The sequence below is a fragment of the Streptococcus sp. 79 genome (assembly GCF_013277425.1).
Lineage (GTDB): Bacteria > Bacillota > Bacilli > Lactobacillales > Streptococcaceae > Streptococcus > Streptococcus pseudopneumoniae.
The window spans coordinates 1-48,877 of record NZ_VMMW01000064.1 but is presented as its reverse complement, the minus strand read 5'-3'; the positions used below and the strand labels follow the sequence as shown (position 1 = coordinate 48,877).

Annotated in this window: 55 protein-coding genes and 3 pseudogenes; 46 read left to right on the top strand and 12 right to left on the bottom strand. The window is 39.0% G+C overall.

What is annotated here, in order from left to right; translation table 11 throughout:
- The coding region (locus HT729_RS09135; RefSeq protein ID WP_172931929.1) for a transposase at nt 1-198 on the top strand (198 nt) is incomplete at its 5' end.
- Nucleotides 199-212: 14 nt separating this feature from the next.
- On the opposite strand, the pseudogene HT729_RS09130 reads toward HT729_RS09135, so the two are convergent.
- The 3 genes and pseudogenes from HT729_RS09130 to HT729_RS09120 all read right to left on the bottom strand — a co-directional run.
- Nucleotides 213-404, bottom strand: a pseudogene (locus tag HT729_RS09130) (DUF1697 domain-containing protein); the annotation flags it as partial.
- Nucleotides 405-457: 53 nt separating this feature from the next.
- Nucleotides 458-1,630, bottom strand: a complete 1,173-nt coding sequence (locus HT729_RS09125; protein ID WP_172926359.1) for an NAD(P)/FAD-dependent oxidoreductase — start codon at nt 1,628-1,630, stop codon at nt 458-460.
- Nucleotides 1,631-1,688: 58 nt separating this feature from the next.
- Nucleotides 1,689-2,534, bottom strand: coding sequence for a DegV family protein (locus HT729_RS09120; protein ID WP_138702066.1), 846 nt, complete (start codon nt 2,532-2,534; stop codon nt 1,689-1,691).
- Between the two features lie 124 nt (nt 2,535-2,658).
- Here HT729_RS09120 and HT729_RS09115 point away from each other — a divergent pair, with 124 nt between their 5' ends.
- From HT729_RS09115 to HT729_RS08990, 26 genes and pseudogenes are all read left to right on the top strand, one after another.
- Nucleotides 2,659-3,216: a TetR/AcrR family transcriptional regulator gene (locus tag HT729_RS09115; protein WP_000004147.1), complete on the top strand. Its 558-nt coding sequence runs from the start codon at nt 2,659-2,661 to the stop codon at nt 3,214-3,216.
- A gap of 18 nt (nt 3,217-3,234) precedes the next feature.
- Nucleotides 3,235-3,702, top strand: a complete 468-nt coding sequence (locus HT729_RS09110) for a cytidine/deoxycytidylate deaminase family protein (RefSeq protein ID WP_000136976.1) — start codon at nt 3,235-3,237, stop codon at nt 3,700-3,702.
- 88 nt (nt 3,703-3,790) lie between these two features.
- Nucleotides 3,791-4,420 carry a uracil phosphoribosyltransferase gene (upp, locus tag HT729_RS09105; protein ID WP_000515974.1) on the top strand — a complete coding sequence of 210 codons (630 nt, stop codon included), beginning with the start codon at nt 3,791-3,793 and terminating at the stop codon, nt 4,418-4,420.
- 173 nt (nt 4,421-4,593) lie between these two features.
- Complete coding sequence (gene clpP / locus HT729_RS09100; protein WP_050242379.1) at nt 4,594-5,184, top strand: ATP-dependent Clp protease proteolytic subunit ClpP; 591 nt, start codon at nt 4,594-4,596, stop codon at nt 5,182-5,184.
- A 78-nt stretch (nt 5,185-5,262) separates the two neighbouring features.
- Nucleotides 5,263-5,511, top strand: coding sequence for a YlbG family protein (locus HT729_RS09095; protein WP_000462126.1), 249 nt, complete (start codon nt 5,263-5,265; stop codon nt 5,509-5,511).
- 102 nt (nt 5,512-5,613) lie between these two features.
- Nucleotides 5,614-6,774, top strand: a complete 1,161-nt coding sequence (locus HT729_RS09090) for an ABC transporter substrate-binding protein (RefSeq protein ID WP_000726145.1) — start codon at nt 5,614-5,616, stop codon at nt 6,772-6,774.
- 116 nt (nt 6,775-6,890) lie between these two features.
- Nucleotides 6,891-7,760 (top strand): branched-chain amino acid ABC transporter permease, encoded by an 870-nt coding sequence (locus HT729_RS09085; RefSeq protein WP_000941427.1) that lies wholly within the window; start codon nt 6,891-6,893, stop codon nt 7,758-7,760.
- A 3-nt stretch (nt 7,761-7,763) separates the two neighbouring features.
- Nucleotides 7,764-8,714 carry a branched-chain amino acid ABC transporter permease gene (locus HT729_RS09080; protein ID WP_166730742.1) on the top strand — a complete coding sequence of 317 codons (951 nt, stop codon included), beginning with the start codon at nt 7,764-7,766 and terminating at the stop codon, nt 8,712-8,714.
- Between the two features lie 5 nt (nt 8,715-8,719).
- Nucleotides 8,720-9,484, top strand: a complete 765-nt coding sequence (locus HT729_RS09075; protein ID WP_001185997.1) for an ABC transporter ATP-binding protein — start codon at nt 8,720-8,722, stop codon at nt 9,482-9,484.
- Nucleotides 9,484-10,194 (top strand): ABC transporter ATP-binding protein, encoded by a 711-nt coding sequence (locus HT729_RS09070; RefSeq protein WP_000062200.1) that lies wholly within the window; start codon nt 9,484-9,486, stop codon nt 10,192-10,194. The genes HT729_RS09075 and HT729_RS09070 overlap by 1 nt, the downstream gene beginning before the upstream one ends.
- Before the next feature lie 303 nt (nt 10,195-10,497).
- A complete protein-coding gene (locus tag HT729_RS09065; RefSeq protein ID WP_000268665.1) occupies nt 10,498-11,154 on the top strand; it encodes a CBS domain-containing protein in 657 nt (218 codons plus the stop codon).
- A 107-nt stretch (nt 11,155-11,261) separates the two neighbouring features.
- A protein-coding gene (gene prfB, locus HT729_RS09060) for a peptide chain release factor 2 (protein ID WP_101502795.1) occupies nt 11,262-12,357 on the top strand; the annotation gives its coding sequence in 2 pieces (ribosomal slippage) (nt 11,262-11,333 and nt 11,335-12,357; 1,095 coding nt in all).
- A gap of 17 nt (nt 12,358-12,374) precedes the next feature.
- The gene (gene ftsE / locus HT729_RS09055) at nt 12,375-13,067 is read left to right on the top strand and encodes a cell division ATP-binding protein FtsE (RefSeq protein ID WP_000022265.1); all 693 of its coding nucleotides are present in this window, start codon (nt 12,375-12,377) and stop codon (nt 13,065-13,067) included.
- A complete protein-coding gene (ftsX, locus tag HT729_RS09050; RefSeq protein WP_172931928.1) occupies nt 13,060-13,986 on the top strand; it encodes a permease-like cell division protein FtsX in 927 nt (308 codons plus the stop codon). The genes ftsE and ftsX overlap by 8 nt, the downstream gene beginning before the upstream one ends.
- A 419-nt stretch (nt 13,987-14,405) precedes the next feature.
- On the top strand, nt 14,406-16,586 hold the full coding sequence (locus HT729_RS09045) for a PTS transporter subunit IIBC (protein ID WP_172931927.1): 2,181 nt from the start codon (nt 14,406-14,408) through the stop codon (nt 16,584-16,586).
- A 51-nt stretch (nt 16,587-16,637) separates the two neighbouring features.
- The gene (locus HT729_RS09040) at nt 16,638-17,453 is read left to right on the top strand and encodes an endonuclease/exonuclease/phosphatase family protein (RefSeq protein WP_172926361.1); all 816 of its coding nucleotides are present in this window, start codon (nt 16,638-16,640) and stop codon (nt 17,451-17,453) included.
- 139 nt (nt 17,454-17,592) lie between these two features.
- Nucleotides 17,593-18,936, top strand: a complete 1,344-nt coding sequence (locus tag HT729_RS09035; RefSeq protein ID WP_101781291.1) for a DEAD/DEAH box helicase — start codon at nt 17,593-17,595, stop codon at nt 18,934-18,936.
- Nucleotides 18,937-19,176: 240 nt separating this feature from the next.
- Entirely contained in the window at nt 19,177-20,367 is a 1,191-nt protein-coding gene (metK, locus tag HT729_RS09030) for a methionine adenosyltransferase (RefSeq protein WP_172926362.1), read from the top strand.
- 447 nt (nt 20,368-20,814) lie between these two features.
- A complete protein-coding gene (locus tag HT729_RS09025) occupies nt 20,815-21,750 on the top strand; it encodes a dihydroorotate oxidase (protein ID WP_172926363.1) in 936 nt (311 codons plus the stop codon).
- Between the two features lie 33 nt (nt 21,751-21,783).
- Nucleotides 21,784-22,821, top strand: a complete 1,038-nt coding sequence (holA, locus tag HT729_RS09020; protein WP_172931926.1) for a DNA polymerase III subunit delta — start codon at nt 21,784-21,786, stop codon at nt 22,819-22,821.
- A 22-nt stretch (nt 22,822-22,843) separates the two neighbouring features.
- On the top strand, nt 22,844-23,182 hold the full coding sequence (locus HT729_RS12145) for a hypothetical protein (protein ID WP_240164435.1): 339 nt from the start codon (nt 22,844-22,846) through the stop codon (nt 23,180-23,182).
- 103 nt (nt 23,183-23,285) lie between these two features.
- Complete coding sequence (sodA, locus tag HT729_RS09010) at nt 23,286-23,891, top strand: superoxide dismutase SodA (RefSeq protein WP_164226921.1); 606 nt, start codon at nt 23,286-23,288, stop codon at nt 23,889-23,891.
- A 156-nt stretch (nt 23,892-24,047) separates the two neighbouring features.
- Entirely contained in the window at nt 24,048-24,578 is a 531-nt protein-coding gene (locus HT729_RS09005; RefSeq protein WP_001224342.1) for a YutD family protein, read from the top strand.
- 20 nt (nt 24,579-24,598) lie between these two features.
- Nucleotides 24,599-25,664 (top strand): annotated as a pseudogene (gene rlmN / locus HT729_RS09000) (23S rRNA (adenine(2503)-C(2))-methyltransferase RlmN).
- Nucleotides 25,664-26,146, top strand: coding sequence for a VanZ family protein (locus HT729_RS08995; RefSeq protein WP_000976727.1), 483 nt, complete (start codon nt 25,664-25,666; stop codon nt 26,144-26,146). Before rlmN ends, HT729_RS08995 begins: the two are co-directional and overlap by 1 nt.
- A gap of 1 nt (nt 26,147) precedes the next feature.
- Entirely contained in the window at nt 26,148-27,689 is a 1,542-nt protein-coding gene (locus tag HT729_RS08990) for an ABC-F family ATP-binding cassette domain-containing protein (protein ID WP_023935815.1), read from the top strand.
- Between the two features lie 55 nt (nt 27,690-27,744).
- Here the strand turns inward: HT729_RS08990 and HT729_RS08985 are convergent, their stop codons facing one another.
- The 5 genes from HT729_RS08985 to HT729_RS12140 form a co-directional block, all read right to left on the bottom strand.
- The gene (locus tag HT729_RS08985; protein ID WP_138703664.1) at nt 27,745-28,548 is read right to left on the bottom strand and encodes a peptidylprolyl isomerase; all 804 of its coding nucleotides are present in this window, start codon (nt 28,546-28,548) and stop codon (nt 27,745-27,747) included.
- Nucleotides 28,549-28,640: 92 nt separating this feature from the next.
- Complete coding sequence (locus HT729_RS08980) at nt 28,641-28,865, bottom strand: hypothetical protein (RefSeq protein ID WP_171039165.1); 225 nt, start codon at nt 28,863-28,865, stop codon at nt 28,641-28,643.
- 276 nt (nt 28,866-29,141) lie between these two features.
- The gene (locus HT729_RS08975) at nt 29,142-29,366 is read right to left on the bottom strand and encodes a helix-turn-helix transcriptional regulator (RefSeq protein WP_001041099.1); all 225 of its coding nucleotides are present in this window, start codon (nt 29,364-29,366) and stop codon (nt 29,142-29,144) included.
- Nucleotides 29,367-29,368: 2 nt separating this feature from the next.
- Nucleotides 29,369-29,947, bottom strand: a complete 579-nt coding sequence (locus HT729_RS08970) for a hypothetical protein (protein WP_000749558.1) — start codon at nt 29,945-29,947, stop codon at nt 29,369-29,371.
- Nucleotides 29,948-30,361: 414 nt separating this feature from the next.
- Nucleotides 30,362-30,535, bottom strand: a complete 174-nt coding sequence (locus HT729_RS12140; RefSeq protein ID WP_078374329.1) for a FanG protein — start codon at nt 30,533-30,535, stop codon at nt 30,362-30,364.
- Between the two features lie 28 nt (nt 30,536-30,563).
- Between HT729_RS12140 and HT729_RS08965 the strand changes: the two genes are divergently transcribed.
- The 4 genes and pseudogenes from HT729_RS08965 to HT729_RS12135 all read left to right on the top strand — a co-directional run bounded on the left by HT729_RS08965 (nt 30,564) and on the right by HT729_RS12135 (nt 32,664).
- Nucleotides 30,564-31,178: a CadD family cadmium resistance transporter gene (locus HT729_RS08965; protein ID WP_000615748.1), complete on the top strand. Its 615-nt coding sequence runs from the start codon at nt 30,564-30,566 to the stop codon at nt 31,176-31,178.
- Nucleotides 31,179-31,189: 11 nt separating this feature from the next.
- A complete protein-coding gene (cadX, locus tag HT729_RS08960; protein ID WP_000711082.1) occupies nt 31,190-31,528 on the top strand; it encodes a Cd(II)/Zn(II)-sensing metalloregulatory transcriptional regulator CadX in 339 nt (112 codons plus the stop codon).
- A gap of 43 nt (nt 31,529-31,571) precedes the next feature.
- A pseudogene (locus tag HT729_RS08955) lies at nt 31,572-31,979 on the top strand (helix-turn-helix transcriptional regulator); the annotation flags it as partial.
- 466 nt (nt 31,980-32,445) lie between these two features.
- Nucleotides 32,446-32,664, top strand: a complete 219-nt coding sequence (locus HT729_RS12135; RefSeq protein WP_023938302.1) for a hypothetical protein — start codon at nt 32,446-32,448, stop codon at nt 32,662-32,664.
- An 82-nt stretch (nt 32,665-32,746) separates the two neighbouring features.
- Here the strand turns inward: HT729_RS12135 and HT729_RS08945 are convergent, their stop codons facing one another.
- Nucleotides 32,747-32,947, bottom strand: a complete 201-nt coding sequence (locus HT729_RS08945; protein ID WP_001092276.1) for a hypothetical protein — start codon at nt 32,945-32,947, stop codon at nt 32,747-32,749.
- A 177-nt stretch (nt 32,948-33,124) separates the two neighbouring features.
- On the opposite strand from HT729_RS08945, the gene rpsP reads away from it, so the two are divergent.
- From rpsP to HT729_RS08915, 6 genes are all read left to right on the top strand, one after another.
- Nucleotides 33,125-33,397: a 30S ribosomal protein S16 gene (gene rpsP, locus HT729_RS08940; RefSeq protein ID WP_000268760.1), complete on the top strand. Its 273-nt coding sequence runs from the start codon at nt 33,125-33,127 to the stop codon at nt 33,395-33,397.
- 19 nt (nt 33,398-33,416) lie between these two features.
- Nucleotides 33,417-33,656: an RNA-binding protein KphA gene (gene kphA, locus HT729_RS08935; protein ID WP_000379617.1), complete on the top strand. Its 240-nt coding sequence runs from the start codon at nt 33,417-33,419 to the stop codon at nt 33,654-33,656.
- A gap of 448 nt (nt 33,657-34,104) precedes the next feature.
- Nucleotides 34,105-34,893, top strand: coding sequence for an alpha/beta hydrolase (locus HT729_RS08930; RefSeq protein ID WP_172926235.1), 789 nt, complete (start codon nt 34,105-34,107; stop codon nt 34,891-34,893).
- Nucleotides 34,894-34,923: 30 nt separating this feature from the next.
- Entirely contained in the window at nt 34,924-35,442 is a 519-nt protein-coding gene (rimM, locus tag HT729_RS08925; RefSeq protein ID WP_172926234.1) for a ribosome maturation factor RimM, read from the top strand.
- On the top strand, nt 35,432-36,151 hold the full coding sequence (gene trmD, locus HT729_RS08920) for a tRNA (guanosine(37)-N1)-methyltransferase TrmD (RefSeq protein WP_023940500.1): 720 nt from the start codon (nt 35,432-35,434) through the stop codon (nt 36,149-36,151). Before rimM ends, trmD begins: the two co-directional genes overlap by 11 nt.
- An 11-nt stretch (nt 36,152-36,162) precedes the next feature.
- Complete coding sequence (locus HT729_RS08915) at nt 36,163-36,501, top strand: ATP cone domain-containing protein (protein WP_001196049.1); 339 nt, start codon at nt 36,163-36,165, stop codon at nt 36,499-36,501.
- Between the two features lie 30 nt (nt 36,502-36,531).
- On the opposite strand, the gene HT729_RS08910 is transcribed toward HT729_RS08915, so the two are convergent.
- The gene (locus HT729_RS08910) at nt 36,532-36,852 is read right to left on the bottom strand and encodes a hypothetical protein (RefSeq protein ID WP_049513506.1); all 321 of its coding nucleotides are present in this window, start codon (nt 36,850-36,852) and stop codon (nt 36,532-36,534) included.
- 99 nt (nt 36,853-36,951) lie between these two features.
- Between HT729_RS08910 and HT729_RS08905 the strand changes: the two genes are divergently transcribed.
- Nucleotides 36,952-37,167: a YdbC family protein gene (locus tag HT729_RS08905; RefSeq protein ID WP_023940504.1), complete on the top strand. Its 216-nt coding sequence runs from the start codon at nt 36,952-36,954 to the stop codon at nt 37,165-37,167.
- Nucleotides 37,168-37,220: 53 nt separating this feature from the next.
- On the opposite strand, the gene HT729_RS08900 is transcribed toward HT729_RS08905, so the two are convergent.
- Complete coding sequence (locus HT729_RS08900) at nt 37,221-37,757, bottom strand: biotin transporter BioY (RefSeq protein ID WP_023933578.1); 537 nt, start codon at nt 37,755-37,757, stop codon at nt 37,221-37,223.
- A 425-nt stretch (nt 37,758-38,182) separates the two neighbouring features.
- On the opposite strand from HT729_RS08900, the gene HT729_RS08895 reads away from it, so the two are divergent.
- The 4 genes from HT729_RS08895 to HT729_RS08880 all read left to right on the top strand — a co-directional run bounded on the left by HT729_RS08895 (nt 38,183) and on the right by HT729_RS08880 (nt 41,686).
- Complete coding sequence (locus HT729_RS08895; RefSeq protein ID WP_000746103.1) at nt 38,183-38,521, top strand: hypothetical protein; 339 nt, start codon at nt 38,183-38,185, stop codon at nt 38,519-38,521.
- A gap of 65 nt (nt 38,522-38,586) precedes the next feature.
- Nucleotides 38,587-40,569 carry a hypothetical protein gene (locus HT729_RS08890; RefSeq protein WP_023940507.1) on the top strand — a complete coding sequence of 661 codons (1,983 nt, stop codon included), beginning with the start codon at nt 38,587-38,589 and terminating at the stop codon, nt 40,567-40,569.
- Nucleotides 40,566-41,189 carry an ATP-binding cassette domain-containing protein gene (locus tag HT729_RS08885; protein ID WP_172931925.1) on the top strand — a complete coding sequence of 208 codons (624 nt, stop codon included), beginning with the start codon at nt 40,566-40,568 and terminating at the stop codon, nt 41,187-41,189. The genes HT729_RS08890 and HT729_RS08885 overlap by 4 nt, the downstream gene beginning before the upstream one ends.
- A complete protein-coding gene (locus HT729_RS08880) occupies nt 41,186-41,686 on the top strand; it encodes a hypothetical protein (protein WP_000727305.1) in 501 nt (166 codons plus the stop codon). Before HT729_RS08885 ends, HT729_RS08880 begins: the two co-directional genes overlap by 4 nt.
- A 165-nt stretch (nt 41,687-41,851) precedes the next feature.
- On the opposite strand, the gene gor is transcribed toward HT729_RS08880, so the two are convergent.
- Complete coding sequence (gene gor / locus HT729_RS08875) at nt 41,852-43,198, bottom strand: glutathione-disulfide reductase (RefSeq protein ID WP_172931924.1); 1,347 nt, start codon at nt 43,196-43,198, stop codon at nt 41,852-41,854.
- A 287-nt stretch (nt 43,199-43,485) separates the two neighbouring features.
- Here gor and HT729_RS08870 point away from each other — a divergent pair, with 287 nt between their 5' ends.
- From HT729_RS08870 to metG, 4 genes are all read left to right on the top strand, one after another.
- On the top strand, nt 43,486-44,679 hold the full coding sequence (locus HT729_RS08870) for an efflux RND transporter periplasmic adaptor subunit (protein WP_023935835.1): 1,194 nt from the start codon (nt 43,486-43,488) through the stop codon (nt 44,677-44,679).
- Nucleotides 44,663-45,364 carry an ABC transporter ATP-binding protein gene (locus HT729_RS08865; protein WP_172931923.1) on the top strand — a complete coding sequence of 234 codons (702 nt, stop codon included), beginning with the start codon at nt 44,663-44,665 and terminating at the stop codon, nt 45,362-45,364. Before HT729_RS08870 ends, HT729_RS08865 begins: the two co-directional genes overlap by 17 nt.
- Before the next feature lies 1 nt (nt 45,365).
- Nucleotides 45,366-46,625 (top strand): ABC transporter permease, encoded by a 1,260-nt coding sequence (locus tag HT729_RS08860; protein ID WP_001180416.1) that lies wholly within the window; start codon nt 45,366-45,368, stop codon nt 46,623-46,625.
- 123 nt (nt 46,626-46,748) lie between these two features.
- The gene (gene metG / locus HT729_RS08855) at nt 46,749-48,746 is read left to right on the top strand and encodes a methionine--tRNA ligase (protein WP_172931922.1); all 1,998 of its coding nucleotides are present in this window, start codon (nt 46,749-46,751) and stop codon (nt 48,744-48,746) included.
- Nucleotides 48,747-48,877: the final 131 nt, after the last annotated feature.

Here is a 48,877-nt window from a genome sequence, read left to right as displayed (position 1 = left end):
AGCAAACTCAAGCCGCTAACAGCTGAAGAGAAAGCCTATAACCATGCGCTATCTAAGGAGAGAAGCAAGGTTGAGAACATCTTTGCCAAAGTAAAAACGTTTAAAATGTTTTCAACAACCTATCGAAATCATCGTAAACGCTTCGGATTACGAATGAATTTGATTGCTGGTATTATCAATCATGAACTAGGATTCTAGTTTTGCAGGAAGTCTAATAGAGTATGAACTTGTTCTCGTATTTCTTCGAGAGCTAAGTTACTTTCAAGAATAATATTTCCACTTTGAATATAAGTTCGAACTTGTTGAAAACCAGCTTCTGTCAAGATATCTACTAGATAAGACATTTTAGGGATAGCATTTTTTCCATTAGGAGTGACTCCCCTTAGCAAGATAATATGTTCCAAAGTAGTTCCTTTCTTTTTTTTGGGGGGGGATTGTTCCATTTAGTAATGTATATTTAGATTGGGTTTGATCCCGCCACCCAGCCGGTACAGAGGGCAGAAGTGATGTTAAAGCCACCTGTGTGGGCGTTGATATCCATGACTTCGCCTGCAAAGTGGAGGCCAGGAACCAGCTTACTTTCAAGGGTTTTAGGGTTGATTTCCTTGAGACTGACACCACCTTTGGTGACAAAGGACTTGGCAAGAGACATTTTTCCAGTTACAGGAATTTTAAGTCCTTTAATGGACTGGACAAGTTGTTCTCGTTCCTTTTCAGTCAGTTGTTTGACTTTTTCAGGATATCCTTGTACAAAAAATTCGGCCAAGCGTTCTGGTAACAAGGTTTTTAAGGCATTTTTTAGAGCTTTTTCTCGATTTTCTTCTAGGAATTTAGCCAAGTCCTTCTCAGAAAGCTGAGGCAAAACATCCAGTGAGAGAATCTCCCCACCCTTGACAAAGCTAGACATACGTAGGGCAGCAGGGCCTGACAAACCAAAGTGGGTAAAAAGCAAATCGTGAGTGATGACACGCTTGCCATAACTTAGAGTCACATCATCCAGCGAAATCCCCTGCAAGGCCTTATGTGGAAAATCTGTTAATAAAGGACTTTCAGCAGCTTCAAGCTCGGTGATGGTGTGTTTAAAATGGCGAGCAATCTCGTGACCAAAACCAGTCGAACCAGTCGAAGGATAGGATTTTCCACCAGTTGTGACAATGAGTTTCTCACAAGTGAAGACTTGGTTAGCTGACTTCAGGACAAATTGCTCATCTACTTTTTTAACCGAAACAATTTCGGTTTGAGTAGCAACTTGACCACCTAGTTCAGTGATTTTCTTTTCCAAAGCTTCGATAATAGTCCGAGACTTGTCACTAGCTGGAAAGACGCGTCCGTGGTCTTCGACCTTAAGTTTAACACCATTTTCTGTAAAAAAGTTGATGATGTCATGATTATCGAACTGGGAGAAAACACTGTAAAGAAAGCGTCCGTTTCCAGGAATTCCAGCTAGTAGGTCGTCCAAGCTACCATTGTTGGTCACATTGCAACGTCCCCCACCAGTCCCAGCTAACTTTTTTCCAAGTTTCCGATTTTTTTCGATGAGGAGGGTTTTCTGTCCATAAAAGCTACTGGAAATCGTAGCCATCATACCAGCAGGTCCTCCACCGATGACAATAGTATCAAAATGTTTCATAGCTCTATTGTACCACAAAAAAACAAGAGATGATGGTTACCTCTTGTCAAGAATGCAATTAATCAATTTCATAGCCCATCAGCAGACCGCCATCTTCTGCATAGAAACTGCAGAGACCAGATGTTGGGAGAATTTTAATATCCGCCTGTGGGAAGGTTTCACGGATTCGGTCTGAAAGCTGTTGGCAACATTTCTCGTTATTGCGTTGGGCCATAACAATACGGCCACCAGCATATCCTGCTTTCACTAACTCTTCATAGGCTGCTTGAACTGACTTCTTTGCTCCTCTTGCTTTTTGTAGCAATTCGAGGGTTCCAGTTTCACTAGCTTCCCCAACCATACGGATATTTAGAAGGCCAACGACCGTACCGATAAGCTTGCTCAAACGGCCGTTCTTCACCAAGTTATCGACTTTGGCTAGGACAAAGAGCAACTTAGTTTTTTCTTGATAGGCGGTGATAGCTTCAACCACTTCTTCAAAAGATAAGCCCTGGTCAATCAAGTCATTTAATTTTTCTACGAGCAAGTCAACTTCTCCACCAGCAGACAAACTATCAATTACATGAATCTTAGTGTCAGGATGTTCTTCCAGATAAATATTCTTGGCCAGTTGCGCACTATTGTGACTACCAGAAAGAGTACCAGTGATGGTTACTAGGAAAATGTTTTTGGCACCTTCAAATGCTCGCAAATAATCATCTGGGCTTGGACAAGCTGATTTTGAAGCTTCTGCGGTTGCATACATGGTTTTCATCATATGGTCAATATCAAGACTGGCATCATCAACAAAGACCTGATCAGCTACTTGAATGGTTAAGGGGACACTTACAAAGGTTGTGTTAATAGCTGGTGTTGGCAGTTGACGATAATCACAACCAGAGTCAGCAATAATCTTCCAAGTCATAGAAATTCTCCATCTTTGTCAGTTATACATTGACAAAGGTTCTGTCTTTTTTTACAATTATATCATGAAAACCCTTGAAACAAAAGCATCATCCGTCTGTTGTGACAAGTAGAAAGAAAATGTTATGTCTGAACGTAGAATCTCTGAAAAGTCTCTTGAAAATCTCAGAAAATCAAACCAAGAATCCAATTTATTAACCAGAGAAGCCATTGAAACAGCCCTCTTGCAACTCTTGGAAAAAAAGGAACTGACCAAGATTAGTATTTCTGAATTGGTCAAACGTGCAGGTGTTTCGCGTGCGGCCTTTTATCGCAATTATGACTCCAAAGAGGAAATTTTAGAGAGCGTCTTTAAACGAACTGTCCACAATATTATGGAACAGCTGCATCATTACGATTTAAAGACAGACCTTTATTTGGTTTGGGTTCACCTTTTCCGGGAGGCCAGAAAGGAAGTTAGAGTGATTCAATTGGCCTTGGATTACCATCTGGAAAAAATCTTTGTCCAAGCCATGCAGGAATTTCTAGAAAAATACCATGGAAAATCAAAAGGTGTCAGCTCTTATCTTCATTCCTTCTGGAGCTCGGCCATCGTCTCTGTCCTTCTAAAGTGGATCAAGGATGGCATGAAGGTACCTGCTGAAAAGATTGCGGATTTACGGTTACCATTTTTTAAAAAATAGAGAAATAGGAGAAAAGAGATGACTGAAAAAAGACTGGCCTGGGATGAGTATTTTGCAGCCCAAGCCCTACTAATTGCCAATCGTTCCACTTGTAAACGTGCCAAAGTGGGCGCAATTCTGGTAAAGGATAATAAGGTCATTTCCACTGGTTACAATGGTTCGGTGTCAGGGACTGAGCATTGTATTGACCACGAATGTTTGGTCATTGAAGGCCACTGTGTTCGCACCCTTCACGCTGAGGTTAATGCTATTCTCCAAGGTGCAGAACGTGGTGTTCCCAAAGGTTTTACAGCCTATGTGACCCATTTTCCTTGTCTCAACTGTACCAAACAATTGCTGCAGGTCGGTTGCAAGCGCGTGGTTTATATCAACCAGTACCGAATGGACGACTATGCCCAATACCTTTATCAAGAAAAGGGAACAGAATTAACCCATTTACCACTTGAGACAGTACAGACAGCTCTTAAAGAAGCAGATTTAATGTAAAAATTATCAAAAATAAATGGTTTAGAAAGATTTTTAAACCGTTTTTTGGTATAATAAGAAGAATAAATTGAAAGAAGGAATTCCAAAAATGGGAAAAATTGAAGTTATTAATCACCCGCTGATTCAACACAAATTGTCAATCTTGCGTCGTACAGATACTTCTACAAAAGCTTTTCGTGAGCTAGTAGATGAGATTGCAATGTTGATGGGGTATGAAGTACTTCGTGATCTTCCACTAGAAGATGTGGAAATCGAAACACCAATTACAAAAACAGTTCAAAAACAATTGGCAGGTAAGAAATTGGCCATCGTTCCAATCTTACGTGCAGGTATCGGGATGGTCGATGGGCTCTTGAGCTTGGTTCCAGCTGCTAAGGTTGGTCACATCGGTATGTACCGTGATGAAGAAACGCTTCAACCAGTTGAATACTTGGTAAAATTGCCTGAAGATATTGACCAACGTCAAATTTTTGTAGTAGATCCAATGTTGGCAACAGGTGGCTCAGCAATCTTGGCTGTTGACTCGCTTAAAAAACGTGGCGCATCAAATATCAAATTTGTCTGCCTTGTATCAGCACCAGAAGGTGTAAAAGCTCTTCAAGAAGCTCATCCAGATGTAGAAATCTTTACAGCAGCCTTGGATGAACGTTTGAACGAACACGGTTATATCGTTCCAGGTCTTGGAGATGCTGGAGACCGCTTGTTCGGTACAAAATAAAATTAAAAAGAGAATGACTTGGAAAAGAAGTTCCAGTCACGAAAGGAGGTTGAATTTTTGTTTCTGTTCTAATGAAAACAGAGCAAAAATCTGACCTTTTTTGACCAAAATATTATAATAGTCTTATCTTCAGTCATTTGACCAACAAAAATAAAACTCAAAAGGAGAAATAAATGATTCCTGTAGTTATTGAACAAACAAGCCGTGGAGAACGTTCCTACGATATTTACTCACGTCTTTTAAAAGACCGCATCATTATGCTGACAGGTCCAGTTGAAGACAATATGGCTAACTCAGTTATTGCCCAATTGCTTTTCTTGGATGCCCAAGATAGTACAAAAGATATTTACCTTTATGTCAACACACCTGGTGGTTCTGTTTCAGCTGGCTTGGCAATCGTTGATACCATGAACTTTATCAAGGCAGATGTCCAAACCATCGTTATGGGAATGGCTGCATCTATGGGGACGGTCATTGCATCAAGTGGAGCAAAAGGCAAGCGTTTCATGCTTCCAAATGCAGAGTATATGATTCACCAACCAATGGGCGGTACAGGTGGAGGTACTCAACAAACCGATATGGCGATTGCTGCAGAACACTTGCTTAAAACTCGTCATACCTTGGAAAAAATATTGGCTGAAAATTCAGGTCAGTCAATCGAAAAAGTCCATGCAGATGCAGAACGCGATAACTGGATGAGTGCCCAAGAAACACTTGAATATGGCTTTATTGATGAAATCATGGCCAACAATTCATTGAACTAATGTTGATAGAAGGCAAACTCGACTGGGTTTGCTTTTTTTGGTATAATAGGGGGAGATTTCTTAGAAAGAGGATTTATCATGTTTGAAAAAGTCAATCGATCTGGCTTGATTATCTATCTTTACTATAATCGTGATGCCAAAAAACTGCAGGATTATGGAGATATTACCTATCATTCCAAGAAGCATCGTTACTTACAACTCTATGTTCCAACTCAAGAAGTGGAGCAATTGGTCGGGCGCTTGAGCAAGGAAAAGTTTATCAAAAAAGTCAGAGTTTGTCATATCCAAGAGCTGGAAACACCCTTTGTGGGTAACCTTTACCGATAGGAAAACGTTATCAGATAAAAATTTAAAGAAAAGTGTTGACAATTTTCTGATAATTCGATATATTCTTAACAGACTATTTAAGAAATAAGGAGACAAAAAAAGATGAAGAAAAAATTTGCCCTATCGTTTGTGGCGCTTGCAAGTGTAGCACTTCTTGCAGCCTGTGGAGAAGTGAAGTCTGGAGCAGTCAACACTGCTGGTAACTCAGTAGAGGAAAAGACAATTAAAATCGGGTTTAACTTTGAAGAATCAGGTTCTTTAGCTGCATACGGAACAGCTGAACAAAAAGGTGCCCAATTGGCTGTTGATGAAATCAATGCCGCAGGTGGTATCGATGGAAAACAAATCGAAGTAGTCGATAAAGATAATAAGTCTGAAACAGCTGAGGCTGCTTCAGTTACAACTAACCTTGTAACCCAATCTAAAGTATCAGCAGTCGTAGGACCTGCGACATCTGGTGCGACTGCAGCTGCGGTAGCGAACGCTACAAAAGCAGGTGTTCCATTGATCTCACCAAGTGCGACTCAAGATGGATTGACTAAAGGTCAAGATTACCTCTTTATTGGAACTTTCCAAGATAGCTTCCAAGGAAAAATTATCTCAAACTATGTTTCTGAAAAATTAAATGCTAAGAAAGTTGTTCTTTACACTGACAATGCCAGTGACTATGCTAAAGGGATTGCCAAATCTTTCCGCGAGTCATACAAGGGTGAAATCGTTGCAGATGAAACTTTCGTAGCAGGTGACACAGACTTTCAAGCAGCCCTTACAAAAATGAAAGGGAAAGACTTTGATGCTATCGTTGTTCCTGGTTACTATAATGAGGCTGGTAAGATTGTAAACCAAGCGCGTGGTATGGGAATTGACAAACCAATCGTTGGTGGTGATGGATTTAACGGTGAAGAGTTTGTACAACAAGCAACTGCTGAAAAAGCATCAAACATCTACTTTATCTCAGGTTTCTCAACTACTGTAGAAGTTTCAGCTAAAGCCAAAGCCTTCCTTGACGCTTACCGCGCTAAGTACAATGAAGAGCCTTCAACATTTGCAGCCTTGGCTTATGACTCAGTTCACCTTGTAGCAAACGCAGCAAAAGGTGCTAAAAACTCAGGTGAAATCAAGGATAATCTTGCTAAAACAAAAGACTTTGAAGGTGTAACTGGTAAAACAAGCTTCGATGCGGACCACAACACAGTTAAAACTGCTTACATGATGACCATGAACAATGGTAAGGTTGAAGCAGCAGAAGTTGTAAAACCATAATAGAAAAATGTTGAAATAGGGAATGAGCCTTTGACTCACTCCCTGTTTCGATGTTTAAGAACCTATCAAAAAGTGAGGGAAAAACCTCGGAATTATATATAGAAAGAGTGAATCTTATGCTCCAACAACTAGTAAATGGTTTGATTCTAGGTAGTGTTTATGCGCTGTTAGCCCTAGGATATACCATGGTTTACGGAATTATCAAGCTCATCAATTTCGCCCACGGTGATATTTATATGATGGGAGCCTTTATTGGTTATTTCTTGATCAATTCTTTCCAAATGAATTTTTTTGTAGCGCTTATTGTAGCGATGCTAGCGACAGCCATCCTTGGTGTCGTGATTGAGTTCCTTGCTTACCGACCTTTGCGTCACTCTACTCGTATTGCTGTTTTGATTACAGCTATTGGGGTTTCTTTCCTACTGGAGTATGGCATGGTCTATCTGGTTGGTGCCAATACTCGTGCCTTTCCTCAAGCGATTCAAACAGTTCGCTATGATTTGGGACCAGTTAGCCTAACAAATGTGCAGTTAATGATCTTGGCCATTTCCTTGATTTTGATGATTTTGTTACAGGTCATTGTCCAAAAGACTAAGATGGGGAAAGCCATGCGTGCTGTATCTGTAGATAGCGATGCGGCACAATTGATGGGGATCAATGTAAACCGTACGATCAGCTTTACCTTCGCTTTGGGTTCAGCTCTTGCGGGTGCGGCTGGTGTTCTGATTGCCCTCTATTATAACTCTCTTGAGCCTTTGATGGGGGTTACTCCAGGTCTTAAGTCTTTCGTTGCCGCGGTACTTGGTGGTATCGGAATCATTCCTGGTGCGGCTCTTGGTGGCTTTGTGATTGGTCTATTAGAAACTTTTGCGACAGCCTTTGGGATGTCAGACTTCCGTGATGCCATTGTTTATGGAATCTTGTTGTTGATCTTGATTGTCCGCCCAGCTGGTATCCTTGGTAAAAATGTGAAAGAGAAGGTGTAAGCGATGAAGGAAAATTTAAAAGTTAATATTCTATGGTTACTCCTTTTATTAGCTGGCTATGGCTTGATTAGTGTACTGGTTTCAGTCGGAGTACTCAACCTATTCTATGTACAGATTTTACAACAAATCGGAATTAATATTATTCTGGCTGTTGGTCTCAACTTAATCGTTGGTTTTTCAGGACAATTTTCACTTGGGCATGCTGGTTTCATGGCGATTGGTGCCTATGCCGCTGCTATTATTGGTTCTAAATCACCAACCTACGGAGCCTTCTTTGGAGCTATGCTTGTAGGGGCTTTGCTTTCAGGAGCAGTTGCCTTGCTTGTCGGAATTCCAACCTTGCGCTTGAAGGGGGACTATCTTGCAGTAGCGACTCTAGGTGTTTCTGAAATTATCCGTATCTTTATCATCAATGGTGGAAGCCTTACAAATGGTGCAGCAGGTATCTTGGGAATTCCAAACTTTACAACTTGGCAAATGGTTTACTTCTTTGTTGTGATTACAACCATTGCAACCTTGAACTTCTTGCGTAGTCCAATTGGTCGTTCAACCCTCTCTGTTCGTGAGGATGAAATCGCTGCTGAGTCAGTTGGGGTTAATACGACTAAAATTAAAATCATCGCTTTTGTCTTTGGTGCCATTACTGCGAGTATTGCAGGGTCACTTCAGGCAGGATTTATCGGTTCAGTTGTACCGAAAGATTACACTTTCATCAACTCAATCAACGTTTTGATTATTGTTGTCTTTGGTGGACTTGGTTCCATTACAGGTGCCATTGTATCGGCTATTGTTCTGGGAATTTTGAATATGCTTCTCCAAGACGTAGCTAGTGTGCGTATGATTATTTACGCTTTGGCCTTGGTCTTGGTAATGATTTTCAGACCAGGTGGACTCCTTGGAACATGGGAATTGAGCCTATCACGTTTCTTTAAAAAATCTAAGAAGGAGGAATAAAACTAATGGCATTACTTGAAGTAAAACAGTTAACCAAACATTTTGGCGGTCTAACAGCTGTTGGAGATGTGACTCTTGAATTGAACGAAGGGGAACTGGTTGGACTAATCGGTCCAAACGGAGCTGGGAAAACCACTCTTTTCAACCTCTTGACGGGTGTTTATGAACCAAGCGAGGGAACAGTAACCCTAGATGGTCACCTTTTGAATGGAAAGTCACCTTATAAGATTGCTTCTTTGGGACTTGGACGTACATTCCAAAATATCCGTCTCTTTAAAGATTTAACCGTTTTGGACAATGTTTTGATTGCCTTTGGTAACCATCACAAACAACATGTTTTTGCTAGTTTTTTGCGCTTACCAGCTTTTTACAAGAGTGAAAAAGAATTAAAGGCTAAAGCCTTGGAATTGCTGAAAATCTTTGATTTAGATGGTGATGCAGAAACTCTAGCTAAAAATCTTGCCTACGGACAACAACGTCGTTTGGAAATTGTTCGTGCCCTCGCTACGGAACCTAAAATTCTCTTTTTGGATGAACCAGCCGCAGGTATGAACCCGCAGGAAACAGCCGAATTGACTGAGTTAATTCGTCGTATCAAAGATGAATTTAAGATTACAATCATGTTGATTGAACACGATATGAATCTGGTCATGGAAGTAACAGAACGTATCTACGTACTTGAATATGGCCGTTTAATTGCTCAAGGAACTCCAGATGAAATTAAGACCAATAAACGCGTTATCGAAGCTTATCTAGGAGGTGAAGCCTAATGTCTATGTTAAAAGTTGATAATCTTTCTGTGCATTATGGTATGATTCAAGCAGTCCGTGATGTAAGCTTTGAAGTGAATGAAGGAGAAGTTGTTTCCCTTATCGGTGCCAATGGTGCAGGTAAGACAACCATTCTCCGTACCTTGTCTGGTTTGGTTAGACCAAGCTCTGGAAAGATTGAATTTTTAGGTCAAGAAATCCAAAAAATGCCAGCTCAAAAAATCGTAGCAGGTGGGCTTTCACAAGTTCCAGAAGGACGCCACGTCTTTCCTGGCTTGACTGTTATGGAAAATCTAGAAATGGGAGCTTTTTTAAAGAAAAATCGTGAAGAAAATCAAGCTAACTTGAAGAAGGTCTTTTCACGCTTCCCACGTCTTGAAGAACGCAAGAACCAAGATGCAGCCACTCTTTCAGGAGGAGAACAACAAATGCTTGCCATGGGACGCGCTCTTATGTCAACACCAAAACTTCTTCTCTTAGATGAACCCTCAATGGGACTTGCCCCAATCTTTATTCAAGAGATCTTTGATATCATTCAAGATATTCAGAAGCAAGGAACAACCGTCCTCTTGATTGAACAAAATGCTAATAAAGCACTCGCAATCTCTGACCGAGGATATGTATTGGAAACAGGGAAAATCGTTCTATCAGGAACAGGAAAAGAACTCGCTTCATCAGAAGAAGTCAGAAAAGCATATCTAGGTGGCTAAAAAGGTCCGGGGGACCTTTTTAGTCGGTGAATAGAGATTGCGAAGCAATTATCTTATTCAGTGGATTGTTTTAGTCGGCATATTTAGATTGCAAACAAATCTACATCTATATTGAAAGCTTAATTTCTAATAATTGAAAAAATCGAATGAAAGGTATCTTGCTTTCATTCACAGAGCTCGATTTTAGAGCTCTTTTTGCTAGCTTATTCATACTTTTCTGAATTTTGAAAAAGAAATGTAAGCGTTTGATAGATTTACAAAAAGATTGTATAATAGGGATAAGAATAGAAAAGGAGAAGTCTCATGGCAGTTAAAGATTTTATGACCCGCAAGGTAGTTTATATTAGTCCAGATACAACAGTATCTCATGCAGCAGATTTGATGAGAGAGCAAGGGTTGCACCGCTTGCCTGTTATCGAAAATGATCAATTGGTTGGTTTGGTAACTGAGGGAACCATTGCCCAAGCTAGCCCATCAAAAGCAACCAGTCTTTCTATCTATGAGATGAATTATCTTCTAAATAAGACAAAAGTAAAAGATGTCATGATTCGCGATGTTGTCACTGTTTCAGGCTATGCGAGTCTAGAAGATGCAACTTATCTGATGTTGAAAAACAAGATTGGTATTCTTCCTGTAGTAGATAACCATCAAGTCTATGGGGTTATTACGGACCGTGACGTTTTCCAAGCCTTTCTTGAAATTGCTGGTTATGGAGAAGAAGGAATTCGTGTGCGCTTTGTTACAGAAGATGAAGTTGGCGTTCTTGGTAAGATTGTTTCTCTAATCGTTGAAGAAAATTTGAATATCTCCCATACAGTCAATATTCCGCGTAAGGATGGTAAGGTCATTATCGAAGTGCAAATCGATGGATCAATTGATTTACCAGCCTTGAAAGAAAAATTTGAAGCAAATGGTATTCAAGTGGAAGAAATCACTCGCACTTCAGCAAAAGTCTTGTAAGAAGGGAAGCCGAAAGGCTTCTTTTTTCATAAAAAAGGGATTATAGCAAAAGATGGAAAGAAATGATAAAATATGCTATAATGAAATGATGTAAAAAAGGAGTATTTATGGACATTTCAGTAATCCGTCAAAAAATTGACGCAAATCGTGAAAAATTAGCTTCTTTCAGGGGGTCTCTTTGACCTCGAAGGGCTAGAGGAAGAGATTGCCATCTTGGAAAACAAGATGACAGAACCTGATTTTTGGAATGATAATATTGCGGCCCAAAAAACGTCGCAAGAATTAAATGAATTAAAAAACACCTATAACACCTTCCACAAAATGGAAGAGTTGCAGGATGAAGTCGAAATTTTATTGGACTTTTTAGCTGAAGACGAGTCAGTTCAAGAAGAACTGGTAGAGCAGTTAGCCGAACTTGATATGATGATGACCAGCTATGAGATGACTCTACTCTTGTCAGAACCTTATGACCACAACAATGCCATCTTGGAAATCCATCCAGGTTCTGGTGGTACTGAGGCTCAGGACTGGGGTGATATGTTGCTTCGTATGTATACTCGTTATGGTAATGCTAAAGGCTTTAAAGTGGAAGTATTGGATTACCAAGCAGGGGATGAAGCTGGTATCAAGTCAGTAACCTTATCATTTGAAGGGCCTAATGCCTATGGTCTTCTCAAGTCAGAAATGGGGGTACACCGTTTGGTGCGAATTTCACCATTTGACTCTGCCAAACGTCGCCATACATCTTTCACATCCGTAGAAGTGATGCCTGAGTTGGACGATACCATTGAAGTGGAAATCCGGGAAGATGACATCAAGATGGATACCTTCCGTTCAGGTGGTGCCGGTGGACAAAATGTCAATAAGGTTTCAACAGGTGTACGTTTAACCCACATTCCCACTGGAATTGTTGTCCAGTCAACAGTGGATCGGACCCAGTATGGAAATAGAGATCGAGCTATGAAGATGTTGCAGGCTAAGCTCTATCAAATGGAGCAAGAGAAGAAAGCTGCGGAGGTAGATTCCCTCAAGGGTGAGAAAAAAGAAATCACATGGGGAAGCCAAATCCGTTCTTATGTCTTCACGCCTTATACTATGGTAAAAGATCATCGAACTAGCTTTGAAGTTGCTCAGGTAGATAAGGTTATGGACGGAGACCTAGATGGTTTTATCGATGCCTACCTTAAGTGGCGAATCAGCTAAGATAGAAAGGAACTCACATGTCAATCATTGAAATGAGAGATGTCGTCAAAAAATACGACAACGGAACGACTGCCCTACGCGGTGTTTCGGTCAGCGTTCAACCGGGAGAATTTGCTTACATTGTAGGACCTTCAGGAGCAGGGAAGTCAACTTTTATTCGTTCTCTATATCGTGAAGTAAAAATCGATAAAGGAAGCCTATCAGTTGCTGGTTTTAATCTGGTTAAGATTAAAAAGAAAGATGTCCCGCTTCTACGTCGTAGTGTTGGGGTTGTCTTCCAGGATTATAAACTGTTGCCAAAGAAAACGGTTTATGAAAATATTGCTTACGCTATGGAAGTAATCGGGGAAAATCGCCGTAATATCAAAAAACGTGTGATGGAAGTTTTAGACTTGGTTGGCTTGAAGCACAAGGTTCGTTCTTTCCCCAATGAGCTCTCAGGTGGAGAGCAACAGCGGATTGCGATTGCGCGTGCCATTGTAAATAATCCCAAAGTATTGATAGCCGATGAACCAACAGGAAACTTGGATCCTGATAATTCATGGGAAATTATGAATCTCTTGGAACGGATTAACCTACAAGGGACAACTATTTTGATGGCGACTCATAATAGCCAGATTGTAAATACCTTGCGCCACCGTGTCATTGCCATTGAAAATGGCCGTGTCGTTCGTGACGAATCAAAAGGAGAGTATGGATACGATGATTAGTAGATTTTTTCGCCATTTATTTGAAGCCTTAAAAAGTTTGAAACGAAATGGTTGGATGACAGTAGCTGCTGTCAGTTCAGTCATGATTACTTTGACCTTGGTGGCAATATTTGCTTCTGTTATTTTCAATACAGCGAAACTAGCTACAGATATTGAAAATAATGTCCGTGTAGTAGTTTATATCCGAAAGGATGTGGAAGATAACAGTCAGACAATTGAAAAAGAAGGTCAAACTGTTACAAATAATGACTACCACAAGGTATATGATTCTTTGAAGAACATGTCTACTGTTAAGAGTGTTACCTTTTCAAGTAAAGAAGAACAATATGAAAAGTTAACCGAGACAATGGGAGATAACTGGAAAATCTTTGAAGGAGATGCCAATCCTCTCTATGATGCCTATATTGTAGAGGCAAATACTCCAAATGATGTAAAAACTATAGCCGAAGGTGCTAAAAAAATTGAAGGTGTCTCTGAGGTTCAAGATGGCGGTGCCAATACAGAAAGACTCTTCAAGTTAGCCTCATTTATCCGTGTTTGGGGACTAGGGATTGCAGCTTTGTTAATTTTTGTCGCAGTTTTCTTGATTTCAAATACCATTCGTATTACCATTATTTCCCGCAGTCGCGAAATTCAAATCATGCGCTTGGTCGGAGCTAAAAACAGTTATATCCGTGGACCGTTCTTGTTAGAAGGAGCCTTTATCGGTTTATTGGGAGCTATCGCACCATCTGTTTTAGTCTTTATTGTTTATCAAATGGTTTACCAATCTGTCAACAAATCGTTGGTAGGGCAAAATCTATCCATGATTAGTCCAGATTTATTTAGTCCTTTGATGATTGCCCTACTATTTGTGATTGGAATTTTCATTGGTTCACTGGGCTCAGGAATTTCCATGCGCAGATTTTTGAAGATTTAGGTAAAATAATTACTTTTATGAGGAGGTTGTAAAATCTCCTTTTTTGCTACAAAAATTTTAGAAAAGGGACTTCTAATACTCAATGAAAATCAAAGAGCAAACTAGGTAGCTCGCCACAGGATGCTCAAAATACTGTTTTGAGGTTTGTAGATAAGACTGACGAAGTCAGTCACATATATACGGTAAGACGACGCTGACGTGGTTTGAAGAGATTTTCGAAGAGTATAAAGAAGTTCCCCAGAGAAGACTTTTTGATGGCTAATTTGAACTTGAAATTTGGCACTAGAAATTTTTTTGAAAAAAGTGTAATTTTTTTTGTAAAAGCCTTTACAAAAAAAATTAAAGTGGTATAATTAAATCATAAAAGGTGCAAACGTTTTCGTAAAACGTTTGCCTAAATAAAAATAAAGGAGATTTGAATGATGAAAGATACATTCAAAAATGTCTTGTCTTTCGAATTTTGGCAAAAATTCGGTAAGGCTTTGATGGTGGTTATCGCGGTTATGCCGGCTGCTGGTTTGATGATTTCAATCGGTAAGTCTATCGTGATGATTAACCCAACCTTTGCACCACTCGTTATTACTGGTGGTGTACTAGAGCAAATCGGTTGGGGAGTTATCGTTAACCTTCATATCTTGTTCGCCCTCGCTATTGGAGGAAGCTGGGCTAAGGAACGTGCTGGTGGTGCGTTTGCGGCAGGTCTTGCCTTTATCCTAATCAACCGTATCACTGGTACAATCTTTGGCGTATCAGGAGACATGTTGAAGAATCCAGAAGCTATGGTAACAACTCTCTTTGGTGGATCAATCAAAGTTGCTGATTACTTCATTAGTGTAATGGAAGCTCCAGCACTTAACATGGGTGTATTCGTAGGGATTATTTCTGGTTTTATTGGAGCAACTGCTTACAATAAATACTATAACTTCCGTAAGCTTCCTGATGCACTTTCATTCTTTAACGGAAAACGTTTTGTACCATTTGTAGTTATTCTTCGTTCAATAATTGCTGCAATTGTACTTGCTGCTTTCTGGCCACTTGTGCAAACTGGTATCAATAGCTTTGGTATCTGGATTGCCAACTCACAAGAAACTGCTCCAATCCTTGCACCATTCTTGTATGGTACATTGGAACGTTTGCTCTTGCCATTTGGTCTTCACCACATGTTGACTATCCCAATGAACTACACAGCTCTTGGTGGTACTTATGATGTCTTAACTGGTGCAGCTAAAGGTAGTCAAGTATTTGGTCAAGATCCACTTTGGCTTGCATGGGTAACAGACCTTGTAAACCTTAAAGGTACTGATGCTAGTCAATACCAACACTTGTTAGATACAGTACATCCAGCTCGTTTCAAAGTTGGACAAATGATCGGTTCATTCGGTATCTTGATGGGTGTGGTTGTGGCTATCTACCGTAATGATGATGCTGACAAGAAACACAAATACAAAGGTATGATGATTGCGACAGCTCTTGCAACATTCTTGACAGGGGTTACTGAACCAATCGAATACATGTTCATGTTCGTCGCAACACCTATGTATCTTGTTTACTCACTTGTTCAAGGTGCTGCCTTCGCTATGGCTGACGTCGTAAACCTACGTATGCACTCATTCGGTTCAATCGAGTTCTTGACTCGTACACCTATTGCAATCAGTGCTGGTATCGGTATGGATATCATTAACTTCGTTTGGGTAACTGTTCTCTTTGCCGTAATCATGTACTTTATCGCAAACTTCATGATTCAAAAATTCAACTACGCAACTCCAGGGCGTAACGGAAACTACGAAACTGCTGAAGGTTCAGAAGAATCTAGCAGCGAAGTGAAAGTTGCAGCAGGCTCTCAAGCTGTAAACATTATCAACCTTCTTGGTGGACGTGCAAACATCGTTGATGTTGACGCATGTATGACTCGTCTTCGTGTAACTGTTAAAGATGCAGATAAAGTAGGAAATGCAGAGCAATGGAAAGCAGAAGGAGCTATGGGTCTTGTCATGAAAGGACAAGGGGTTCAAGCTATCTACGGTCCAAAAGCTGACGTATTGAAATCTGATATCCAAGATATCCTTGATTCAGGTGAAATCATTCCTGAAACTCTTCCAAGTCAAATGACTGAAGCACAACAAAACACTGTTCACTTCAAAGGTCTTACTGAGGAAGTTTACTCAGTAGCAGACGGTCAAGTTGTTGCTTTGGAACAAGTAAAAGATCCAGTATTTGCTCAAAAAATGATGGGTGATGGATTTGCAGTAGAACCTGCCAATGGAAACATTGTATCTCCAGTTTCAGGTACTGTATCAAGCATCTTCCCAACAAAACATGCTCTTGGTATTGTGACTGAAGCAGGTCTTGAAGTATTGGTTCACATTGGTTTGGACACAGTGAGTCTTGAAGGTAAACCATTTACAGTTCATGTTGCTGAAGGACAAAAAGTTGCAGCAGGAGATCTCCTTGTCACAGCTGACTTGGATGCTATCCGTGCAGCAGGACGTGAAACTTCAACAGTAGTTGTCTTCACAAATGGTGATGCAATTAAATCAGTTAAATTAGAAAAAACAGGTTCTCTTGCAGCTAAAACAGCAGTTGCTAAAGTAGAATTGTAATATATTTGAGGTTGGAAGCTGTATTCCAACCTCTTATTTTGGGAGAAAAGAATGAAATTTTTAACACTCAATACTCACAGTTGGATGGAAAAAGAAGCTGAGGAAAAATTCCAGATTTTGCTTGAGGATATTCTTGAAAAGGACTATGATTTGATTTGTTTCCAAGAAATCAATCAGGAGATCACATCTCCAGAGGTGGAGGTTAATGATCTTTATCAAGCTTTGCCAGCAGCTGAGCCTATTCATCAAGACCACTATGTTAGACTCTTGGTTGAAAAGTTGTCTGAGCAAGGGAAAAATTACTACTGGACTTGGGCTTATAATCATATCGGATATGACCGCTATCATGAAGGTGTAGCTATCTTGTCTAAAACACCTATTGAAGCCAGAGAAATTTTGGTTTCAGATGTGGATGATCCAACAGACTATCATACTCGCCGTGTTGTCGTGGCTGAAACTGTAGTTGATGGTCAGGAGCTTGCAGTTGCAAGTGTCCACCTTTCTTGGTGGGATAAAGGTTTCCAAGAAGAATGGGCACGATTTGAGGCTGTCTTGAAAGAACTGAACAAACCACTTTTGTTAGCTGGAGATTTCAACAATCCAGCAGGTCAGGAAGGCTACCAAGCTATTTTAGCTAGTCCATTAGGCTTACAAGACGCTTTTGAAGTTGCTCAAGAGAAAAGCGGTAGCTATACCGTTCCACCAGAAATTGATGGCTGGAAAGGGAACACTGAACCCCTTCGAATCGACTATGTTTTTACTACCAAAGAGTTAGAGGTGGAAAATTTACATGTCGTATTTGATGGTAACAATAGTCCGCAAGTTAGTGATCACTATGGCTTGAGTGCTATGTTAAACTGGAAATAATGACTGAAAAGAGGTTGGGATTCACAAGTTCCAGCCTTTTTTTTATTAGAGAAGTACTGGAAATAGCCTAAATAAGTGAGATTACTGAAATGGAATAAAATGTGGTATAATTGATAGGATAGATAGAATCGAGGATATTATGTCATTTACGAAATTTCAATTTAAAAACTATATTAGAGAAGCCTTGGAGGAGCTGAAATTTACAACTCCAACAGAGGTGCAAGATAAGTTAATTCCTATTGTTTTGGCAGGTCGTGACCTAGTCGGTGAATCAAAAACAGGTTCAGGTAAGACTCACACTTTCTTGTTACCGATTTTCCAGCAACTAGATGAAGCTAGCGATAGTGTACAAGCAGTCATTACTGCACCGAGTCGTGAGTTGGCTACTCAAATTTACCAAGCAGCCCGTCAGATTGCTGCCCACTCAGAAGTGGAAGTTCGTGTAGTTAATTATGTGGGTGGTACGGATAAGGCTCGCCAGATTGAGAAATTGGCAAGCAACCAGCCTCATATTGTTATTGGAACACCAGGTCGTATTTACGACTTGGTTAAATCTGGTGATCTAGCTATTCACAAGGCTAAGACCTTTGTTGTTGATGAAGCAGACATGACCTTGGATATGGGATTCTTGGAAACTGTTGATAAGATTGCTGGCAGCCTTCCAAAAGACTTGCAATTCATGGTCTTCTCAGCAACTATTCCACAAAAGTTGCAACCATTCTTGAAAAAATACTTGTCAAATCCTGTCATGGAGAAAATCAAGACCAAAACGGTCATTTCTGATACCATTGATAATTGGTTGATTTCTACTAAGGGACGTGACAAGAATGCTCAAATTTATCAATTGACTCAGTTGATGCAGCCTTATTTGGCAATGATTTTTGTCAACACTAAGACACGTGCTGATGAATTACATTCATATCTGACTGCTCAAGGATTGAAGGTAGCGAAGATTCATGGAGATATTGCTCCTCGTGAGCGCAAGCGAATCATGAATCAGGTGAAAAATCTGGATTTTGAGTACATTGTCGCAACAGACTTGGCGGCGCGTGGGATTGACATTGAAGGTGTCAGCCATGTCATCAATGATGCCATTCCGCAAGACTTATCCTTCTTTGTTCACCGTGTTGGTCGTACCGGACGCAATGGCCTACCAGGTACAGCTATTACTCTTTATCAACCAAGCGATGACTCGGATATCCGTGAGTTGGAGAAATTGGGAATTAAATTTACTCCGAAGATGGTAAAAGATGGAGAATTCCAAGATACCTATGACCGTGATCGTCGTGCAAACCGTGAGAAAAAACAAGATAAGCTCGATATCGAAATGATTGGTTTGGTTAAAAAGAAAAAGAAAAAAGTCAAACCAGGTTATAAGAAGAAAATTCAATGGGCGGTTGATGAAAAGCGCCGCAAAACCAAGCGTGCTGAAAATCGCGCTCGCGGTCGTGCAGAGCGTAAAGCTAAACGCCAAACATTTTAATAGAAATTGTTGGAGTACTGAACTCCAACTTTTTGCTTTATGAGAACGAACTATCTAAACCGAAATATCACATTAAAGACTGCAAATTGCGCTAAAAAATGGTATAATGATAAAGTTATATAGTCCCGATAAGATGGTAGGTATTTCTATTTTTTATTGCGAGTCGCAATTCGTAGATGATAGGGATTCCTATCAGTACTTTGTAACTCTATAACACTATTTTTAAGGGGGGACATTTTTATGTCAGAACGTAAATTATTCACGTCTGAGTCTGTATCTGAGGGGCATCCAGATAAGATTGCAGACCAAATTTCAGATGCGATTTTGGATGCTATTTTAGCAGAGGATCCAGAGGCGCACGTTGCTGCTGAGACAGCTGTCTATACTGGTTCCGTCCATGTTTTTGGTGAAATTTCTACAAATGCCTATGTAGATATTAACCGTGTGGTTCGTGATACCATTGCTGAGATTGGCTACACCAATACAGAATATGGTTTTTCTGCTGAGACGGTGGGAGTCCATCCGTCGCTTGTTGAGCAGTCACCAGATATTGCCCAAGGTGTTAACGAAGCCTTGGAGGTTCGTGGGAATGCAGACCAAGATCCGCTTGACTTGATTGGCGCTGGAGACCAAGGGCTTATGTTTGGATTTGCAGTGGATGAAACAGAAGAGCTCATGCCATTGCCAATTTCACTCAGTCACAAACTGGTTCGTCGTCTGGCAGAATTTCGTAAGTCTGGGGAAATCAGCTATCTTCGCCCAGATGCTAAATCACAAGTTACGGTTGAGTATGATGAAAATGACCGTCCAGTACGTGTGGACACAGTCGTTATTTCTACTCAGCACGATCCAGAAGTCAGCAACGAACAAATTCACAATGATGTCATTAACAAGGTTATCAAAGAGGTTATTCCAGCCTCTTACTTGGATGCGCAAACAAAATTCTTCATCAATCCTACTGGTCGTTTTGTAATCGGTGGGCCTCAAGGGGACTCAGGCTTGACTGGTCGTAAGATTATCGTGGATACCTATGGTGGCTACTCTCGTCACGGTGGTGGTGCCTTCTCTGGTAAGGATGCGACTAAGGTGGACCGTTCTGCCTCATATGCAGCTCGTTATATTGCCAAGAATATTGTTGCAGCGGGTCTTGCTAAGAAGGCGGAAGTGCAGTTGGCCTACGCTATCGGTGTTGCCCAGCCTGTTTCTGTCCGTATCGATACCTTCGGTACAGGAACGGTAGCTGAAAGCAAGCTTGAAAAAGCAGCGCGTCAAATCTTTGATCTTCGTCCTGCAGGAATTATCCAAATGCTGGATCTTAAGCGTCCAATTTATCGTCAAACAGCAGCTTATGGACACATGGGACGTACAGATATTGATCTTCCATGGGAACGTTTGGACAAGGTAGATGCTTTAAAAGAAGCAGTCAAATAAAATCTTAAGAGGGGAACTTCCTCTCTTTTTTATAGTTTTTAACTATACTGGGATACTGTTTTGAAAATCCATTTTGCGAAAGTAGAGATTTACATGTATTTCTTTAAAAATGATAAAGGTTGAGATTTCTCCTCGTAATAGATAATCATGGGGATATTTCAATCCAAAGTTTTATTCGTTATAACTTGACTATTGCAAGGTTTTCTAGAGCAACAGAGTCATGGAATGGACTCATGGTTGAGATTTCTCCTTGTTGCTTGGACTTCATTCAAAAGTCTGTTACCCAAGCCTTGTTCAAACTTCCAATACACTAGCTGTTTCCATAGCATGACTTCTGCACTAGACTTTCTTTTCCGAATAAATAGATAGAACCATAGAATCTAGTGAACCTAGAATTAAAACTGTGGTATAATATTAGCAATAAAAGGAATCTGGAGGATTAGAATCATGGTATCAACAAAATCACAAATTGCTGGTTTTGAGTTTGACAATTGCTTGATGAATGCAGCAGGTGTGGCTTGTATGACGATAGAAGAGCTGGAAGGGGTTAAAAACTCAGCGGCAGGAACCTTTGTCACTAAGACAGCGACCTTGGACTTTCGTCAGGGAAATCCTGAGCCACGTTACCAAGATGTTCCACTTGGTTCTATCAATTCTATGGGCTTGCCAAATAAGGGCTTAGACTATTATTTGGATTATCTTTTGGATTTACAGGAAAAAGAGCCAAACCGAACTTTCTTCTTATCTCTGGTTGGAATGTCTCCAGAGGAAACCCATACTATCTTGAAAAAAGTCCAAGAGAGTGATTTTCGTGGTCTGACTGAGCTAAATCTTTCCTGTCCAAATGTTCCAGGTAAACCTCAGATTGCCTATGATTTTGAGACAACAGACCGGATTTTGGCAGAGGTGTTTGCCTACTTCACCAAACCTCTTGGAATTAAATTGCCACCATATTTTGATATTGTTCACTTTGACCAAGCGGCAGCTATTTTCAACAAGTATCCGCTCAAGTTTGTCAACTGCGTTAACTCTATCGGAAACGGCCTCTATATAGAAGACGAATCTGTCGTTATTCGGCCTAAGAATGGTTTTGGTGGAATTGGTGGAGAATACATCAAACCAACTGCTTTAGCTAATGTTCACGCCTTTTATCAACGCTTAAATCCCCAGATCCAAATCATTGGAACAGGTGGCGTGTTGACTGGTCGTGATGCCTTTGAACATATTCTCTGTGGAGCGAGTATGGTGCAGGTGGGAACCACCCTTCACAAAGAAGGCGTCGGTGCCTTTGACCGCATTACCAATGAACTAAAAGCAATCATGGCGGAAAAAGGATACGAGAGCTTAGAAGATTTCCGTGGGAAATTGCGCTATATTGACTAAATTAAATCGAAAAATCAGAAGAAAGGAGAGAAGATGCTAGCCATTGAAGAGAGTCAGAAGTTGACTTTATCAAATTTACCTAGCCTGAGCCTTTTTACAGGGACAGATCAGGGTCAGTTTGAAGTGATGAAGAGTCAAGTATTGAAACAGATTGGCTATGATTCTGCTGATCTCAACTTTGCCTACTTTGATATGAAAGAAGTGGTCTACAAGGATGTGGAACTGGAGTTAGTCAGTCTTCCTTTCTTTGCGGATGATAAAATCGTGATATTGGATCATTTTGTCGATATCACGACTGCTAAAAAGCGCTTTTTGACAGATGATGAGCTTAAGTCGTTTGAGGAATACCTTGACAATCCTTCGCCAACAACCAAGTTGATAATATTTGCAGAAGGAAAGCTGGATAGCAAAAGACGGTTGGTTAAATTACTTAAGCGTGATGCCAAGGTCTTTGATGCAGTAGAAGCCAAAGAACAAGAATTGCGCCAGTATTTCCAAAAGTGGAGCCAGAAACAAGATCTGCAGTTTGCTAATCATTCTTTTGAAAATCTTCTCGTCAAGTCGGGTTTTCAATTTAGCGAAATTCAGAAAAATCTGCTCTTTTTACAGTCCTATAAGGCAGATTCTGTTATCGAAGAAGAGGATATTGTTAACGCAATTCCCAAGACCTTACAGGACAATATTTTTGATTTAACTCAGTTTATTCTGACTAAAAAGATGGACCAGGCGCGCGATTTGGTTAGAGACTTGACCTTGCAAGGTGAAGATGAAATCAAACTGATTGCAGTCATGCTAGGACAATTTCGGACTTTTACTCAGGTGAAGATTTTGTCGGAGTCTGGGCAAACAGAATCTCAGATTGCAAGTAGTCTAGGAAGTTTTCTCGGACGCAATCCCAATCCCTATCAAATCAAGTTTGCATTAAGAGATTCGAGAGGACTTTCTTTGAGCTTTTTGAAGCAAGCTATTTCCTATTTGATTGAGACAGACTATCAGATTAAGACAGGTCTTTATGAAAAGAGTTTCCTTTTTGAAAAGGCACTCCTACAGATTGCTAGTCAGGTCAATTGACATTTTTTTGAAACTACAACCCGTGTCAAGATTATTATTTTGTCATGGGTTTCTTGCTAATTTGCTTGTTTTATACTCAAGGAAAATCAAAGAGCAAACTAGGAAACTAGCCGCAGGTTGCTCAAAGCACTGCTTTGAGGTTGTAGATAAGACTGACGAAGTCAGCTCAAAACATGTTTTTGAGGTTGCGGATGAAACTGACGAAGTCAGCTCAAAACATGTTTTTGAGGTTGCGGATGAAACTGACGAAGTCAGCTCAAAACACTGTTTTGAGGTTGTGGATAGAACTGACGAAGTCAGTAACCATACGTACGGCAAGGCGACGTTGACGCGGTTTGAAGAGATTTTCGAAGAGTATTAGTTAGAAAGTATTTCAGTGATTTCTTCATCTATAAGCAAAAAACTTGAAAAAAGTGAATGTTTGCGTTATCATTTTCATATAGAAAGAAAAAGAGGTATTACAGATGGCTATTATCTTACCAGATCTTCCATATGCATACGACGCTTTGGAACCATACATCGATGCGGAAACAATGCATTTGCACCATGACAAACACCATCAAACTTATGTCAACAATGCCAATGCAGCTTTAGAAAAACACCCTGAAATTGGTGAAGACCTTGCAGCCTTGCTTGCTGATGTAGAATCTATCCCAGCTGATATCCGTCAAGCGCTTATCAACAATGGTGGTGGACACTTGAACCACGCTCTTTTCTGGGAATTGATGACTCCTGAAAAAACAGCTCCATCAGCAGAACTTGCAGCAGCAATCGATGCAACATTTGGTTCATTTGAAGAATTCCAAGCAGCCTTCACTGCAGCAGCAACAACTCGTTTTGGTTCTGGCTGGGCATGGTTGGTTGTCAACAAAGAAGGTAAACTTGAAGTGACTTCAACAGCAAATCAAGACACACCAATCTCAGAAGGTAAAAAACCAATCTTGGGCTTGGACGTTTGGGAACATGCTTACTATGTGAAATACCGCAACGTGCGTCCTGACTACATCAAAGCTTTCTTCTCAGTGATCAACTGGAACAAAGTAGATGAATTGTACGCAGCTGCTAAATAATGATAGTTGGAGGGAAGAATTGTTCTTCTCTTTTTAAGGTTATATTATTTTGGTCTGACAAAATCGTCAGACTTTTTTCATTTTTATGAGAAACGTGCTAACTGCTAGAAATTATGGTAGAATAAAGTATTAAGTAATCGTGAAAAAAGGATATCTATGCGAAAAGAAATTGCACCTGAATTATACAACTATAACAAGTTTCCTGGTCCTGAGTTTCATTTACACGGGGACAAGGTTGAAACGGAAGGGATCGCTTTTTCCTTGGTGGAAAATATCAAGGATGCCTTTGATGTGACGGCTTTTAATCAGCGTTTTTCAGAAGTCTTAACCAAGTTTGATTATATCGTGGGAGACTGGAGCAACGAACAGCTTCGCCTACGAGGTTTTTACAAGGATGACCGAACAGAAGAAAAACTTGAAAAAATCAGTCGTTTACAAGACTACCTATTAGAGTATTGTAGTTATGGTTGTGCCTATTTTGTCTTAGAAAATGAAGCCCCTAAGCGAGCATCATTTGACAAGAAAATGCGTAAGAAGGAAGAAGAACAGCCTTTTAGAAAAGGAAAGAAACCGACTCAAACAAAACGAAAACCGAATGCAGATAAGAAAAATAGACGTCGTCAGAAAGACCAGCATTCTCAGAAAGAGGACAAGGGACAACGTCATTTTGTCATTCGTCAGAAGTGAGTAGAGAATAAGGAGAAGAAATAAAACCCTCAATTTATAGTTTAACACGTCAAACCATGCAGGAATGGGTATTGGAGCAGGGAGAAAAGAAATTCCGTGCAGATCAAATCTGGGAATGGCTCTATTGAAGAAATGACCAACCTTTTCAAGGATTTGATTGCTAAGCTTAATGACCAGTTTGTGGTCAATCCCTTGAAACAAGGTATTGTGCAAGAGTCTGCTGATGGGACAGTTAAATATCTTTTTGAATTGCCAGATGGAATGCTGATTGAGACAGTACTCATACGTCAACACTACGTTTTATCTGTCTGTGTGACCACTCAGGTCGGCTGTAATATCGGTTGTACCTTCTGTGCCTCTGGTTTGATTAAGAAGCAACGTGACCTCAATAACGGTGAAATCGTAGCGCAAATTATGCTGGTTCAGAAATACTTTGATGAGCGTGGTCAGGATGAACGTGTCAGCCATATCGTTGTCATGGGAATCAGTGAGCCCTTTGATAATTACAACAATGTTTTGAATTTCGTTTGTACTATCAATGATGATAAAGTAATGGCTATCGGTGCTCGTCACATCACGGTTTCAACCTCAGGTTTGGCCCATAAAATTCGTGACTTTGCTGATGAAGGGGTTCAGGTCAATCTTGCCGTGTCTCTTCACGCACCCAACAATGAATTGCGCTCAAGCATCATGAAGATTAACCGTGCCTTTCCGATTGAAAAACTCTTTGCAGCTATTGAGTATTATATTGAGACAACCAACCGTCGTGTGACCTTTGAATACATCATGCTCAATGAAGTTAATGATGGTGTAGAACAAGCCTTGGAATTGGCTGAATTGCTCAAGAATATTAAGAAATTGTCTTATGTAAACTTGATTCCTTATAACCCAGTTAGTGAGCATGACCAATATAGCCGTAGTCCTAAAGAGCGCGTGTTGGCTTTCTATGATACGCTTAAGAAAAAAGGGGTTAACTGTGTGGTTCGTCAAGAGCATGGTACTGATATTGATGCAGCTTGTGGACAATTACGTTCTAATACAATGAAACGTGACCGCCAGAAAGCAGTTGCAGCAGTCAATCCTTAATGATGAAGAAAACTTATAATCATGTTTTGGTCTGGGGAGTCATTTTCTATAGCATTTGCATTGTCTATTTTTGCTTTACTCCTCAAGAACAATCTCCCGTGGGGGTGGAAACTCCAGGTATTCAGCATCTTGGACGCCTGGTTTTTCTTTTGACTCCTTTCAATTCTCTCTGGAAATTGGGTGAAGTGACTAGTTTGGGACAAGTCATTTGGATTTTTTTGCAGAACATTTTAAATGTCTTCTTGCTTTTTCCTCTGATGTTCCAACTCCTTTATCTCCTTCCAAACTTGCGGAAAACAAGAAAAGTGCTCTTTTTTAGTTTTCTAGTGAGTCTTGGAATCGAGTGTACGCAGTTAGTTTTGGACTTTTTCTTTGATTTTAATCGCGTCTTTGAGATTGATGATTTGTGGACCAATATCTTGGGTGGCTATTTGGCTTGGCTCCTCTATAAACAATTACATAAAAATAAGATAAGGAATTAAAATGAGTATTTTAGAAGTTAAAAATCTGAGTCACGGTTTTGGCGACCGTGCAATTTTTGAAGATGTATCCTTCCGTCTCCTCAAGGGAGAACATATCGGTCTGGTCGGTGCCAATGGTGAAGGAAAATCAACCTTTATGAGCATTGTGACTGGCAAAATGCTGCCAGATGAAGGGAAGGTTGAGTGGTCCAAATATGTGACCGCTGGTTACTTGGATCAGCACTCTGTTCTTGCTGAGGGGCAGTCGGTGCGCGATGTTCTCCGTACGGCCTTTGATGAGCTTTTCAAAGCTGAAGCTCGTATCAATGACCTCTATATGGAAATGGCTGAAGACGGTGCGGATGTTGATGCTCTCATGGAAGAAGTTGGCGAACTCCAAGACCGTTTGGAGAGTCGTGATTTCTATACCTTGGATGCCAAGATTGACGAAGTAGCGCGTGCCCTTGGTGTTATGGACTTTGGCATGGATACAGATGTAACCTCTTTATCAGGTGGGCAAAGAACCAAGGTGCTTTTGGCAAAACTTCTCCTTGAAAAGCCTGATATCTTACTTTTGGACGAGCCGACCAACTACTTGGATGCTGAGCATATTGACTGGCTCAAGCGTTATCTCCAAAACTATGAGAATGCCTTTGTCCTTATTTCACACGATATTCCATTCCTTAATGATGTTATCAATATCGTCTACCATGTGGAAAATCAACAACTGACGCGTTATTCTGGTGACTACTACCAGTTCCAAGAAGTCTATGCTATGAAGAAATCTCAGCTAGAGGCTGCCTACGAACGTCAGCAGAAAGAGATTGCAGATCTCAAAGACTTTGTCGCACGTAATAAAGCGCGTGTTGCAACACGAAACATGGCCATGTCTCGTCAGAAGAAATTGGATAAGATGGATATTATCGAGTTGCAAAGTGAGAAACCAAAGCCGTCCTTTGATTTCAAACCAGCTCGTACGCCAGGACGCTTTATTTTCCAAGCCAAGGATTTGCAAATTGGTTATGAACGTCCTCTGACCAAGCCTTTAAATCTTACCTTTGAACGCAATCAAAAGGTTGCTATTATCGGGGCAAATGGTATCGGGAAAACAACTCTTTTGAAGAGCCTTTTAGGGATTATCCCGCCAATCGCTGGGGAAGTGGAACGCGGTGACTACCTAGAACTCGGTTATTTTGAACAGGAAGTAGAAGGTGGCAATCGCCAAACTCCTCTTGAAGCTGTCTGGAATGCCTTTCCAGCTCTCAACCAAGCAGAAGTCCGTGCAGCCCTTGCCCGTTGTGGTTTGACAACTAAGCATATCGAAAGCCAAATTCAGGTCTTGTCAGGTGGGGAACAAGCCAAGGTTCGTTTCTGTCTCTTGATGAATCGTGAAAACAATGTTTTAGTGCTGGACGAGCCGACCAACCACTTGGATGTGGATGCCAAGGATGAACTCAAACGTGCTCTCAAAGAATACAAGGGATCGATTCTTATGGTCTGTCACGAGCCAGACTTCTATGAAGGCTGGATGGACCAAATCTGGGATTTTAATAATTTAACTTAAGAATGAGAGTAAAAGAAATACAGTACCGAATGTGGATACTGTATTTTTTTGGTTTTTAAGATTTAAAATTGTAATCTTTCACCACTTCGATGCTATCGATTGTGATAGCAGTTGTTGGCTTGTCTTTTTCATCTTTTTCGGCTTTAGCAATCTTATCTACAACATCCATACCGTCAATCACTTGGCCAAAGACTGGGTGTTTGCCATCAAGGCTAGGATTTCCCCCTTCTTTATAGGCTTCGATGATTTTCTTGGGATACTTGCTTGTAGGGAGTTTAGCAGAGGTATCTGTAGAGTTTTGGTTGATGAAGAACTGGCTACCATTGGTGTTTGGTTGACCAGTATTAGCCATAGAAAGAGCACCACGGATGTTATAGAGATAAGGAGTAATCTCGTTTTTGAAACCAGTTCCCTTGTCTTTAGTCTTATCCTTGTCATGCCAGATGGACTGACCACCTGTACCGTCCCCTTTTGGATCTCCAGTTTGAACCATGAAGCCATCGATGACACGGTGGAAGGTAATTCCGTTATAGTAGCCTTCTTTGGCATGAGTGAGGAAGTTTTCAACCGCTAGAGGAGCGAGTTTAGGGAAGAGCTTAATGCGGATATCACCTTGGCTTGTGTGGAGAATCACTTCAGCTTCATCTTCAGCAACTTCCTTAGAAAGTTGAGGGAAGTTGGCATTCTCATTTGTCAGAGCATCATTTAACTCCTTGGCAGATTGGGTAGCTGCTTTGGAGCTTTCCTCAGCGGCCAAGCTAGAATCTACATAGTCATCACCACGCAGACTGCGTTGGATGCTGCTACACCCAGCTAGGGCTACAGTGGACAGTAAAAGAAGGGTTGCTAGTTTTTTCATTCTATTCCTCTCAAAAATTCATTTCTATCATTGTACCCTAAAAGGAAGGGGATTTCAAATATTAGTGACAAGACAATTTTAGAGAAAATCAACTAAAAAATTACTTGATTAGAGATTTTTCTTTGGATGACGGTCGATAATTTCCTGGTACTGTTCCAGTATCTGCTCCCCTTTGGAGTTAATTTGTAGCCACGAACGGTAAAGTGACTTGCTAATTCTTCTTCTGAAAAGTTGTTATGAAGGGTTTGCTCCAGATCTGCAGCCTTCATCTTAGATAGTCCTGTAATTCCCTTGCTTTTCAGGATATTCTTTTTCATGGTAGCGTATTAGATAATCAAGTGAATCAAAATCCGTTTCAATGCTATCATAACCTTTTTCTACCAGAGTTTTGAGATGCTTAGGAGCATCAATGCCATAAGTGTACTCGAAGTATTTAGGAAACCAGATCTTAAGAAAGCTCGTAAAGCATCCCAATTAGTAAACGTTCTTCGAAAGAATTACTATATTTTAAAAGAGCACATTTTCAAAGGATTTTTTCTTTTTCCTTCAATTCCTAATGAATCAATGAACTGAATGCTAGGTCTCGAAAAGAATTATGCTTCCTCTTTCTGTCTGAGTTCAAAGAGGTCTTCTACTTTCAGATTAAAAACTTGAGCAATTTTAAGAGCCATTTCCAGCGAAGGGTTGTAACGATTATTTTCCAAGTGCAGAATTGTCTCGCGTCGCATGCCGATGCGGTCGGCTAACTCCTGCTGGGTCATACCTGTGGACTCACGAACAGATTTGAGATTAGTAATAATCTTACTTTCTTTGGCCATGCTTATCCTCTCCGTTCCAAGATAAGATAGACAACCGCAAAGATGCAAATGAAGGTAGCTATGCTAATAAAGATCTGGCCCATGTAAAGAGTGAGAGGCCCCATATACCCAATGATAACTGCTAGGATCATCAGTGCCCCTAGTATAAAAACCAACATCAAGCTAGCTGCCTTTGCTAAATTAGCATAAAAGCGTTCGTCCGGAGTTTCCTTGACATTTTTTAAAGAGAAAAAACCAAATAGAATCACTTCAATAACGAGGCCAATTCCCAAAATCCATTCTTTAATACCAGAACTTTCGCTTGGGGTCGCAACCCAAATTCCTACTGTATAAAAAATGCTTGCTGCAAACACAAGTATCGTGTAAAGCTTAGCAGACAAGTCAAAAATAATTTTTCTCTTACCTTTCTGACTCTTATGTAGCCAGCTCGATATAGCTACAATTTGACCTGACACTGAAATACCAGTAATAACTAACTTGGGTTCCCAACTAAGATTAGAACCAAATACAACAATAAAATCAATAAAGAGAGCTACGGCAATCATTGCAATGAGGCCACGCATTTTTTGACTTTTTTTCATGATAGACTCCTTTTTTGTGTTATAAATATATAACACTTAAATTTTATGTTATAAATATATCACATTTAAATTTAGAAAGCAAGAATTTATGTGCCAAGGTGGCAATTATTTGAAAAAATTTTTTAATAAAAGCCCTTGATAGACAAACAACTAAAGAATTCTTTGAAGTAATGCATCGGATTTGGTTTGGATAGTTTCGTTAATAATATTTGATGATAAAGAATTTTTGAAAAATCTAGATACTGTATGAATCTCTACTTTTTTTCTTAGACTGTATAAAGTCTGTCAGAATAAGCTTTGTAGGTGTAGAAGTTAATTTTTACAGAGGTTAAGTAAGGATTTCAGTACACGTCAATAGATGTCAAAATACTGATTTTAAGCGATTTTTGATTTTTGGAAACTCATTATATAGCACTACAAATCAATAAAAACTCTACCTTTTTTAGATAAATATATCATCTGGATATTGAAGTTAAGCCCTGCTATCATTTCGATGGCAGGGCTTTTTAATATTTGGTACACTAACTTCTTATCTATATTTTGGTGGATTTTAAGTTGACATCTACAAAGTTTAATGTTAGAATACATTCAAAAATATATTTGAATGAGGTGTTTTATGATTCAAAATGTTGTTACTTCAATAATCCTGTATTCTGGGACAGCCGTAGACTTACTTATTATCCTAATGTTATTTTTTGCCAAAAGAAAAAGCAGAAAAGACATCATTAACATCTATTTAGGACAATTTCTAGGCTCTGTTAGTCTAATATTGCTAAGTTTGCTTTTTGCATTTGTCTTAAATTATATTCCTAGTAAAGAGATTTTAGGTTTACTCGGTTTGATTCCAATTTTCCTAGGCCTCAAAGTTTTGCTTTTAGGAGATTCTGATGGAGAAGCTATTGCAAAAGATGGTTTGCGAAAAGACAATAAAAACCTGATTTTTCTAGTCGCTATGATTACTTTTGCAAGTTGTGGCGCTGACAATATTGGTGTCTTTGTCCCATATTTTACCACCTTAAATTTAGCGAATTTGATAGTGACTTTACTTACTTTTCTAGTCATGATTTATCTCTTGGTTTTTTCTGCCCAAAAATTGGCACAAGTCCCTTCTGTTGGAGAAACTTTGGAAAAATATAGCAGATGGTTTATTGCCGTTGTCTATTTAGGATTGGGGATGTATATTCTGATTGAAAACAACAGCTTTGACATGCTAAGGACTGTGTTCGGCTAGGAGAAAAAATTATGAAAAAAGATAGTATTTGCCAAGTGAATATTATAAATCAACAAAATGTTACAACCGCGACGAACTACCTTGAAAAGGAAAAAGTCCAAAAATCACTTCGTATTTTATCAAAGTTTACCGATAATAAACAGATAAATATCATCTTTTATCTCCTTGCTGTTGAAGAACTCTGTGTCTGTGATATAGCCTGTTTACTAAATCTCAGTATGGCATCTGCCTCCCACCATCTTCGTAAACTAGCCAATCAAAACATCTTGGACACTAGAAGAGATGGGAAAATTATATATTATTTTATAAAAGATGAGGAAATCAGAGATTTTTTTAATCAACTAGGATAACAACTATTTTTACTACTTTTCCATGATTATAGGGGGATTGTATATGAAATTTTTTGAAGAAAATTATTCACATGAACTACCTACTCGTATCAAAAATTTAAGAAAAAAACACAATATTACACAAAGCGAACTAAGCAATGCAGGTCAAGTTAGTCAAGTTGAAAAGGAAAAGCAACAAGTTACCACTTCAATATTGCTTTATTTGAATACTCAAACCGACTTAGACTATAAAGAAATTATTTTTGGAGATATTGCCAAGCTTGTTGAAAATATGTTTTACCACTGCTTCGGCTCTATTTTATTTAGAGATTTGGAAACTGTAAATAAAAGAATGAATTCTTTGTCGGATGATGACTTAATTTCTATACAATCTAGCTGTCTTAGACTTTCCAAGACATTCGCAAATTTCAATATTCAAAGAAAAAAATTTTTGATTTCTGATGAAACTGAAAAAATTATCCATAATGGCAAAAAGGTCATTAAAAAATCAAAAAAGATAAATCAATTTCAACAACAATGGACACATACGCCGAGTTAGCACCGCAAAGAAAGTTAGAATCTGTTAATCTTTATATCGATAAGATTGCTGAACTAACGCAATAACTACTCTACTATTTACTCTACCTTTTATTATGTAGCATTCTAAAAACATTGATGTACCAACGTTTCTAACAGCTAAAATAGAAATTATTTAATCTTTTACAGACCTAAACTATTCCCCTATTTAGAATCTATTAATTCATATTTTATAAATTAATTAGTAGATATCTTTTTTAAAATCCTTGATATTTCGCTGTTTTTAGTCTAATTGAAATCTATACTTTCCAAACCAGATCTTAAGAAAGCTCGTAAAGCTAGCCAGTTCTCTAAAGGTTAAGAACTAGCTACAATACAGTATTTACAACACTTTATACTCAATGAAAATCAAAGAGCAAACTAGGAAGCTAGCCGCAGGTTGTTCAAAGAACTGCTTTGAGGTTGTAGATAAGACTGACGAAGTAAGTAACCATACCTACGGCAAGACGACGTTGACGTGGTTTGAAGAGATTTTCAAAGAGTATTATGGTTCACACCATGGGGTGTTTTTTTATGATTTTAAGCAAAATTCACACTTAATTGAAAGTTATTTAAATTAGATGAAAATTTATTTTTTGAAAAAGTGGGAAAACATTGATTCTAAGCGAATTTTGAATCATATTCGAATGGGAGTTTTTAAAATCATGTTTCAGTGGTAAAAGTACCAAACTGGATTCTCCATAGTAAAATGATATCTCCTGCTAGTGAATCATCTGCTAATAAGTTCATATTTCGCTTGGGAACGGGCTTGGGACTTAGGAGCCAAGTATCCAAATCTCGTTCAGGCGATATGAAGGGTTTGACTTGGTGTTCTTTATAAAATTTTTCTAAAATAGTATTCACGGATAGCCTCTTTCAAACATTTATTTCCTACTTCTAACAAATTTCTAAATGGTTTAAAAATTTTATAGTCTGTCAAGTTTTTTTCTTGACACCTGTTAGAAATCTGCTATAATAGAACATGTGCTAAATAGCTCAGCTATTTCACCGAAATAAAAAATAAGAAAAGAGACTTTAAAAATGGCAGTTAAAATCCGTTTGACTCGTATGGGTTCTAAGAAAAAACCTTTCTACCGTATCAACGTAGCAGATTCACGTTCACCACGTGACGGACGTTTCATCGAAACAGTTGGAACTTACAATCCACTTGTTGCTGAAAACCAAGTAACTTTGAAAGAAGACCGCGTTCTTGCATGGTTGGCTGATGGAGCTCAACCTTCAGATACAGTTCGCAACATCCTTTCAAAAGAAGGTGTATTGAAGAAATTCCACGATTCTAAATTCTCAAAATAAGTTTAAAGTAGGTTGACAGATGGATACGATTGAAAATCTCATTATTGCGATTGTGAAACCCTTGATTTCACAACCAGATGCCTTAACTATCAAGATTGAAGATACACCAGAGTTTTTGGAATATCATTTGGATCTTGATCAAAGTGATGTGGGTCGTGTAATCGGTCGTAAGGGTCGCACTATTTCTGCGATAAGAACGATTGTCTACTCTGTCCCAACTGAAGACAAAAAAGTAAGAATCGTTATTGACGAAAAATAAGAAGAGCGGGACGAATGTCTCGCTTTTTTGCGAGGAGAAGTGTAAAATAGCCTCATCAGGATTTGGAAGGATTTTTAGAGGGTAAATTCCCAAACTAACTTCCAGTTTTCCACAACCTAGCTTTTAGTATTAGAAAAACGCGTGAAATCAGTGGAAATCCGTCTGAGACTAACTTCCACTGATTTTCTTTTTCTTGATATATAAGGGTTCAAAAGCGAAAAGACTCAGAAAAAAGTGCACGACAAATAGCCCTAAAACAAAGTCGTTTTAGAGTAACTTCCAGTTTTGGGAGAGAGAGATGGAAGTTACTTTGAGAAGTTACGAGGATTTTTAGAGGGATAATATCTATAGTGTCTTTTTTCTCCAACTTGAGAAAATCTTTGGAACGTGATAAAATAAAGGATAAGGATTTTTAATAATTCATTATATAGAATGAGTGGATTTCTTTATGAAGAGATTTGAAGTATCTACGAAAATTGGTAGTCTCTCTGTTACTTATCGAAAGCAAAAGAAAGTGCTAGTTTGTTTAAATGGAGCAGGTTTGCTACCAAGTTATGAAAATTTTTCACTTATAATCGAAAAACTTCCTCCTACAATTGGTTATTTGACAATTGATTTTCCAAACACAGGTAGGAGTCCGATTCATGACCAAGCTGACAAAAATCTGGATAATCTTGTAGATGCAGTTTATGAAGTGCTTGAAGAATTGGAGATTTCTGAATATATACTTTGTGTACATAGTTTGAGTGGAATTTTAGCTTGCAAATTACTCAAGAAACCAATTAAGTGTCAGGCTTTAGTAGCAGTGGAACCGACAACTAAAAACGTCATGTTTGCTGATTTTTCAGAAAATCCTTATCCAGAAATGGAAGAACAGATGAGGCTGATTGACGAGTATGGACCTGAACTTTATTTGAAGAATTTAACTCAAGCAACATTTAGTCCTGAAACGAATAAAGAAATCTGGGAAATAATGCAAAAAAAAGGCTTAGAGTTGGAAAACCAAAATCCAGGATTTCAGATATCTGGAGAGATTACTGAGGAAGATTTTGAGGATGTATCAATACCAGATTGTATCCCTGTATTTGTTTTTTGTCAGCCTTATAGAGAAAGAGAGTACAGAGAATCAGAATATTGGACTTCCAATACTAAACTCATTTCAGGAGGGAATCACCATTATTTACAATGGTCAGAATCCGAAAAAATTGCAACTATTATTCGAGAATTGTCAGAATAATATGGATAGAAATAGACTACAGGAGACAAGATGAACTACTTTAATGTTGGGAAAATCGTCAATACTCAAGGGTTGCAGGGTGAGATGCGAGTCTTGTCTGTGACGGATTTTGCAGAAGAACGGTTTAAAAAAGGATCTGAGCTGGCCTTGTTTGATGAAAAAGATCAGTTTGTTCAAACAGTGACCATTGCTAGCCACCGTAAACAGAAGAACTTTGACATTATTAAATTCAAAGATATGTATCATATCAATGCTATCGAAAAGTACAAAGGATACAGTCTCAAGGTCGCTGAGGAAGATTTGAATGACCTAGACGATGGTGAATTTTATTATCACGAGATTATCGGTTTAGAAGTCTATGAGGGTGATAACTTGATTGGAACCATCAAGGAAATCCTGCAACCAGGTGCTAACGATGTCTGGGTGGTCAAGCGAAAAGGCAAACGTGACTTGCTCTTGCCTTATATTCCACCAGTGGTTCTCAATGTTGATATTCCGAATAACCGTGTCGATGTGGAAATTTTAGAAGGGTTAGATGATGAAGATTGATATTTTAACCCTCTTTCCAGAGATGTTTTCTCCACTGGAGCACTCAATCGTTGGAAAGGCTCGAGAAAAAGGGCTCTTGGATATCCAGTATCATAATTTTCGAGAAAATGCTGAAAAGGCCCGTCATGTAGATGATGAGCCCTACGGAGGCGGTCAGGGCATGTTGCTCCGAGCCCAACCCATTTTCGATGCCTTTGATGCTATTGAAAAGAAAAATCCGCGCGTTATTCTCCTCGATCCTGCTGGAAAGCAGTTTGATCAGGCTTATGCTGAAGATTTGGCTCAAGAGGAAGAGCTAATCTTTATCTGTGGGCACTATGAGGGTTATGATGAGCGCATTAAGACCTTGGTAACAGATGAGATTTCCCTAGGCGACTATGTCCTCACTGGTGGAGAATTGGCAGCTATGACCATGATTGATGCTACAGTTCGCCTGATTCCAGAAGTGATTGGCAAGGAGTCTAGCCACCAAGATGATAGTTTTTCTTCAGGTCTTTTAGAATATCCTCAGTACACACGTCCCTATGATTATCGAGGCATGGTCGTGCCAGATGTATTGATGAGTGGCCACCATGAAAAGATTCGTCAGTGGCGATTGTACGAGAGTTTAAAGAAAACCTACGAGCGCAGACCAGATTTACTTGAACATTATCAACTGACAGTAGAAGAAGAAAAAATGCTGGCAGAAATCAAAGAAAACAAAGAATAAAGGAGAAACCTATGCAAGTAATCAAACGTAATGGCGAAATTGCTGAATTTAATCCAGATAAGATTTACCAAGCCATCTTGAAGGCAGCCCAAACTGTTTATGTTTTGACAGATGATTTGCGTCAAAATCTTGCTCAGGTCACTAAGAAGGTAGTTTTGGATTTACAAGAAGCCAAGGTGGAACGTGCGACTATCAGTATGATTCAATCTATGGTTGAACATCGTTTATTGGGCGCAGGTTACATTACCATTGCAGAACACTACATTTCCTATCGTTTACAACGTGACTTGGAAAGAAGTGGTTATGGAGATCATATCGCAGTTCATTTACATTTTGAACAAATTCGCTAAGAAAAAAGAGTGGGATGAAGCAACTACATCTCACTCTTTCTTAAATCTATTTTTTTGGGCTGTTTGGACAGTTGAGGGGACAAATCGCAGGCGTTGAATATCGCTTATACGGATAATCCGGCTCACATTTTTGGCAAAATTTTTCACGATAATTTGCTGTCCTTGCTGATCGTATTTGATGATGTCACCTGTAAAGCTTGTCTCAGACAAGATAAGGTGAACAGCAGTTTGTTTCTGGATAGCCTCTTCAATAGTGGCTGTAAGGGAGTTGCTTTCAGTCTGGTCAGGTTGGTCATGTCCATTTAAAAAGTCATGTATTTTACCTAGAACTTGCTGGAATTTATGTCTCATATTGGCCTCCCTTCTTTTATATCAATATTATATAAAATTTTCCTAAAATCTACAAGATTTTACGAATAATCAGATGAAAGTTAAAAAAAGGAGAAGAAAATGGCAGAATTTACATTTGAAATCGAAGAGCACTTGTTGACTCTTTCTGAAAACGAAAAGGGTTGGACCAAGGAAATCAACCGTGTGAGCTTTAATGGTGCCCCTGCAAAGTTTGATATTCGTGCTTGGAGTCCAGACCATACGAAGATGGGCAAAGGAATTACTTTTTCCAATGAAGAATTTCAAACAATGGTGGATGCTTTTAAAGGAAACTAAGTTTTCAAAATAAAAGAAAAGGATACTGAGTTATGACAACTCGATATCCTTTTTTAGTTAGCAAAGTAAGCCTGATTTTTAAGGCGTTGAAGTAGAGGACGACTAATCAAACTAATAGCTAGAAGTTTACCAAGGTCTGGAATGATAAAGGGAATGACCCCCACAACAAGAGCTTTTTCAAATGCCATTCCAGCTAGAAAATGCAAGCTGAGAATCCCTCCGACAAAGACAAGGGCATCACCCAAGAGATTTGCAAGAAAAATATTGACAATTCCGCTCTTGCTGTTGGTTAGAGAGGAAGTAAGTCCAGAGTAAACGAGATAAAACCAAAGATAGCCTGCAGTAGGGCCAACTAAAGCCTGAAAACCAGCTCCACCTCCTGCAAACACAGGAAGACCGATAGCACCTAGAAGAAGATAGAGTCCAACAGAAAGTACAGCCTCTCTCGGTCTAAAGACAGTAGCAATCAAGCCGATTGCAAAGTTTTGCAGAGTGAAGGGAACAGGTCCAACTGGAAGACTGATTTGTGCCAAAACAGCAATGAGAGCAGCCCCAATAGCAGGGATAGCATAAATGTGAGCTTTTTTCAAAATAGTTAACCTCTTTTCTGATGTATAGTAACTATTATACTCATAGAGGAATCATTGTCAACCAATTTTTTAAAACAAGGTAACAAAAACTGTAACGGCCGATTTTGCTTATTGGTTAAGTTGGATAATTTTTTTGTTGATTCGAAAATTGTCTGTATAGATAATCCTATTTTATTAATAAAAAATATACTAGTAAATATTTGACAAATTAAAAAATAAGTGTTATATTAAAAATGTAAACGGATGCATTTAGATGTGTTCAATTTTAAAAGGAGGGGTAGTTACGAGATATTTTAACGACTCTAGATACCATAACGGTGATTAAAAACCTAAATATAATCAATTCATATTAAAGTAATATGGAGGGACTAAAAAGAGACTATTATTTAATCTTCATCAAATATTTAAATTCAAGGAGAAGTAAAATGAAAAAAAGAATTAATAAGAAAGCATCTGTTTTTCTAGCTGCAAGTGTTTTCAGTTTTAGCTTTGCTACTGCAGCTAGTGTTGTTAGTGCAACTACAGCACACCCTGCTCCATATCCGATTATTGATGTATGGGAATATGGTGTAAATGATAACTATGGTTATTCGAATTACTTTGTTAAGTCTCCAGATAATATTGGTTCAAAATCTTCAGTAACGAATTTTTGGGGAACAGTTAAAGCTCAGGATAAAAAAGATTATGGATGGGCATATTCAAGTGCAACAAAATCTTGGAACGATGTTCGCTTAAATGCATATTGGGATTATTATAGATTTTAAAAATAATTTATGAAAACAGGAGACCCAATTATAAAATAGGGTCTTTTGTAATATGGTAATTGCTTATGAAATTAAAATTATGTATCATTGGATTCTTCTTTTGTTTGATTGCTACAATTGGTCTGGTCACTATTAGTGATACCGAAATCCCCATACCTTTACCAATTGATGGTGCTTTCTCTATTCAAGGGAAAAGTAATCTTTCTAATAACGAAATATATGAAATGGTTCGTGACTTATCAAAAACGGAAAAGGTTACCATTTACAAGCCAATCGTTCAGAGTTCGGGTCAGTTGAAGTATGTAAATTTTGATGATGTAAATAATGAACAATTAAAGTCAGCACCAATAATAGGGATGTATTATACCCTTGGGAAAATGGATGTAGATAGTTTGAAACCACTTACGATGACGGGGCTGCAAACAGTCTATATGGCTTATCCTTGGTATATAGGAGGAATATTACAATTCACTGGAACTTTAAGAATACTGTTAATGGGTTCCATTTACTTAACTTTATTAGTTGTTTTATTTGTTGTTAGGACGAGGCAGATCAAAGAAGGAGTGATACGACGTTCTTTGGGCTTGCCTGTATACGATCTTAGAAGAGAGTATGTGATTTCTCTTATTTTTGAACTGATTATGATGGCTTTATTGATGATTTCTTACAGTTCTTTTTTGGGAAATGGTTTCTTCACTTATAGTTCTAAGTTATTTTTCTCTCTGCTTTTAACGAATTTTATACTATTTCAAATCATTGATCTCATCACCTTTGTTTTATTTTGGTCGACGATTCAGATTGAAAAGCCCATTGAAATTATCAAAAACAAGGCAAAAAACAAGCTTATTTTTGTCGTATGGCTTGCTATTATTTCGATTATTATCCTTGTCTCAGGAGTTTTTTTACAAGAAACAAAGAGTAGTCAATCTAGTATGAACATACAAATACAGAATTTAGTACCGTGGGACACAGTAAAAGACTGGAGAAGGATTGAGTTCCTTGGAATTGAAAGTAACTCTGCTAAAAATGGAGAAGTTAGTGATTCAGATGGTCAGTATCTACAGATAGTTGCTGCCTTAAAAAACTTAGATTTCTTATATATTGAACGATCTTCGGCATATGTTCCAGATTTTATGAAAACATCTCATGTTTTAGAAGACTTTTCTAAACAATTAGAAAATGACGGAATAACGAATCCAGAAATAAATAAAGAGTTGATTTATATTAATCAAACAGGTGCTAACCTACAAAACAAAGTGAATGGAACAAACTATCATCTTTTAGATAATAAGATAGCAACCATTTATATTCCTGAGAAGTGGAAAGAAAACCAGAAATCTATTGAGAATACAGTTGTAGCAGAACAATTTATTGGAACAAACTATACAAAAGAACAGCTTGCAGTACAAATAATTCCTGATGGTAATAAAATTTTTTATTTCAATGAGGATGCTGATATCGATCATAAAAATAAAGATATTTTACCAATGGCAAGTCTAGCAGATAGCAAAGATAATATAGTTGTTGTGTTAGATACGGACAAAATGATGGAAAATAATAAGTTTTCTTTGGCTAGTAACATACTATATAAATCTCTTTTTAGTCCTGAAGCGGTAAAAAAAATAAATGAGATGACTGTCCCGTTGAATTTCTCAATGAATCCAGTAGATGTTTACCAAATTGTGAAATTAAAGATTCAATCCTTAGAGCACCAAATTTTACTTTCACAAATCTTGCAGAAGATAATTTACAGTATTATCTTTATACTCATTTATCAATATGTCCAACTTTTTATTACTCTAAAACAGAATGAATATGTGAAAAAAATCATTTTGGGTCTGTCAAAAACATATATAGCAATTTCAAGTCTCAAATATTTTATGATGACTATTACAATGGTTATTCTATTTACATTTCTGATGACAGGACAAATAGAGTTGCTATATATTGGAGCGGCTTCTCTGCTAGTTTTGATGTTGTCGATCATAATGAGTTTTAGAAAATTATCTGAAAGCTACACTAAAATTTTAAAAGGAGATGAATCATGACAATTGACCTTTTGAACGTTTCAAAAAGTTTCGGCTCAAAGAAGATCTTTACAGACTTAAATTTAATATTTGAATCTGGAAAAAGCTATGCATTGATTGGAGGTTCTGGCTCCGGTAAAAGTACCCTTCTTAATATTATAGGAAGATTAGAAAAAATTGACAGTGGGAATGTTTTAGTTGATAAACAAGATATTTGGAAGATAAAAGAAAGAACTTTTTTTAAAAATACTGTTGGATATGTATTTCAGAATTATTCTTTAATAGATAACAAAACAGTATATGATAATCTGAGCCTTATCACTAAAGACAAAAAAACAATAACTGACGTACTTGAAAAAGTAGGACTGTCAAGTGACTATTTACATCAAAAAATATATGAATTGTCTGGAGGGCAGGCTCAACGTGTAGCTATTGCCAGAATGTTAACGAAGCCACGTAAAATTATCTTAGCAGATGAACCTACAGGAGCTTTAGATGGTGAGATTGGAAAAGAAATCATTCGCTTATTATTGAATGAAATAGCTGAAGATAAATATGTCATTATAGCGACGCATGATCCAGCTGTCTATAACGAAGTTGATGTGATAATTGACATGAAAGATATAGGGTATAAGGTATGAAAAAGAAAATTTATATTGCTTTGATCTTTGTAACTGGGGCACTTGCCATTTTCTTTTTTGGAAAACAAATGATTACAAAAGAAAATATCAATAAGCCAACGGTAGAGTTAACAATCTATACGCTTTCTTCTAGTGACACAGAAAAATGGAATAAAGTGAGACAAGTAGAAACGGAAGAAGCTATATACTTCATAACTGTGAAAGAAGTATCATCTTCAGAAGAAGTATTTTCAAACATCATTGCAAATGGAGCTGCTACGGGGTTCGGAGTTCGTGAAGAAGAAGTGAAGAAATTCAATAATGGTTTAGGAGACACCATAGAGGACTCTAAGCATAATAAACTAATTGAAATAGAATTTTTTACTTTTTCTGATGATGGCGCGGGATTTGTGGTAGCAAACTTTGACTACGGTAAAGAAGAGTTGAATTCTCAGAAAAAAGATATAAAAGAATTATATAAAAAAATATATGAATCTTTTAAAGAAAAGAATAAATGATTGTATTATAATCCTTGTATTTTGCTATGGTTTGTTAATTGATTTTTGCATATCTTATTTCAACATACTATAAAATAAGACATAAGAAAACGAGTATCTCCAACTACGGAAATACTCGCTTTTTGATATTTAGAAGTGTTTGTTGCTCTGCTTCTTTTATTTCGATTAACGCATGGTTACAAATTCTTCAGATGCAGTTGGGTGAATTGCCACAGTTGCATCAAAGTCAGCCTTGGTTGCTCCCATTTTGATAGCAACGGCAAATCCCTGAATCATTTCATCAACACCGTATCCAATTCCATGAAGTCCGACAACTTTTTCTTCTGAACTAGCTGTGATCAATTTGAAACGTGTTTCTTGACGGTTGCCAGTGCAAGCAGAGTACATAGAAGTAAAGCTTGATTTGTAAACCTTGATTTGGTCTTGGCCGTATTCTTTGATAGCTTTCTCTTCTGTCAAGCCAACAGTTCCGATAGCAGGGTGTGAAAAGACAACAGTTGGAATAGTTGAGTAGTCCATTTTTGCAGTTGTTTTTCCGTTAAAGAGACGTTCAGATAAAGTACGACCAGCCTTGATAGCAACTGGAGTCAGTTCTTTTTCACCTGTTACATCACCTAGAGCGTAGATTCCTTCAACAACAGTATTTTGGTATTCATCAACTTGGATAAAGCCACGTTCGTTCAGCGTGACTCCAGCTTTTTCAAGTTGCAAGCCCTTAACGTTTGGACGGCGACCAGTAGCCCAGATAACTTGGCTAGCTGTGTGACTAGTACCATCTTCGAAATGAATGGTAATGCCGTCAGTAGTTTTTTCTAACTTGACAGGGACTTTGTGAGTGTGAAGTGGTAAGTTTGTTCTTTCCATTTCCTTGACCAAACCTTCAACGATGTAAGAATCAAAACTACGTAAAGGACGATCGCGGCGAACAAAGAGGTTTGTCTTGACACCAAAAGTGTGGAGTACGCCAGCCAATTCAACGGCGATATAACCAGCGCCTAGAATAGCGACTGACTCTGGAAGTTCTTCCCAGGCAAATACATCATCAGAAGAGCCACCTAGCTCAGCACCAGGAATATTTGGAATACTTGGATGGGCACCAGTAGCAATCACGATATGTTTAGCACGAATCAGTTCACCATTTACGCTGACAGTATGAGAATCTACAAATTCAGCATGGCCTTCAATTAAGTCTACACCGTTGCGTTTAAAACTGCCATCATAAGAAGAACGAGCGCGATCGATGTAGGCTTCACGATTGCGACGTAGGGTTGCAAAGTCAAAGTTAAGATCAGTAGTCTTAAAGCCGTAGTCTTCTCCAAATTGATGGAAAGTCTCAGCGATTTGCGCCCCGTACCACATGATTTTTTTAGGAACACAGCCGACATTGACACAGGTTCCACCTAGTTTCTTTTCTTCAATAACGGCCGCTTTGGCTCCGTGTTCACCAGCACGGTTCATGGTAGCAATTCCTCCACTACCTCCACCGATAGCAATGATATCGTATTCTCTCATTGAAAACTCCTTTGTACTCTTTTAAATAGTAGAGTGTCATTTTTTGATAGTCATATTCTATCTTTTTTTTGATTTGATTGCAAAAATCTGCTACGTTCAAAAAATTGCAAAAAAGCTTGCCAAATAAGTCAAGATAGTGTATCATATAACTAGTACAATAGAAAAGGAGGATTTCCGAACGATTGTTTAATCCTGAACTGTCATTATTTCCATCTGAACTGCATTGTTTGCTGGAGGGAAATTTGGTATAATAGCAAAGTATTGTAAAAAAGAAAAGGAGTTTCATTATGAAGAAAAAGAATGGTAAAGCTAAAAAGTGGCAACTGTATGCAGCCATCGGTGCTGCGAGTGTAGTTGTATTGGGTGCCGGGGGGATTTTACTCTTTAGACAACCCTCGCAAACCGCTGTAAAAGATGAACCTACTCATCTTGTTGTTGCCAAGGAAGGAAGCGTGGCATCCTCTGTTTTATTATCAGGAACAGTAACGGCAAAAAATGAACAATACGTTTATTTTGATGCTAGCAAGGGAGATTTAGACGAAATCCTTGTTTCTGTGGGGGATAAGGTCAGCGAAGGGCAGGCTTTAGTCAAGTACAGTAGTTCAGAAGCCCAGGCGGCCTATGATTCAGCGAGTCGAGCAGTTGCGAAGGCAGACCGTCATATCAACGAACTCAACCAAGCACGAAATGAAGCTGCTTCAGCTCCCCAGTTACCTGCACCAGCAGGAGGAGAAGATGTAACGGTGCAAAGTCCAACTCCAGTTGCTGGAAATTCTGTTGCTTCTATTGACGCTCAATTGGGTGATGCCCGTGATGCGCGTGCAGATGCTGCAGCGCAATTAAGCAAGGCTCAAAGTCAATTGGATGCAACAACTGTTCTCAGTACCCTAGAGGGAACTGTAGTCGAAGTCAATAGCAATGTTTCTAAATCTCCAACAGGGGCGAGTCAAGTTATGGTTCATATTGTTAGCAATGAAAATTTACAAGTCAAGGGAGAATTGTCTGAGTACAATCTAGCCAACCTTTCTGTAGGTCAAGAAGTAAGCTTTACTTCTAAAGTATATCCTGATAAAAAATGGACTGGGAAATTAAGCTATATTTCTGACTATCCTAAAAACAATGGTGAAGCAGCTAGTCCAGCAGCTGGGGCTAATACAGGTTCTAAATACCCTTATACTATTGATGTGACAGGCGAAGTTGGTGATTTGAAACAAGGTTTTTCTGTCAACATTGAGGTTAAAAGCAAAACCAAGGCTATTCTTGTTCCTGTCAGCAGTCTAGTAATGGATGATAGTAAAAATTATGTCTGGATTGTGGATGAACAACAAAAGGCTAAAAAAGTTGAGGTTTCATTGGGAAATGCTGACGCAGAAAATCAAGAAATCACTTCTGGTTTGACAAATGGCGCTAAGGTCATCAGTAATCCAACATCTTCCTTGGAAGAAGGAAAAGAGGTGAAGGCTGATGAAGCAACTAATTAGTCTAAAAAATATCTGCAGAAGCTATCGCAATGGTGACCAAGAACTGCAGGTTCTCAAAAACATCAATCTAGAAGTGAATGAGGGTGAATTTGTTGCCATCATGGGACCATCTGGTTCTGGGAAGTCCACTCTGATGAATACGATTGGCATGTTGGATACACCAACCAGTGGAGAGTATTATCTTGAAGGCCAAGAAGTGGCTGGACTGGGTGAAAAACAATTAGCCAAGGTTCGTAACCAACGAATCGGTTTTGTCTTTCAGCAGTTCTTTCTTCTATCGAAGCTCAATGCTCTGCAAAATGTAGAATTGCCCTTGATTTACGCAGGAGTTTCGTCTTCAAAACGGCGCAAGTTGGCTGAGGAGTATTTAGACAAGGTTGAATTGACAGAACGTAGTCACCATTTGCCTTCGGAATTATCTGGTGGTCAAAAGCAACGTGTGGCTATTGCTCGTGCCTTGGTAAACAATCCTTCTATTATCCTAGCGGACGAACCGACAGGAGCCTTGGATACCAAAACAGGGAATCAAATTATGCAACTATTGGTTGACTTGAACAAAGAAGGAAAAACCATTATCATGGTAACGCATGAGCCTGAGATTGCTGCCTATGCTAAACGTCAGATTATCATTCGAGATGGAGTCATTTCATCTGACAGTGCTCAGTTAGGAAAGGAGGAAAACTAAGATGCAGAATCTGAAATTTGCCTTTTCATCTATCATGGCTCACAAGATGCGTTCTTTGCTTACCATGATTGGGATTATTATCGGTGTTTCATCAGTTGTTGTGATTATGGCTTTGGGAGATTCCCTATCTCGTCAAGTTAATAAAGATATGACCAAATCTCAGAAAAATATTAGCGTTTTCTTCTCTCCTAAAAAAAGTAAAGATGGGTCTTTTACTCAGAAACAATCAGCTTTTACGGTTTCTGGAAAGGAAGAGGAAATTCCTGTTGAACCGCCAAAACCGCAAGAATCCTGGGTCCAAGAGGCAGCCAAACTCAAGGGAGTGGATAGTTACTATGTAACCAATTCAACGAATGCCATCTTGACCTATCAAGATAAAAAGGTTGAGAATGCTAATTTGACAGGTGGAAACAGAACTTACATGGACGCTGTTAAGAATGAAATTATTGCAGGTCGTAGTCTGAGAGAGCAAGATTTCAAAGAGTTTGCAAGTGTCATTTTGCTAGATGAGGAATTGTCCATTAGTTTATTTGAATCTCCTCAAGAGGCTATTAACAAGGTTGTAGAAGTCAATGGATTTAGTTACCGGGTCATTGGGGTTTATACTAGTCCGGAGGCTAAAAAGTCAAAAATATATGGGTTTGGTGGCTTGCCTATTACTACCAATATCTCCCTTGCTGCGAATTTTAATGTAGATGAAATAGCTAGTATTGTTTTTCGAGTGAATGATACCAGTTTAACCCCAACTCTGGGTCCAGAACTGGCACGAAAAATGACAGAGCTTGCAGGCTTACAACAGGGAGAATACCAGGTGGCAGATGAGTCCGTTGTATTTGCAGAAATTCAACAATCGTTTAGTTTTATGACGACGATTATTAGTTCCATCGCAGGGATTTCTCTCTTTGTTGGAGGAACTGGTGTCATGAACATCATGCTGGTTTCGGTGACAGAGCGCACTCGTGAGATTGGTCTTCGTAAGGCTTTGGGCGCAACACGTGCCAATATTTTAATTCAGTTTTTGATTGAATCCATGATTTTGACCTTGTTAGGTGGCTTAATTGGCTTGACAATTGCAAGTGGTTTAACTGCCTTAGCAGGTTTGTTACTGCAAGGTTTAATAGAAGGTATAGAAGTTGGAGTATCAATCCCAGTTGCCCTATTTAGTCTTGCAGTTTCGGCTAGTGTGGGTATGATTTTTGGGGTCTTGCCAGCCAACAAGGCATCGAAACTTGATCCAATTGAAGCCCTTCGTTATGAATAAGATCAACAAGATGGACACTCGTCTATCTTGTTTTTGTATGGATTTCCCTATCGAAAATCCTTAAAAATGTGATATAATGAAGTGTTAGAAAAACAGGTTTCATTTGCCTGGAAAGGAAAAATTATGTCTGAAAAGAATTTTTATATTACAACGCCGATTTACTATCCATCTGGAAAACTGCATATCGGTTCTGCCTACACAACCATTGCTTGTGATGTCCTAGCACGTTACAAACGCCTGATGGGCTACGATGTCTTTTATTTGACAGGTCTTGATGAACATGGTCAGAAGATCCAGCAGAAAGCTGAAGAAGCTGGCATTACACCACAAGCCTATGTTGATGGGATGGCAGTTGGAGTCAAAGAACTCTGGAAATTACTAGATATCTCATACGATAAATTTATCCGTACAACTGATGACTACCATGAAAAAGTTGTCGTACAGGTCTTTGAACGCTTACTTGCTCAAGATGATATCTACTTGGGTGAATACTCTGGTTGGTATTCAGTATCAGACGAAGAATTCTTTACAGAAAGCCAACTGGCAGAAGTTTTCCGTGATGAAGCTGGAAATGTGACTGGTGGTATTGCTCCATCAGGTCACGAGGTTGAATGGGTATCCGAAGAATCATACTTCCTTCGCCTTAGCAAATACCAAGATCGTTTGGTCGAATTTTTCAAAGCTCATCCTGAATTTATCACTCCAGATGGTCGCCTTAATGAAATGCTACGCAACTTCATCGAGCCAGGTTTGGAAGATTTGGCGGTATCTCGTACAACCTTTACATGGGGAGTGCCTGTCCCATCAAATCCAAAACACGTTGTCTACGTTTGGATTGATGCCCTTCTTAACTATGCGACAGCTCTTGGCTACGGTCAAGACGAACATGGTAACTTTGACAAGTTCTGGAATGGAACAGTCTTCCACATGGTAGGAAAAGACATCCTTCGTTTCCACTCCATCTACTGGCCAGTCCTTCTTATGATGTTGGATGTTAAATTACCTGATCGTTTGATTGCCCATGGTTGGTTTGTCATGAAAGATGGTAAAATGTCTAAATCTAAAGGGAATGTCGTTTACCCTGAAATGTTGGTAGAGCGTTATGGACTAGATCCACTTCGTTACTACCTCATGCGTAGCCTTCCAGTTGGTTCAGATGGAACCTTCACTCCAGAAGACTATGTCGGCCGTATCAACTATGAATTGGCTAATGACCTTGGCAACCTCCTCAACCGTACGGTTTCTATGATTAACAAGTACTTTGATGGACAAATCCCTGCCTATGTAGAGGGCGTAACAGAGTTTGATAATGCTCTTGCTCAAGTAGCAGAGCAATCAATCGCTGACTACCATACACACATGGAAGCAGTTGACTACCCACGTGCGCTTGAAGCAGTCTGGACTCTTATCTCTCGTACTAATAAATACATCGACGAGACAGCTCCATGGGTCTTGGCTAAGGATGAAGCTCTTCGTGACCAATTAGCAAGTGTTATGAGCCACTTGGCAGCCAGCCTTCGTGTCGTCGCTCACTTGATTGAACCATTTATGATGGAAACTAGTCGTGCGGTTATGACTCAACTTGGCTTAGCAGAAGTTTCTAGTCTTGAAAACTTGAGTTTGGCTGCTTTCCCTGAGGGTGTAACAGTAGTTGCCAAAGGAACACCAATCTTCCCACGCCTGGATATGGAAGAAGAAATCGCCTATATCAAGGAACAAATGGAAGGCAACAAGCCAGCTGTCGAAAAAGAATGGAATCCAGACGAAGTCGAACTCAAACTAAGCAAGGATGAAATCAAGTTTGAAGACTTTGACAAGGTTGAAATCCGTGTCGCAGAAGTCAAAGAAGTTTCTAAAGTTGAAGGCTCTGATAAGTTGCTTCAATTCCGCTTGGATGCAGGTGATGGCGAAGACCGTCAAATTCTCTCAGGAATTGCAAAATACTATCCAAATGAACAAGAATTGGTCGGCAAGAAAGTTCAAATCGTTGCCAATCTCAAACCACGTAAAATGATGAAAAAATATGTCAGCCAAGGGATGATTCTCTCAGCTGAACATGATGGAAAATTAACCCTTCTCACAGTTGATTCAGCTGTACCAAATGGAAGTGTGATTGGGTAAAAGTATACAGGACTAGTTCATGCTAGTTCTGTTTTTTATTATGGCTTCAAGCCAGTTTTTCTCGTAGAGAAAAACAAGAAAACCACCAGCTATGCTGGTGGCTGACAAGGCCTCTAGCTTCCATTTATTTT

Bases quoted from the DNA above. Each gene is read 5' to 3' on its own strand.
- HT729_RS09035 (WP_101781291.1), top strand. From the start codon at position 17,593: ATGTCATTTACGAAATTTCAATTTAAAAACTATATTAGAGAAGCCTTG.
- HT729_RS08870 (WP_023935835.1), top strand. From the start codon at position 43,486: ATGAAGAAAAAGAATGGTAAAGCTAAAAAGTGGCAACTGTATGCAGCC.
- HT729_RS09095 (WP_000462126.1), top strand. From the start codon at position 5,263: ATGTTTGAAAAAGTCAATCGATCTGGCTTGATTATCTATCTTTACTAT.
- holA (WP_172931926.1), top strand. From the start codon at position 21,784: ATGCTAGCCATTGAAGAGAGTCAGAAGTTGACTTTATCAAATTTACCT.
- HT729_RS08980 (WP_171039165.1), bottom strand. From the start codon at position 28,865: ATGAAAAAGAATATCCTGAAAAGCAAGGGAATTACAGGACTATCTAAG.
- HT729_RS12135 (WP_023938302.1), top strand. From the start codon at position 32,446: ATGAAAATCAAAGAGCAAACTAGGAAGCTAGCCGCAGGTTGTTCAAAG.
- HT729_RS09045 (WP_172931927.1), top strand. From the start codon at position 14,406: ATGATGAAAGATACATTCAAAAATGTCTTGTCTTTCGAATTTTGGCAA.
- trmD (WP_023940500.1), top strand. From the start codon at position 35,432: ATGAAGATTGATATTTTAACCCTCTTTCCAGAGATGTTTTCTCCACTG.
- HT729_RS12140 (WP_078374329.1), bottom strand. From the start codon at position 30,535: ATGTATTCTAACATTAAACTTTGTAGATGTCAACTTAAAATCCACCAA.
- HT729_RS09065 (WP_000268665.1), top strand. From the start codon at position 10,498: ATGGCAGTTAAAGATTTTATGACCCGCAAGGTAGTTTATATTAGTCCA.
- HT729_RS08970 (WP_000749558.1), bottom strand. From the start codon at position 29,947: ATGAAAAAAAGTCAAAAAATGCGTGGCCTCATTGCAATGATTGCCGTA.
- HT729_RS08890 (WP_023940507.1), top strand. From the start codon at position 38,587: ATGAAATTAAAATTATGTATCATTGGATTCTTCTTTTGTTTGATTGCT.
- HT729_RS08995 (WP_000976727.1), top strand. From the start codon at position 25,664: ATGATGAAGAAAACTTATAATCATGTTTTGGTCTGGGGAGTCATTTTC.
- HT729_RS08895 (WP_000746103.1), top strand. From the start codon at position 38,183: ATGAAAAAAAGAATTAATAAGAAAGCATCTGTTTTTCTAGCTGCAAGT.
- HT729_RS08930 (WP_172926235.1), top strand. From the start codon at position 34,105: ATGAAGAGATTTGAAGTATCTACGAAAATTGGTAGTCTCTCTGTTACT.
- HT729_RS09025 (WP_172926363.1), top strand. From the start codon at position 20,815: ATGGTATCAACAAAATCACAAATTGCTGGTTTTGAGTTTGACAATTGC.
- ftsE (WP_000022265.1), top strand. From the start codon at position 12,375: ATGTCAATCATTGAAATGAGAGATGTCGTCAAAAAATACGACAACGGA.
- HT729_RS08865 (WP_172931923.1), top strand. From the start codon at position 44,663: ATGAAGCAACTAATTAGTCTAAAAAATATCTGCAGAAGCTATCGCAAT.
- HT729_RS08975 (WP_001041099.1), bottom strand. From the start codon at position 29,366: ATGGCCAAAGAAAGTAAGATTATTACTAATCTCAAATCTGTTCGTGAG.
- HT729_RS08965 (WP_000615748.1), top strand. From the start codon at position 30,564: ATGATTCAAAATGTTGTTACTTCAATAATCCTGTATTCTGGGACAGCC.
- HT729_RS08885 (WP_172931925.1), top strand. From the start codon at position 40,566: ATGACAATTGACCTTTTGAACGTTTCAAAAAGTTTCGGCTCAAAGAAG.
- HT729_RS09085 (WP_000941427.1), top strand. From the start codon at position 6,891: ATGCTCCAACAACTAGTAAATGGTTTGATTCTAGGTAGTGTTTATGCG.
- HT729_RS08880 (WP_000727305.1), top strand. From the start codon at position 41,186: ATGAAAAAGAAAATTTATATTGCTTTGATCTTTGTAACTGGGGCACTT.
- HT729_RS09080 (WP_166730742.1), top strand. From the start codon at position 7,764: ATGAAGGAAAATTTAAAAGTTAATATTCTATGGTTACTCCTTTTATTA.
- HT729_RS08990 (WP_023935815.1), top strand. From the start codon at position 26,148: ATGAGTATTTTAGAAGTTAAAAATCTGAGTCACGGTTTTGGCGACCGT.
- gor (WP_172931924.1), bottom strand. From the start codon at position 43,198: ATGAGAGAATACGATATCATTGCTATCGGTGGAGGTAGTGGAGGAATT.
- HT729_RS08905 (WP_023940504.1), top strand. From the start codon at position 36,952: ATGGCAGAATTTACATTTGAAATCGAAGAGCACTTGTTGACTCTTTCT.
- HT729_RS09115 (WP_000004147.1), top strand. From the start codon at position 2,659: ATGTCTGAACGTAGAATCTCTGAAAAGTCTCTTGAAAATCTCAGAAAA.
- HT729_RS08985 (WP_138703664.1), bottom strand. From the start codon at position 28,548: ATGAAAAAACTAGCAACCCTTCTTTTACTGTCCACTGTAGCCCTAGCT.
- HT729_RS08910 (WP_049513506.1), bottom strand. From the start codon at position 36,852: ATGAGACATAAATTCCAGCAAGTTCTAGGTAAAATACATGACTTTTTA.
- HT729_RS09075 (WP_001185997.1), top strand. From the start codon at position 8,720: ATGGCATTACTTGAAGTAAAACAGTTAACCAAACATTTTGGCGGTCTA.
- metK (WP_172926362.1), top strand. From the start codon at position 19,177: ATGTCAGAACGTAAATTATTCACGTCTGAGTCTGTATCTGAGGGGCAT.
- HT729_RS09040 (WP_172926361.1), top strand. From the start codon at position 16,638: ATGAAATTTTTAACACTCAATACTCACAGTTGGATGGAAAAAGAAGCT.
- HT729_RS09090 (WP_000726145.1), top strand. From the start codon at position 5,614: ATGAAGAAAAAATTTGCCCTATCGTTTGTGGCGCTTGCAAGTGTAGCA.
- upp (WP_000515974.1), top strand. From the start codon at position 3,791: ATGGGAAAAATTGAAGTTATTAATCACCCGCTGATTCAACACAAATTG.
- HT729_RS09120 (WP_138702066.1), bottom strand. From the start codon at position 2,534: ATGACTTGGAAGATTATTGCTGACTCTGGTTGTGATTATCGTCAACTG.
- HT729_RS09005 (WP_001224342.1), top strand. From the start codon at position 24,048: ATGCGAAAAGAAATTGCACCTGAATTATACAACTATAACAAGTTTCCT.
- ftsX (WP_172931928.1), top strand. From the start codon at position 13,060: ATGATTAGTAGATTTTTTCGCCATTTATTTGAAGCCTTAAAAAGTTTG.
- HT729_RS08860 (WP_001180416.1), top strand. From the start codon at position 45,366: ATGCAGAATCTGAAATTTGCCTTTTCATCTATCATGGCTCACAAGATG.
- HT729_RS08915 (WP_001196049.1), top strand. From the start codon at position 36,163: ATGCAAGTAATCAAACGTAATGGCGAAATTGCTGAATTTAATCCAGAT.
- rpsP (WP_000268760.1), top strand. From the start codon at position 33,125: ATGGCAGTTAAAATCCGTTTGACTCGTATGGGTTCTAAGAAAAAACCT.
- HT729_RS09070 (WP_000062200.1), top strand. From the start codon at position 9,484: ATGTCTATGTTAAAAGTTGATAATCTTTCTGTGCATTATGGTATGATT.
- metG (WP_172931922.1), top strand. From the start codon at position 46,749: ATGTCTGAAAAGAATTTTTATATTACAACGCCGATTTACTATCCATCT.
- HT729_RS09110 (WP_000136976.1), top strand. From the start codon at position 3,235: ATGACTGAAAAAAGACTGGCCTGGGATGAGTATTTTGCAGCCCAAGCC.
- rimM (WP_172926234.1), top strand. From the start codon at position 34,924: ATGAACTACTTTAATGTTGGGAAAATCGTCAATACTCAAGGGTTGCAG.
- HT729_RS09125 (WP_172926359.1), bottom strand. From the start codon at position 1,630: ATGAAACATTTTGATACTATTGTCATCGGTGGAGGACCTGCTGGTATG.
- sodA (WP_164226921.1), top strand. From the start codon at position 23,286: ATGGCTATTATCTTACCAGATCTTCCATATGCATACGACGCTTTGGAA.
- kphA (WP_000379617.1), top strand. From the start codon at position 33,417: ATGGATACGATTGAAAATCTCATTATTGCGATTGTGAAACCCTTGATT.
- clpP (WP_050242379.1), top strand. From the start codon at position 4,594: ATGATTCCTGTAGTTATTGAACAAACAAGCCGTGGAGAACGTTCCTAC.
- cadX (WP_000711082.1), top strand. From the start codon at position 31,190: ATGAAAAAAGATAGTATTTGCCAAGTGAATATTATAAATCAACAAAAT.